General features: G+C 49.2%; 54 protein-coding genes (1 of these 54 running past the window's edge). 32 read left to right on the top strand and 22 right to left on the bottom strand.

The genetic code is table 11. From position 1 onward, the window contains the following. Positions 1 to 2,093: the 3' portion of a TonB-dependent siderophore receptor gene (locus tag FJ444_RS10900; RefSeq protein ID WP_181405132.1), read on the top strand. The gene continues 58 nt to the left of window position 1, outside the view; only the last 2,093 of its 2,151 coding nucleotides appear in the window; its start codon lies beyond the left edge, outside the window; it ends in the stop codon at positions 2,091 to 2,093. 95 nt (positions 2,094 to 2,188) lie between these two features. Further along, positions 2,189 to 3,436, top strand: coding sequence for a UPF0149 family protein (locus FJ444_RS10895; protein WP_140958308.1), 1,248 nt, complete (start codon positions 2,189 to 2,191; stop codon positions 3,434 to 3,436). A gap of 27 nt (positions 3,437 to 3,463) precedes the next feature. Here FJ444_RS10895 and FJ444_RS10890 read toward each other — a convergent pair whose 3' ends face one another. Further along, positions 3,464 to 4,348: a LysR family transcriptional regulator gene (locus FJ444_RS10890; RefSeq protein ID WP_140958307.1), complete on the bottom strand. Its 885-nt coding sequence runs from the start codon at positions 4,346 to 4,348 to the stop codon at positions 3,464 to 3,466. Positions 4,349 to 4,450: 102 nt separating this feature from the next. Here FJ444_RS10890 and FJ444_RS10885 point away from each other — a divergent pair, with 102 nt between their 5' ends. From FJ444_RS10885 to FJ444_RS10870, 4 genes are all read left to right on the top strand, one after another. Then, positions 4,451 to 5,344 (top strand): DMT family transporter, encoded by an 894-nt coding sequence (locus FJ444_RS10885; RefSeq protein WP_140958306.1) that lies wholly within the window; start codon positions 4,451 to 4,453, stop codon positions 5,342 to 5,344. A 3-nt stretch (positions 5,345 to 5,347) separates the two neighbouring features. Next, on the top strand, positions 5,348 to 5,692 hold the full coding sequence (locus FJ444_RS10880) for a gamma-glutamylcyclotransferase (RefSeq protein ID WP_140958305.1): 345 nt from the start codon (positions 5,348 to 5,350) through the stop codon (positions 5,690 to 5,692). A gap of 88 nt (positions 5,693 to 5,780) precedes the next feature. Beyond that, positions 5,781 to 6,656 carry a DMT family transporter gene (locus tag FJ444_RS10875; RefSeq protein WP_140958304.1) on the top strand — a complete coding sequence of 292 codons (876 nt, stop codon included), beginning with the start codon at positions 5,781 to 5,783 and terminating at the stop codon, positions 6,654 to 6,656. A gap of 9 nt (positions 6,657 to 6,665) precedes the next feature. Then, the gene (locus tag FJ444_RS10870; protein ID WP_140958303.1) at positions 6,666 to 7,310 is read left to right on the top strand and encodes a DNA-J related domain-containing protein; all 645 of its coding nucleotides are present in this window, start codon (positions 6,666 to 6,668) and stop codon (positions 7,308 to 7,310) included. A 147-nt stretch (positions 7,311 to 7,457) separates the two neighbouring features. On the opposite strand, the gene FJ444_RS10865 is transcribed toward FJ444_RS10870, so the two are convergent. From FJ444_RS10865 to FJ444_RS10810, 12 genes are all read right to left on the bottom strand, one after another. Next, on the bottom strand, positions 7,458 to 8,237 hold the full coding sequence (locus tag FJ444_RS10865; RefSeq protein ID WP_140958302.1) for a siderophore-interacting protein: 780 nt from the start codon (positions 8,235 to 8,237) through the stop codon (positions 7,458 to 7,460). 443 nt (positions 8,238 to 8,680) lie between these two features. After that, a complete protein-coding gene (locus FJ444_RS10860; protein ID WP_140958301.1) occupies positions 8,681 to 10,126 on the bottom strand; it encodes an insulinase family protein in 1,446 nt (481 codons plus the stop codon). 5 nt (positions 10,127 to 10,131) lie between these two features. Next, on the bottom strand, positions 10,132 to 11,253 hold the full coding sequence (gene pqqE / locus FJ444_RS10855; protein WP_140958300.1) for a pyrroloquinoline quinone biosynthesis protein PqqE: 1,122 nt from the start codon (positions 11,251 to 11,253) through the stop codon (positions 10,132 to 10,134). Further along, positions 11,246 to 11,533: a pyrroloquinoline quinone biosynthesis peptide chaperone PqqD gene (pqqD, locus tag FJ444_RS10850; RefSeq protein ID WP_219993893.1), complete on the bottom strand. Its 288-nt coding sequence runs from the start codon at positions 11,531 to 11,533 to the stop codon at positions 11,246 to 11,248. Before pqqD ends, pqqE begins: the two co-directional genes overlap by 8 nt. Then, positions 11,533 to 12,288, bottom strand: a complete 756-nt coding sequence (pqqC, locus tag FJ444_RS10845; protein ID WP_140958299.1) for a pyrroloquinoline-quinone synthase PqqC — start codon at positions 12,286 to 12,288, stop codon at positions 11,533 to 11,535. Before pqqC ends, pqqD begins: the two co-directional genes overlap by 1 nt. Positions 12,289 to 12,299: 11 nt before the next feature. Continuing rightward, positions 12,300 to 13,223, bottom strand: coding sequence for a pyrroloquinoline quinone biosynthesis protein PqqB (pqqB, locus tag FJ444_RS10840; RefSeq protein ID WP_140958298.1), 924 nt, complete (start codon positions 13,221 to 13,223; stop codon positions 12,300 to 12,302). A gap of 122 nt (positions 13,224 to 13,345) precedes the next feature. Next, the gene (gene pqqA, locus FJ444_RS10835) at positions 13,346 to 13,417 is read right to left on the bottom strand and encodes a pyrroloquinoline quinone precursor peptide PqqA (RefSeq protein ID WP_073324441.1); all 72 of its coding nucleotides are present in this window, start codon (positions 13,415 to 13,417) and stop codon (positions 13,346 to 13,348) included. A gap of 149 nt (positions 13,418 to 13,566) precedes the next feature. After that, on the bottom strand, positions 13,567 to 15,129 hold the full coding sequence (locus FJ444_RS10830) for a leucyl aminopeptidase (RefSeq protein WP_181405131.1): 1,563 nt from the start codon (positions 15,127 to 15,129) through the stop codon (positions 13,567 to 13,569). A 68-nt stretch (positions 15,130 to 15,197) separates the two neighbouring features. Then, complete coding sequence (locus FJ444_RS10825) at positions 15,198 to 16,157, bottom strand: DMT family transporter (RefSeq protein WP_140958296.1); 960 nt, start codon at positions 16,155 to 16,157, stop codon at positions 15,198 to 15,200. Between the two features lie 22 nt (positions 16,158 to 16,179). After that, positions 16,180 to 16,755: a TetR/AcrR family transcriptional regulator gene (locus FJ444_RS10820; protein ID WP_140958295.1), complete on the bottom strand. Its 576-nt coding sequence runs from the start codon at positions 16,753 to 16,755 to the stop codon at positions 16,180 to 16,182. A 99-nt stretch (positions 16,756 to 16,854) separates the two neighbouring features. Then, on the bottom strand, positions 16,855 to 17,862 hold the full coding sequence (locus FJ444_RS10815) for a hypothetical protein (RefSeq protein WP_140958294.1): 1,008 nt from the start codon (positions 17,860 to 17,862) through the stop codon (positions 16,855 to 16,857). A gap of 89 nt (positions 17,863 to 17,951) precedes the next feature. Beyond that, positions 17,952 to 19,157, bottom strand: coding sequence for an MFS transporter (locus FJ444_RS10810; protein ID WP_140958293.1), 1,206 nt, complete (start codon positions 19,155 to 19,157; stop codon positions 17,952 to 17,954). Positions 19,158 to 19,330: 173 nt separating this feature from the next. Here FJ444_RS10810 and FJ444_RS10805 point away from each other — a divergent pair, with 173 nt between their 5' ends. The 5 genes from FJ444_RS10805 (at position 19,331) to FJ444_RS10785 (ending at position 25,327) form a co-directional block, all read left to right on the top strand. Then, complete coding sequence (locus tag FJ444_RS10805; RefSeq protein WP_140958292.1) at positions 19,331 to 21,883, top strand: RND family transporter; 2,553 nt, start codon at positions 19,331 to 19,333, stop codon at positions 21,881 to 21,883. 51 nt (positions 21,884 to 21,934) lie between these two features. Continuing rightward, positions 21,935 to 22,687, top strand: coding sequence for an outer membrane lipoprotein-sorting protein (locus FJ444_RS10800; protein ID WP_370298041.1), 753 nt, complete (start codon positions 21,935 to 21,937; stop codon positions 22,685 to 22,687). 4 nt (positions 22,688 to 22,691) lie between these two features. Then, positions 22,692 to 24,029 (top strand): hypothetical protein, encoded by a 1,338-nt coding sequence (locus FJ444_RS10795; protein ID WP_140958290.1) that lies wholly within the window; start codon positions 22,692 to 22,694, stop codon positions 24,027 to 24,029. An 11-nt stretch (positions 24,030 to 24,040) separates the two neighbouring features. Further along, the gene (locus FJ444_RS10790; protein WP_073324205.1) at positions 24,041 to 24,256 is read left to right on the top strand and encodes a DUF2892 domain-containing protein; all 216 of its coding nucleotides are present in this window, start codon (positions 24,041 to 24,043) and stop codon (positions 24,254 to 24,256) included. A 117-nt stretch (positions 24,257 to 24,373) separates the two neighbouring features. Then, positions 24,374 to 25,327, top strand: a complete 954-nt coding sequence (locus FJ444_RS10785) for an alpha/beta hydrolase (protein WP_140958289.1) — start codon at positions 24,374 to 24,376, stop codon at positions 25,325 to 25,327. Positions 25,328 to 25,355: 28 nt separating this feature from the next. Here FJ444_RS10785 and FJ444_RS10780 read toward each other — a convergent pair whose 3' ends face one another. The 3 genes from FJ444_RS10780 to FJ444_RS10770 are packed head-to-tail and all read right to left on the bottom strand — an operon-like array spanning position 25,356 to position 29,466. Next, a complete protein-coding gene (locus tag FJ444_RS10780; RefSeq protein ID WP_140958288.1) occupies positions 25,356 to 26,117 on the bottom strand; it encodes an MBL fold metallo-hydrolase in 762 nt (253 codons plus the stop codon). A 9-nt stretch (positions 26,118 to 26,126) separates the two neighbouring features. Beyond that, complete coding sequence (locus FJ444_RS10775) at positions 26,127 to 27,239, bottom strand: 1-acyl-sn-glycerol-3-phosphate acyltransferase (RefSeq protein WP_140958287.1); 1,113 nt, start codon at positions 27,237 to 27,239, stop codon at positions 26,127 to 26,129. A gap of 58 nt (positions 27,240 to 27,297) precedes the next feature. Beyond that, positions 27,298 to 29,466 (bottom strand): S9 family peptidase, encoded by a 2,169-nt coding sequence (locus FJ444_RS10770; protein WP_140958286.1) that lies wholly within the window; start codon positions 29,464 to 29,466, stop codon positions 27,298 to 27,300. 162 nt (positions 29,467 to 29,628) lie between these two features. Between FJ444_RS10770 and FJ444_RS10765 the strand changes: the two genes are divergently transcribed. Continuing rightward, positions 29,629 to 30,387: a sulfite exporter TauE/SafE family protein gene (locus FJ444_RS10765; protein WP_140958285.1), complete on the top strand. Its 759-nt coding sequence runs from the start codon at positions 29,629 to 29,631 to the stop codon at positions 30,385 to 30,387. On the opposite strand, the gene FJ444_RS10760 is transcribed toward FJ444_RS10765, so the two are convergent. Beyond that, the gene (locus tag FJ444_RS10760) at positions 30,384 to 31,685 is read right to left on the bottom strand and encodes a sigma-54-dependent Fis family transcriptional regulator (protein WP_255439131.1); all 1,302 of its coding nucleotides are present in this window, start codon (positions 31,683 to 31,685) and stop codon (positions 30,384 to 30,386) included. The two genes, FJ444_RS10765 and FJ444_RS10760, sit on opposite strands and share 4 nt — an antisense overlap. A gap of 237 nt (positions 31,686 to 31,922) precedes the next feature. Between FJ444_RS10760 and FJ444_RS10755 the strand changes: the two genes are divergently transcribed. The 7 genes from FJ444_RS10755 to FJ444_RS10725 all read left to right on the top strand — a co-directional run bounded on the left by FJ444_RS10755 (position 31,923) and on the right by FJ444_RS10725 (position 40,128). Next, positions 31,923 to 33,212 carry an NAD(P)/FAD-dependent oxidoreductase gene (locus FJ444_RS10755; RefSeq protein WP_140958284.1) on the top strand — a complete coding sequence of 430 codons (1,290 nt, stop codon included), beginning with the start codon at positions 31,923 to 31,925 and terminating at the stop codon, positions 33,210 to 33,212. Further along, positions 33,202 to 33,783, top strand: a complete 582-nt coding sequence (locus tag FJ444_RS10750) for a DUF3365 domain-containing protein (RefSeq protein ID WP_140958283.1) — start codon at positions 33,202 to 33,204, stop codon at positions 33,781 to 33,783. Before FJ444_RS10755 ends, FJ444_RS10750 begins: the two co-directional genes overlap by 11 nt. 385 nt (positions 33,784 to 34,168) lie before the next feature. Continuing rightward, on the top strand, positions 34,169 to 35,743 hold the full coding sequence (locus FJ444_RS10745) for a cytochrome ubiquinol oxidase subunit I (protein WP_140958282.1): 1,575 nt from the start codon (positions 34,169 to 34,171) through the stop codon (positions 35,741 to 35,743). Then, positions 35,740 to 36,876, top strand: coding sequence for a cytochrome d ubiquinol oxidase subunit II (cydB, locus tag FJ444_RS10740; protein ID WP_140958281.1), 1,137 nt, complete (start codon positions 35,740 to 35,742; stop codon positions 36,874 to 36,876). Before FJ444_RS10745 ends, cydB begins: the two co-directional genes overlap by 4 nt. 11 nt (positions 36,877 to 36,887) lie before the next feature. Next, positions 36,888 to 37,001 (top strand): cytochrome bd-I oxidase subunit CydX, encoded by a 114-nt coding sequence (cydX, locus tag FJ444_RS10735; protein WP_140958280.1) that lies wholly within the window; start codon positions 36,888 to 36,890, stop codon positions 36,999 to 37,001. Further along, entirely contained in the window at positions 36,998 to 38,632 is a 1,635-nt protein-coding gene (locus FJ444_RS10730) for an ATP-binding cassette domain-containing protein (protein WP_140958279.1), read from the top strand. Before cydX ends, FJ444_RS10730 begins: the two co-directional genes overlap by 4 nt. Then, a complete protein-coding gene (locus FJ444_RS10725; protein WP_140958278.1) occupies positions 38,629 to 40,128 on the top strand; it encodes an ATP-binding cassette domain-containing protein in 1,500 nt (499 codons plus the stop codon). Before FJ444_RS10730 ends, FJ444_RS10725 begins: the two co-directional genes overlap by 4 nt. A 13-nt stretch (positions 40,129 to 40,141) precedes the next feature. Here FJ444_RS10725 and FJ444_RS10720 read toward each other — a convergent pair whose 3' ends face one another. Continuing rightward, complete coding sequence (locus FJ444_RS10720; protein WP_181405130.1) at positions 40,142 to 40,471, bottom strand: YkgJ family cysteine cluster protein; 330 nt, start codon at positions 40,469 to 40,471, stop codon at positions 40,142 to 40,144. A 105-nt stretch (positions 40,472 to 40,576) separates the two neighbouring features. Then, positions 40,577 to 40,951, bottom strand: coding sequence for a VOC family protein (locus FJ444_RS10715; RefSeq protein WP_140958276.1), 375 nt, complete (start codon positions 40,949 to 40,951; stop codon positions 40,577 to 40,579). Positions 40,952 to 41,112: 161 nt separating this feature from the next. On the opposite strand from FJ444_RS10715, the gene FJ444_RS10710 reads away from it, so the two are divergent. The 7 genes from FJ444_RS10710 (at position 41,113) to FJ444_RS10680 (ending at position 45,679) form a co-directional block, all read left to right on the top strand. After that, positions 41,113 to 42,078, top strand: a complete 966-nt coding sequence (locus FJ444_RS10710) for a CsgG/HfaB family protein (RefSeq protein ID WP_140958275.1) — start codon at positions 41,113 to 41,115, stop codon at positions 42,076 to 42,078. Next, the gene (locus tag FJ444_RS10705) at positions 42,075 to 42,398 is read left to right on the top strand and encodes a hypothetical protein (RefSeq protein WP_140958274.1); all 324 of its coding nucleotides are present in this window, start codon (positions 42,075 to 42,077) and stop codon (positions 42,396 to 42,398) included. Before FJ444_RS10710 ends, FJ444_RS10705 begins: the two co-directional genes overlap by 4 nt. After that, entirely contained in the window at positions 42,398 to 42,763 is a 366-nt protein-coding gene (locus FJ444_RS10700) for a DUF4810 domain-containing protein (protein ID WP_140958380.1), read from the top strand. Before FJ444_RS10705 ends, FJ444_RS10700 begins: the two co-directional genes overlap by 1 nt. Continuing rightward, the gene (locus FJ444_RS10695; protein WP_140958273.1) at positions 42,760 to 43,437 is read left to right on the top strand and encodes a GNA1162 family protein; all 678 of its coding nucleotides are present in this window, start codon (positions 42,760 to 42,762) and stop codon (positions 43,435 to 43,437) included. The genes FJ444_RS10700 and FJ444_RS10695 overlap by 4 nt, the downstream gene beginning before the upstream one ends. A 160-nt stretch (positions 43,438 to 43,597) precedes the next feature. After that, positions 43,598 to 44,467, top strand: coding sequence for an MBL fold metallo-hydrolase (locus tag FJ444_RS10690; RefSeq protein ID WP_140958272.1), 870 nt, complete (start codon positions 43,598 to 43,600; stop codon positions 44,465 to 44,467). Positions 44,468 to 44,472: 5 nt separating this feature from the next. Then, positions 44,473 to 45,228, top strand: coding sequence for a sulfite exporter TauE/SafE family protein (locus FJ444_RS10685; RefSeq protein ID WP_140958271.1), 756 nt, complete (start codon positions 44,473 to 44,475; stop codon positions 45,226 to 45,228). Between the two features lie 10 nt (positions 45,229 to 45,238). Then, positions 45,239 to 45,679 (top strand): TIGR01244 family sulfur transferase, encoded by a 441-nt coding sequence (locus tag FJ444_RS10680; protein WP_140958270.1) that lies wholly within the window; start codon positions 45,239 to 45,241, stop codon positions 45,677 to 45,679. Positions 45,680 to 45,743: 64 nt separating this feature from the next. Here FJ444_RS10680 and FJ444_RS10675 read toward each other — a convergent pair whose 3' ends face one another. Next, positions 45,744 to 48,251: a glycoside hydrolase family 3 protein gene (locus FJ444_RS10675; protein ID WP_140958269.1), complete on the bottom strand. Its 2,508-nt coding sequence runs from the start codon at positions 48,249 to 48,251 to the stop codon at positions 45,744 to 45,746. Between the two features lie 2 nt (positions 48,252 to 48,253). Further along, entirely contained in the window at positions 48,254 to 49,495 is a 1,242-nt protein-coding gene (locus tag FJ444_RS10670; protein WP_140958379.1) for a sugar MFS transporter, read from the bottom strand. Positions 49,496 to 50,099: 604 nt separating this feature from the next. Between FJ444_RS10670 and FJ444_RS21380 the strand changes: the two genes are divergently transcribed. The 6 genes from FJ444_RS21380 (at position 50,100) to FJ444_RS10645 (ending at position 57,157) form a co-directional block, all read left to right on the top strand. Continuing rightward, positions 50,100 to 50,243, top strand: a complete 144-nt coding sequence (locus tag FJ444_RS21380) for a hypothetical protein (RefSeq protein WP_181405129.1) — start codon at positions 50,100 to 50,102, stop codon at positions 50,241 to 50,243. Between the two features lie 156 nt (positions 50,244 to 50,399). Next, a complete protein-coding gene (locus tag FJ444_RS10665) occupies positions 50,400 to 51,740 on the top strand; it encodes a GH1 family beta-glucosidase (protein WP_140958268.1) in 1,341 nt (446 codons plus the stop codon). 9 nt (positions 51,741 to 51,749) lie between these two features. After that, positions 51,750 to 53,096 carry a glycoside-pentoside-hexuronide (GPH):cation symporter gene (locus tag FJ444_RS10660; RefSeq protein ID WP_255439130.1) on the top strand — a complete coding sequence of 449 codons (1,347 nt, stop codon included), beginning with the start codon at positions 51,750 to 51,752 and terminating at the stop codon, positions 53,094 to 53,096. An 18-nt stretch (positions 53,097 to 53,114) separates the two neighbouring features. Further along, complete coding sequence (locus FJ444_RS10655; RefSeq protein ID WP_140958267.1) at positions 53,115 to 54,116, top strand: LacI family DNA-binding transcriptional regulator; 1,002 nt, start codon at positions 53,115 to 53,117, stop codon at positions 54,114 to 54,116. 100 nt (positions 54,117 to 54,216) lie between these two features. Beyond that, positions 54,217 to 55,305, top strand: coding sequence for a methyl-accepting chemotaxis protein (locus FJ444_RS21735; RefSeq protein WP_304539182.1), 1,089 nt, complete (start codon positions 54,217 to 54,219; stop codon positions 55,303 to 55,305). Positions 55,306 to 55,576: 271 nt separating this feature from the next. Further along, positions 55,577 to 57,157 carry a PAS domain-containing methyl-accepting chemotaxis protein gene (locus FJ444_RS10645; RefSeq protein ID WP_140958266.1) on the top strand — a complete coding sequence of 527 codons (1,581 nt, stop codon included), beginning with the start codon at positions 55,577 to 55,579 and terminating at the stop codon, positions 57,155 to 57,157. A 214-nt stretch (positions 57,158 to 57,371) separates the two neighbouring features. Here FJ444_RS10645 and FJ444_RS10640 read toward each other — a convergent pair whose 3' ends face one another. Further along, the gene (locus FJ444_RS10640; RefSeq protein WP_140958265.1) at positions 57,372 to 57,659 is read right to left on the bottom strand and encodes a YebG family protein; all 288 of its coding nucleotides are present in this window, start codon (positions 57,657 to 57,659) and stop codon (positions 57,372 to 57,374) included. Between the last annotated feature and the right edge of the window lie 12 nt (positions 57,660 to 57,671).

The raw sequence follows: 57,671 nt of genomic DNA, 5'->3' as shown, positions 1-57,671 counted from the left end.
CGCCAATGGCTGCGGTAGCACAACAAACCGCTACTCAATCGAATGATGATGGGATTGAAACGATTGAGGTAACTGGTCATTACACGGTAACCGAGCGCATCGATACCGCAACAGGTTTGGGATTAACCCTTCAGGAAACGCCACAATCAGTTAGTGTACTTACCGAAGAACGCATTCGCGACCAGGCGCTTGATACCGTAGTGGATGTGGTTCAAAACGCCACCGGTGTGTCTTTTCGCGCGGTAGATAATGTGCGTAATACTCTGCAATCCCGTGGGTTTGATATTACCACTTATCAAATCGACGGCGTGCCATTGCCGTGGAGTTTAGCGGCAGATTCAGGTGAAACCATTGCCGATGTGATCATGTACGAACGCGTAGAGTTCGTGCGTGGTTCTACGGGTTTACTAACTGGGGTAGGCGATCCTTCGGGTTCTATTAATCTGGTGCGCAAGCATGCGGATGCCACCGAGCTGACCGGCTATGTGAGTGCGGCTTATGGGCGTTGGAATAACGCTGAAGTCTCAGCTGATGTTGCGGGCTCGCTTGGGATGGACGGTGCTATCCGCGGACGCCTAGTAGCGAAATACGAGCAGGGCGACTCTTTCCAGGATCTGTTTTCTAACGAATCAACCGTGCTGTACGGCGTGTTGGAAGGCGATATTTCCAACAATACGCTGTTGCGCGTGGGCTACAGCGTTCAACACAACGTCCCGAAAGGCAATCACTGGGGCGGCTTACCGGGAACTTACAGCGATGGCAGCCAAACTGATTGGGATACGTCGGTAACGACGGCGGCAGACTGGACGCGCTGGGAAACCACAAACAGCAATCTGTTTGCCAACCTGCAACACCATTTCTCAAATGGCTGGCTGGTAAAAGTGAATTACAACCGCATGGACTACAACAAAGACGACGTGCGTTTGTTGTATGTTTACGGTGCACTTGATAAAGATACAGGGGCAGGCCTGTACACCTGGCCCTACCGCGCTGAGGGTGACAGTGTATTAGACAGTGTCGACATTCAGCTTCAGGGCGATTACCCGCTATGGGGGCAAACTCATGAATTTGTGGTGGGTAGTCTGCATAGTGAACAATCGGCAGTGGCGTCTACCTATTCGGTTGTCAGCAGTGACTCTGTGGTAATTGATAACTTCTTTGAATGGAATTCACAGTGGGCTGAGCCGGTATGGACCGACTCACCAGACACCGTTGCCCAGGACATGGACACCAAGCAAACGGGTTACTATGCCGCAACGCGTTTACACGTAAATGATGAGCTGAAGCTTATTGCTGGTGCGCGTTTAGCGGACTGGGAGCGCACCGGGCAGTCGTATGGCACGGCCACCGAATTTGGCGACGATGGCGTGGTGATCCCATATGCAGGTGTGTTGTACGACATTACCGATGAACACCGTTTCTACGCCAGTTACACCGACATCTTTATGCCGCAAAATGCAATGGATCGCAACGGTCGTTACCTGGACCCGTTAACCGGTGCTACCGTGGAGCTTGGTTTAAAGAGCCGCTTTTTGGATGAACGTTTGAACACCGCCGTGTCGGTATTCAGTATCCAGCAGGATAACCTGGCGCAAAACGATATCGATGCCGATGGCACGGTTCACTATGTGCCCGATGCGCCGGCTGGCACGATTGCCCAGCGTGGAGCAAAAGGCACAGAAAGCAAAGGTTTCGAAATTGAAGTAGTAGGGCAGCCGGTTGATGGCTGGCATATCAACGCTGGCTGGTCTGTATTTGAAGCCGAAGATGCCAGCGGTGCAGATGTAAACACCAGCTATCCGCGCAGACAGTTCAAACTGTTTTCTACCTACAACCTGGAATCGGTATTACCTGCGCTAACCATTGGTGGCGGGGTAAACTGGATGTCAGAAGCACATGATGGCGGCGCAGTGCAGGATGCGGTTGCACTGGTAAACGTAATGGCCCGGTACGATGTTAGCGAACAGATTGATGTGCAATTTAACATCAATAATCTGTTGGATGAAAAGTACTACAACTACATTGCAGGTAACGGCCAAATCCGCTTCGGACAGCCGCGATTCGCCCAGGTGCGAGTAAGTTACTCGTTCTAATCTTGAACCGCCGGGCACATTTGCCCGGCTTTTACTTTTCCTCTGCCCGTATCTGATATACCTTACTGCTATCACAGCAAGGGTAATTCGTTTTTATGCTTTCACCACAAACATTGCGCAAACAGCTGACTATTCTGTCTGAACTCTCTGAAAAGCAACCCGGCTACTATTACATTCATGGTTATTTTTGCGGTTTGGCCTGTGCGCCAACCTTAATTAAACCGTCGCAATGGTTGCCGGCGCTTTTGGGTGACATTCACTTTGAATCAGAGTCGCAACTGAAACTGAACGATGCCTTGTTTCAGCTGTATAACCAGATCATGGATGAGGCGTTAAACCGGTGTGTTACTATTCCTGCGCAGTGCAAACTGTCTAAAAAAGACATCAAAGTCTCACTGGCGGAACAGCAACCCTTGCCCCAGTGGTGCCTGGGTGTACTGGACAGCTTTGAGTGGATCGAAACCGATATTTTAACACCTGACGAATTTGATATTTTTGCCGACAGCGAAAAACGCGTACTGGCGTTTACTTCATGGCAAAACATTAGAAGTTACTGCCGTTGGGCGGGCGATGAGTGGGAACGCCATGCGCTGCTCGAGCGTCGCATGCTGGGTGGCTCACTTGAAGAACTTATCGATGTGTTGCGCTTTGGTGGTTTAGACGACGACAACACCGACTTCGACGACGATTTTGTGGGCGAGAATGCCATGCTAATGGCCTTCGATGAGCAAGTGTCGGAAAGTATCGACGAGATCCTGGCTACCGACAGCCCCAAGGTCATTGACCTGATTGATACGATTTTGGAAGGATTCGAGGCTGCGATGGGGCCCGGTTTTGTTGAGCAAAATACCGGACATTTTTGGCTGATCCATGAAACGCGTAATTACATGTTGCTACGTCAGAAACGCGCAGGGCTGAATTTTAAAAATGGTAATGCCGATAAGGCAATCGAAGAACTGCAAACCCTGTTGCGCCTTAATCCAAACGACAACCAGGCCGTGCGATTTTCACTGATCAATATGCTGATATGCAAAGGTCGCTGGGATCAACTTCAAGCCCTATTGAAACAATTTGATGAACCCAGTCTACCGGTGCTGGGGGGCAAAGCGCTGCTGGCCTATCACCGCGATCCAAAAGGCGAAGCGGCCGCAAAAGCCAAACGTGCTTTACTAAAAGCCAACAAGTACGTTGTGAAATACCTGACTGGACAAAAGCAGGTTAAACATTTTGAAGGCATGTACTCGCCAGGCTCGGCCGAAGAAGCCGAATTATATATTCTGGAATACGGAAAAGAAGCCTGGCGATCGGTAGACGGCTCGCTGTTTTGGTTGCGCGCAAGTTAGCCTGTGTCGTAATTTAGTGAACAGTGCTCAGACCTGACGGGTGAGTTGATTTACCAGTAATCCGGTAAAGCCACCAAGTTGGGTTGGTGAGCGCACACAAACTTTAAGGGCACGTTTAGCCCATGGTTCGTCTAATTCAATTATGGCTATGGGCAGGTGTGGTTGTTGCGAAATAGCATCAAACGGCACCAAGCCTATTCCCACGCCGGCACTTACCATTCTGCACACTGCCTCGAAGCTTTTAACCTGAACCCGTACGTTAAGATGCTGGCCGAGCGCTGAGACTATGTTCATGGTAAAAGTATGAATAGCTGAGCCGTTGTGCAGCATGACAAACGGATGATGCAGTACATTGGCAAACGTAGTACGACCACAGTTAGCCAGCGGATGTAATAGCGGGGTGATCAGTACCAACCGGTCGTCGCGGTAGTCTAGCAGGGTTAAGTTTCCGGGTTCATTGGGCTCGGCTACAATGCCTGCGTCAATATCACCTTTTTGTACGGCGTCAAGAATGTCAGCGCTGGTGTGCTCTTCCAGTGCAATGCTCACCGACGGATGCGCGCCCAGGAATACCGCCAGATCGGCAGGCAAATAACTATGAATAGCGTGAGTATTAGCCCACAGGCGAATATGTCCTTGTAAACCTTTGGCAAACGGCATCAGATCAGCATGCATTTGTTCGAGATTGGCCAGGGTATGGCGGGCATGCCGCAGGAAAATCTCTCCCGCTGTAGTGAGGCTGATGCCTCTGGCATGGCGATTCAGCAACACCGTTCCTATATTGCTTTCCAGCGTTTTAATTTTATGGCTGGCGGTAGAAGGGGCAAGAAATACCTTTTCAGCGCCTTTGGTAAGATTTTGTGTTTCTGCAATGGCTAAAAACAAACGCAGATCTGAGAGCGTGTATTGCATAGTGTTCCATATTTTCGAATGCTCGATTGAAAATAATCCAATTCTTAGTGAAGGGAAACTGTCGTAGTATGCTAAATCTCGAACACTAACAGCAAGCATCCAGTGACTTCACATCAACAAGGTTTCTTACTTGCCACCTTAGCCGCTTTCGGATTTTCATTAAAAGCGATTTTCGTAAAGCTTGCTTACGGGGCTGGCGAGATCGATGCGATCACGTTACTGGCATTGCGTATGGCATTTTCGCTGCCGTTGTTTTTAGTCGTGGGGATGAGCGCGTTACGGCATGGGCCGACGTTAAAAGCGAAAGACTGGCTGTTGGTAAGTGCGGTGGGGCTGGCTGGCTATTATGGCGCATCCATACTGGACTTTATGGGCTTGCAGTATATCAGTGCCGGATTGGAACGACTTATTTTGTTCACCTACCCGGCCATGACAGTGCTACTGGCGGTGATATTTCTGGGCAAACAACTGCATCGACGCCTGGTATTGTCATTGGTACTTTGTTCTGCGGGTGTGATGATTGCCAGTGCCGGGGATTTGCAGTTCAGTGACTCAACGGGTGATGTGTGGCTGGGCGTGGGTCTGGTATTCGGCTCAGCGTTGTCCTATGCCTGTTACAATGCGTTTTCTGAGGTCGCCGTGAAAAAGCTGGGCTCACGCAAAGTTTCGTTACTGGCCATGCTGGTATCTATTGCTGCCGTACAACTGCATTTTGTACTGTCCAGCCCGTTATCGGGGCTGGCCCAACCGATGTCGGTATACGGCTATGCAATGGCCATGGCACTGTTTGCTACGGTGATCCCGGTGTTTTTGCAAGCATCCGCGATACGCCATATTGGCGCGGCAGATACTGCTTTGGTGGGCACACTTGGGCCTGTGATCACTATTGCGCTGGGGTGGGTTATTTTGAGTGAGCCATTGTCTGTGGCTCAAATAGGCGGTACCGCACTGGTTATTGCCGGTGTGTTGGCAATTAAACGAAATACAACGGGGTAAACGGTGAGCTCGCAACCTGAACATTTGTTTGTATATGGTACGCTTCGCGCGGGTTATCCAAATCAGCATATTCTCGACAGCATAGGCGGTAACCGGCAATCAGCGTCGCTGTGTGGTGATTTAATTGAATCAGGTTGGGGCGCCGCGCTCGGTTGTCCGGGTTTGGTGTTAAATCCTGAGGGTACGGTTATTCAGGGCGAAGTATTTAGCTCATTAAATCTGCATAAGCACTGGGATGAGCTCGACGCCTTCGAAGGTAACGAATACCAGCGGGTAGCGGCGGAGGTTGCTTTGCACAATGGCAAAGTACAGCTGGCCTGGGTATACGTAGTTAAGTTAACAAAGTGAGTTGGCGCAAAAGCGCTAACACAATTACATATCAACTGGCACGCATCATACTTTTGTGGATGCGCAACACGGTTTAGCAGGAAACAAAGTGAGCTGGATCCTATTTACCCTTATGGCGGTGTTTTTCCAAACCTTCCGCAATGCAATTCAAAGTAAACTCAGTGCCACCGTACCTACTATGGGTGTAACTCTGTCTCGCTTTCTGTTCGCATCACCGATGGCGGCCGCGTATGTTTATGCGTTGTCGGTATGGCAGAATGCAGGTATTCCTGACTTCTCGGCGCGCTTCTGGATCTATATAGGATTGGGAGCGTGCTTACAAATTGCAGCCACTTCATTGATGGTAGTGTTGTTTAAGCAGAAAAACTTCGCAGTGGGCGCTGGCCTGGCTAAGAGTGAGGCGCTGGTGGCTGGCGTGCTCGGCATGCTTTTTTTCGGTAGCACCCTGAGCTTGCTCGGTTGGGTGGGCATTTTTATCGGTGCAATGGCGGTATTTGTGCTGAGTGGCTGGCGGAAAGGCGGTGACTTAACGCCAAAGACAATAATGATAGGACTGGCTTGCGGTACCTGCTTTGCCCTTACCTCGTTGTATGCCCGGGAGGCAAGCCACGCACTGTCCTTGTCGTTTGAACTCGCCGCGGGATGGGTGCTGTTTTGGCTATTGCTGGTGCAAACCATTATATTGTGTGTTTACATTGGCTTGCAGCAACCAACAACGTTTTCAAAGTTGGCTGCACAGCCGGGTAAAACACTGGCAGCCAGCGTAACCAGTTGTCTCGGCTCAATTGGCTGGTTTACTGCCATGGCGATGCAGCACGTAGCCTATGTAAAAACCCTTGGTCAGCTGGAAGTGTTTACCACTATGCTGATATCAGTGGTTTGGCTTAAACAGCCGGTGCGAAAACACGAAACCCTCGGCTTGGTACTGATTGGTTTGGCTGCAGTGCTGGTAATGTGGAGCTAAAAATAAAAGGTGAAAGTAATTATTTCAGAAAATGCGCCTGATCCATTGTTAATGGAGGCCTTGCACGCCTTGCAGGGAAAGTTTGATGACGGTATTTCTGAGTATGCGTTGTTGCAGGCTTTACAGGCACCGCCATGGCATCTGTTTCAGGGACTGAACCTTAGCGATTCACTGGCCATGTTTCAAATGCACTTTGTGTTGTTTAATGCGTTGTATACGCTGAGTGACGAATGGCAAAACCAAGGTGAAACGGCGTTGGATATCCACACCTTAAAGATTATCCGAAAACCCGTTATTAGCAGTGAGAGCTCAACACAATCGGGCTCAGTTGAAACAACCGAACTCAATAACGACGATCCGCTCAGAGCTTACTATCTGGACTGGCGCAACCTGAAAGAGACCGACCGTAATGGGGTGGAGAAGTTGCTAAATGGGTTTTGGGAACGTTTTGTGGGGGGAGGGTATACCGACCATGACGTTAACCAGGCTAAACGCATTTTAGGCTTTGATGCGAACTCACTGTTAACGGCAGCAGACATAAAACGGCAGTACCGAAAATTATTGCAGACTCATCACCCGGACAAAGGCGGCAGTACGGAAGCATCGCAACGCATAACCGAAGCATACAGGGTGTTGAGTCGCATAGTACGTTAGCACTGAAATTAGCAGACGTTAACACTCAAACTAATGCAGACTATAGCCCGTTACAAGTAACAGCTTATAATCCGCCCTTATACCAATTCGCATAGATGTTTACCCACTCAGCAGCACCCTGAGGGCAAACTTCTATGCGAATTGGTATTACCCATTGTACTGGGCCAGATCCTCCCGTTTATCGATTTTATGCTGATCCTCTGAACGGCCTTTGCGCCAGTAGCTGGTTACATAAACCTGACTGCGTGGTATATCGAACTGCTCATCCAACGCACTTCTGATTGCCCGCATGCTGGAAAATTCACATGCTGCCCACACTGCCGGTGTACCGTCCAGCCAGCGAATTGCGGCTAACGACGAAGCGAGTGTATCGCTACCGGCATTTTCTACCCAAATTATGTCAACATTATCCGGGTGTGTAAGTGCTTGCTTATCATCTGCATCTTCGATGCTGATCACGGCGTAACCCTTAGTGTCGGCTGGTAAGTTTTCCAGTTGTGCACTAATGGCGGGTAAGGCTGTCATGTCGCCCATTAACAATACCCAGTCGCGCTCGTCGGCTAATCCCTTTGATGTACCTGGGCCACCAAAATACAGTGTGTCACCGGGTTTTGCGTTTACTGCCCAATGAGATGCCGGGCCGCTCTCGACGCCTTCGCCGTGTAGCATAAAGTCAACAGTGAGTGTACCCGTTTTCGCATCGGCGTGTCTTACCGTGTAGGTTCGCATCAGCACAGTTTCATTCTCGGCAGGTGCGTCAGTGAATGACTCACCATACTGGTTGAAGAGTAACTTGATGTAACTGCCGGCTGGCGTGTCGTGGGGAAACCGCTGCAGGTCTTCTCCCTGAAATACCAGTCTTTGCATGGTGGGTGTCAGGCGTTGACTGGATTGCACCTGAACCTGATAGTAATTGCGTTTCTTCATTAAATCTCCTTAATACCAATTCGCATAGAAGTTTGCTCACTCAGCAGCCCCCTGAGGGTGAACTACCAGGCTTTTTAGCTAGGCTTGGTTGCACAGGTTTGGTGGTTCCAAATCAAGCAAGCGTAACAACGCTAAAAAGTCTGCCGGTTCGCCCTTAGGGTGTTGCCCGAAGGGAGTGGCCAAAACGACTTACATCTGTGTTGCGCCCTCTGGACATAGAATGACTATGCCTCAGAGTGCGCGTCGTGATCTAAGTCGTTTTCGACTAGCCCTCAGGGATCACTCTGAGAGGGCAAACTTCTATGCAAATTGGTATATTATCTAACCTGCGCTCTGCGCGCAGGCGCACAGAGGTCAGTGTACTGGAACACGAGACTTTCTGTTATCTTTATTCTAAATGAGAATTATTTGCAAAAATAATACTTAGATTAGGACGATTCGTTTCAGGAAATCGAATCAGGGTTTACTAACTGCTGAATTTCCTGTTCGCGTCGGTGCGGCTCATCGTCCATCACACCGTAACATATAAGCGTATTATCAGTAAGTTGCACGCCCATGGCGTAACACTTTCCGCTTATTCGCGGCAACCAAAACTGCTCCTTTTCCAATAGCGCACGGGCTATTTCGGCGTAAGGCTGTGCTGTGTTGTTAAGTGCCAGCCAGTATATCCAGTCATGCTGATTACATAAAAACGTTTGGCCTGCCTGACGTTGTTCTGCTAAGGCCGCCACCCTGGGGGGTAACTTATTGGGCAGGGTGAGTGCCGCATGTCCCGCGGCCACGTTTACAAATTCACAGTCCGGGTGTTGAGGCTGAGCCCGGCTGACCAGCCTTACAATTGGTTTAGGCAGTGGTTTTAAACTGGTGATCACCGGTGTGAGCGCCAGTGCCTGAGTCAATGCCACCACCTTGCGATTCAGCGGCTGCTGGCCGTGATACCAGGCCAATAGGCTGTTGATGGATTCCGGGTATTTGGATTCAAAGAACAGGTGTTGTTTAGGTACAATTCGCAGGAACTTTACTTCGTCGATAAGGGCTTGTTGAGCCGCTATCAACTGGCCCGGGCGTCCAATAATGCGGAATGCGAATTTCTGCTGATAGTTAGCAGAGTCTTCAACAACGACTTTCATATTGTACTTATTCAACAGGCCGCGCAGTCTGGCTTTGGCCGACAACAGTCCATCCAGATAACACTCAGGCAGCCACCAGCTAAAAATACAGTCATCCTGTAACGTGTCAGCCCTGAACTGGTGTTGCCTAGGAGTATAGGTTAAGTCGCTGGCTTGAAATGGTTCACTGGCCTGGGGCAGCAAATCGTTTGCCGCAATGCCAGACAATAACAACGTGATTTGTCCTGCCTGATAGTATTGCGCTTTGTAACCCGCTACATCAGATGCTCTGAGCTGCGAAATTGTGTCGCAATAACCGCCCCAATGGTGATAGCAATCCGGGGCGCGATCGCCGCGCCAAATGGCCATTTTTTGCTGGTATTCGCCAGTGGCTTCGTACATCGCTAATTCGCGGGCAATAACACCATCCCGCTCACGGCGAATGTCATCGTCGTTATATTCTCGCTGTTGAATACCCGCCAGCAGATAATCAACCGCTTGAATTAATATCTGCTTATTGGGCGATACCGCATAGAAGTAACTGAATCCATTGTGGCTTGAGGCGTTCATCTTCAGCGGCAACAGACTGTTGGCAGCAAACAGTGTATGCCTGGCTGGGTAGCGTGTTGAAGTGCGAAATACCAGATGCTCTACTAAATGCGCAATACCCGAACTGTCTACCGCGGGTGTTGGTACCACAAACACTGCGCCAAAGTCCTCAGCGGCCTGCTTAAAGCTAACCACATTGAGTCCGTTAGACAGCTGCTCCTGGTGCGCCATGGTGTTTATATCTCAGTAATGGGGATGCTTACCTTGGGATCACGATACACTAATTCGCGGCTCGGTGATTCAGAATTTTTCACCGCCTGGGCCATCAGGCTATGGTCGGGTGACTTGCTGCATACCGGATCGGTTTTATACATGTCGCCGGTTAACATATAAGCCTGGCAGCGGCATCCACCGAAATCTTTTTCTTTTTCGTCGCAGGTTTTACAGGGGCTGGGCAGCCAGTCTGTGCCGCGAAAATGGTTGAACGAAAAGTCTTCCCGCCAAATCGCCTTGATGGACTTGTTTTTTACGTTTGGAAAGGTAAGCGGCAGGATTTTCGCACTGTGACAAGGCAACGCGCTACCGTCGGGGGTGACCGTCAGGAAGGTGGTAGCCCAGCCATTCATACAGGCTTTAGGGCGGTCTTCGTAATAGTCAGGAGTAACAAAAATAAAATGCGGGCTTTTGCCTTGTTGTTGAGCGCGAAACGCGTTCACCTTGGCTTCGGCTGCTTCCAGTTGTGCTTTCGCTGGTAGCAAGTGGTCACGATTCAGGTACGCCCAGCCGTAATATTGCACTGTGGCCAGCTCCACATAGTCACCGTCCAGCTCGCAGGACAGCGCCATTACATCGTCGATTTGGTCGATGTTCTGTGCCGTCAGACAGAAGTTCAATACCATAGGGTATTCGTACTGTTTTACCAGTTTCGCCACTTTGAGTTTTTGCTCGAAGGAGTGACGTTTATTGCCAATCAGGTCGTTGGCATCGGCGTTGGCGGCCTGAAAACTCAGCTGTATATGGTCGAGTCCGGCTTCCCGCAGTGCAGCAATCCGTTTTTCAGTAAGCCCAATGCCGGAGGTGATCAGGTTTGTATAGAAACCCAGGTCGGAAGCATGCTTTACCAATACTTCCAGGTCTTTTCGCAATAACGGTTCGCCACCGGAAAAGCCCAGTTGTACCGCGCCCATGGCACGTGCTTCGCTGAGTACCCTCAGCCAGGTGTCGGTATCACACTCTTGCTCACGGCTACCCAGATTCACAGGATTTGAGCAATAAGGACAGTGCAGCGGGCATTCATAAGTGAGTTCCGCTAATAACCACAGCGGTGGCCCCGGCTGGGAATGCTTTGCCTCAGACATAGTTAATCCAACGCTTTTCTTCTGCATGTTCGAAGAAAGCGAACACGTCTTCACCGAGACCTTCTGCATCGGGAAACTTTGTCAGTAAGGCATCGATGATGTCGCTGATTGTGCGCTCACCGTTTACCTGCAAAAGGATTTCTGATGCACTGGGGTTAAGCTTCACCATGCCTTCCGGGAACAGCAGTACGTAGCAGTCCTGTGCAGGTTCGAACTGAAACTTAAACAAGCGGTTGAGTTTAGGGACTTTGCCCGAAAGCGAGTCAGACAGTTCATTCATTACATTAACCCCTTGTGGCAAATTTGCTGGTCGGCCAGCCCGTGAAATGGCTTGCGGTTGAACTCAAAGGCCAGACTAATAGCATCGGCCAGCGACCAAAGTACGTCTAGTTTGAACTGCAGAATATTCAATGCCTTTTCCTGTAGCGCTCGGGTGTTGAAATGATCGAGGGTAATTGCCAGGCCATGTTCTACATCACGACGGGCCTGACTCAGGCGCATTTGAAAATAAGCAAAACCGTCCTGATTGATCCACGGATAGTGTTCTGGCCAGGTATCCAGTCGGCTCTGGTGGATTTCCGGTGCAAACATTTCGGTTAGCGAAGAACAAGCGGCTTCTTCCCACGTCGCTCGGCGGGCAAAATTAACATAGGCACCTACAGCAAATTTAACGCCGGGTAGCAGCAGTTTTTCGTCCAGAATGTCCTGACGTTCAAGTCCCACTGCTTCGCCTAATCTTAACCAGGCTTCAATGCCACCTAATCGCGGATCGCCTTGTTCGCCATCGTGATCCAGTATGCGTTGAATCCACTTACGGCGGGTTTCCATGTCCGGACAATTGGCCAGTATGGCGGCATCTTTAATCGGAATACACATTTGATAAAAGAAGCGGTTGGCCACCCAACCCTGAATTTGTTCTTTCGTGCATTCGCCCTTATTCATGGCCTGATGAAACGGGTGATGAATATGGTAGTACTGCCCTTTGTCACGCAGCTTTTGTTCGAATTCTTCTCGGCTCCAGGGTTGTTGACTCACCGTACACCTCTCTATAAGGAAATCTTCATACCGTCGTACGCCAGCTCGATGTTGTTGTCGAGCAGGTACTGGTGGGCTGACGAGTCTTCGTTCAGCACTGGGTTGGTATTATTAATATGGATCAGGATTTTGCGATCAATCGGGTAGCGGTTTAACAGCGCTACCGTGCCGTCCGGCCCGTTTACCGGCATGTGACCCATTTGTGTACCCAGACGATTGCTAAAGCCTTTTTGGATCATTTCATCGTCCAGCCACAAGGTGCCGTCGAACAGTACACAACTGGCTTGTTCCAGCATGGATTCCACCAAGGGGCTGGCCTGCACGCACCCAGGAGCGTAAAACAGCGATTTGCCTGATGCCGTGTCGGTAATTTGCAGGCCAATATTGTTGCCGGGTACCACTTTGTCGCGATAGCTGGAATAGGGCGGCGCATTGGATTCCAGTACAACGGGATTAAACGACAACCCTTCTATACCTGCTGGCGTAAAGGACTGGTTGTAGTCCGTATCAATGGCATGGCGTTGCAGACCGCCGTGCCAGTGCTTCAACATCGGAAACAGCGGAAACGCCGTGGTGAGATCTTCATAGACTACATCGGTGCAATATACCGGCAGCGGCAAGCCTTCGCGCAAAGTGAGCAAGCCGGTGGTATGATCGATTTGACTGTCGGTAAGAATGATCGACCGGATGCTGGTGCCGCGTTGTTGGGATTTGTCGGCAGGCCATAGCTCATGTGTATGATTGATTTGATGACGCAAATCCGGGGAGGCATTAATTAACACCCAGTCGGTACCATTTGCGCTCACAGCAATACTGGATTGGGTGCGCGGACTGGCTTTAATTGAACCATCTCTTACGCCGCGACAGTTGTCGCAATGGCAGTTCCATTGTGGGAATCCGCCGCCGGCACCTGCGCCCAGGATCAGTACTTTCATGCTCAGGAATCCTGTTTTTTTAAAAGCGTTGCCCGTTTTATTCACAGGCGGGAATAAAAAAGGCTGCGCATAGTGCAGCCCTTTAAACACTTGTTGAGAACACGCCTCTGCGAGGAGTGAAATTAACGGTTGCTGATATACAGCGTTACTTCGAAACCTAAACGCATTTCAGTGTACTGAGGTTTTGTCCACATAATGGCACTCCTTATTAACTTTGTTTTAACACTTTGTTGATTGTAGGACCCGACCTGGTAAAAAAAAATCCTACTTTGGAACTAGAACGGGTTAACCTTTGGTGCAGATCATCTGGCCTGAAACAAATTCGCTCTTTTCACAAGTGCACTTAGTATAACACAGGTGACACCGGCCAGCGGTACTCACACGTTTCACTGCATTGAGTTAAAAACGCCAGGAGCAATGAAAACGGACGGCTGGTGGCTGAATTACCCTTGCCATACTGGAAGCTGGTTCCAGCGATGTCAAGATGGGCCCACGGCGTCTTGCCTGCAAAGCGCGATAAAAAGCAACCTGCGGTGATCATACCGGGTGAATTGCTGCCGCTGTTACGCATGTCTGCCGCAAACGAATCGAGTGGTTCCTGGTACTCGTCCCAAATGGGCATCGCCCAAGCGCGGTCACTGCTTTGCTCGCCTGCCGCAATTAATGCATCAGACAGCAGTTGGCTGTTACTCATTAGCCCACTGGCGTGACTACCTAAACTCACTATGTGCGCTCCGGTTAAGGTGGCAATGTCGATGATGGCAGCCGGGTTGAACTGTTGCGCGTAAGTGATGGCATCGCAAAGCACTAGTCGCCCTTCTGCGTCGGTGCTGATCACTTCAACGGTTTGTCCTGACAGGGTGGTTAAAATGTCGCCTGGCCGGAAGGCGTTGCCATCGGGCATGTTTTCAGCGGTAGCAATAATGCCAATAACATTGATGGGTAATCGCAGTTCAGTTAGCGCCGTCATGATGCCCATAACAGTGGCCCCGCCGCACATGTCGTAAATCATGTTTTGCATACCGGGGGGCTGTTTAAGGGTAATGCCGCCGGTATCAAACGTAATGCCTTTGCCTATCAGCACAATGCCAGGCTTGCTGGGATCAAGTGCGCCTCTGTAATGCATAACCGGCATACAGGTAGGCTGCGCCGAGCCCTGTCCTACGGCAACATAGGCACCCATGCCCATGTCGGTGAGTGTTGCTTCATCGAGTACTTTAGTGGTTAGCAGTGGAGATGTGGCTGCCAGTGCTTCGGCACATTGAGCAAAATACGACGGCGTGCAGATATTCCCGGGTAAATTGGCTAAGTCGCGCGTCATACTTTTACCCCGGTGGATGGCCAAAGCCAGTTCAGTATTGGGCGCCAGCTCGTTGTATTCAACGCCCAGCGTTATGGCTTTAATACTTACCGGGTTAGCGTTTTGGGCGGTAGTTTTGAAATCGTTGAAGCGGTAACTGGCAAATAACAGCGCATCGATGAGTGCTTGTGTATAAGCGCTGTCTGTGGCAAACGGGGCCACAACACAGATATGTTTTGCATTAACATTACTTAGCTGCGTACAAATTGTATCGGCAATGTGAGCCAGCGACTGGCGTATATTGCTTGCCGTTTCGGCAGGGCAATTAGCCAGATTATTGTTCCTGTTAGTGTTTACTAACAAAAGTCTCTTTGCTTTTAGTGTAAAGGCTTCTGAAATAAGTAAGTATTTACTTTTTGTATTTTCTTGCCCATTAAAAGGCAGGGCTTTGATCTGCTCAATCAGCCAGTCTGGTTTGTATATGGCGAGTTGCTCAGTGATGGCAGGTGCAGTATATAACCAATCAAAGTCGACAAGCGCTACCAAACAATCCGTTTTGCATAAATGGGCCTCTGAAAAAGGGATGTTACGTACGTCAATTTTCACAACGACTGCTCCTGTGTGAGCGGGCAGTGTACCCTGTTCCGGTTTAAATTACAGTGTGAGAATACCACCTATACGCTTGCTGGTGCGTCAACTGCCGCGGGTAGCGGTGTTGGTGCCGGTTTTCGTTTTAGGGTGGCAATTAACAAACATGAACTGATAAGCCCTATGCCTGCCCAGCCAATCCAGGATAAGGTCTCACCCACAATCCACATGGCCAGGATGGCTGCAACGACAGGTTCCAGCAGGGTAATAATAGTTGCCAGACTGGCGCGAATAGAGCGCAACCCGTAGCCAAATAACAGGTAACCCATAAACATAGGCACGGCGGCCATATACACCCCTACCAGCAGGTTAGTTGTACTGTCGAGCAGTTCGGCCCCGGTCAGTAACAGTACGGGAAACAACAGGAGTCCGCCCATGCCGAACATGCTGCCCATCGCTGCGCGTGAGTGCACACTGCGTTGAATTAATCGATGTGCCAGCCAGGAGTACATGGCGTAGGTGAATGCGGCAATCAACCCAAGCAAGATGCCAAAAAAGTTGTACCACTGCGACATACTACCCATGTCGGCAGAGCCGCTGTGTTGGGGTTTTGCGCTAGCCAGCAGTAATACGCCAAAAACACCAAGAATAATACTCATGATCCAGCGAGTATTGAGTTTCTGTTGATCAAACAGCCGTTCAATTATCGCTGCCGCCACCGGTGCCATCCCAATCGAGACTACGGTGCCAATGGTTACCCCGGATAGGCGCATGGAACTGTAAAATGCCAGTGGGTAAATGGCTACGTTCACTGCACCCCATAATACCAGCGCGCGGTGCTGCTTTAATGCCTGCCACTGTCTGACGATATAGCGCCAGGCGATCACGGCCTGTAGTAAGCCGCCACAGCCCATGGAAACGGCGGCGATGCCCAATGAATTAACATCCGGTGCAAAGGTTGCTGCCGTACCTGTTGTGCCCCATAAAAATGAAGCGACGACAACCGCAATAATGCCCATGAGATAATTCGAAGAAGTGTGTGTCATAGATTGGGTCATACATTATCTCTCAGAGCGATTGCTCTATCAGTTGGTCTGCCATGGTGCGTGCGCGATCAATTGCCAGGGTGTCTGATGATAAGCCTGCTAAGGAAATGGATCCTTCCAGCAGGAAACACAGGTGCTCGGTAAGTTGCTCAATGTTATTGGGGTGGGTGAGGGGCAATTCTGACAACTCACGCTTAACAATACTTTTTACTTCCTGTTTGTGCCGATGCACAGCAGCTCTTTCCGGGCTGTTGGCTGGCATTTCTGCAGCGGCATTGAGAAGGCCGCAACCCCGAAAGCCGTTTTCGTAGTCAAACTCTGCGTGATCTTTATAGGCATCGAATATGGCCAGTACGCGTTCCCAGCCATTAGGTAATTCAGCAGACCGTTTAGCATAAAGATCCAACCATTCCTGATGGCGGGTATCGATGTACGCTGCAACCAGTTCCGACTTCGATTTGAAGTTGTTGTACAGCGACATTTTCGCCACACCTGCACGGGTGATAACGGCATCGATGCCGGTGGCAATGATACCTTGATCATAGAATAACTCACCCGCCGCTTTTAGCAGTTTTTCTCTTGCAGACAGTCGTGCCATAATTTGAACTCACAATAATTATACAGACCAGTCTATATAGTTATTGTGGTTCTGGCAATAATTTAATTTTTCCTGTACAGGCCTTTTAAAATAAGCGTTCTATACAGTATGGTCTATTTGGTTTGTGTTCAATGTTGAGATTAAATCAGGGTTATCAACCGACAAATATACCTCAGAAACAGAGTCGGTAAGCGTTGCCATCATGCCGTAATAGCAGCTTGGAGAACTAAGTGAAAGCTTGACGTTTGGCGTGCCTTTACCAAGGCAAAGTGCGTCAGATGAAGGCTGCTCAAACGTGTTAACTTCAACATGAGAAATCTGCTTAAGAGGGATAACCATCAGGTTCAAAAAGTTGTTATTGATGACCAAATGATCATCCAATACATACACAGAATGATGCTTGCTGACCCGGTAATTTGCGATGAGATAAATGAGCGAATAACCCACCAAGGAAGACACTATAATAGCCACCAGTTCCGACCACATCGCAAGGAAATAATACAAGCCAGATGTCATCAGAATTAAGCCCACTATTAACACAACTAGCATTAACAGCGAGGAAGAGGAAAGTCTCAGGTGTGCCAGTGTAGGTACATGGTTGCGACTCAGAAAAGGCAGCAGGTAATACCAGGTCGCCGGCTCATAAGCAAACAGAATGGCGGTTGCTCGCTTTTTTTCATCTTCGTTGTTCATTGCTCTTATTGCTGAGGCGCGCGGGTCGCCTTGCATTGTGCGGCATTTCCACAGCATGCGAATAACGTGGTAAACAATCGCCAGTTCAATTACCAGTAAAATGGCAACCAGGGGATAACGAAGATACGAGATGAATTCGAAATAACCCGCCAGTTCAGTTGGCATCGAGTAGCGGCAAACCAACGAGGAAGTGGAAAATGGAATAAGGAGCTTCCACCATTTTTGTTGAGTAGCCAATATCACAAGCAACAGGTGCAAAGCGGGGATCACAGCAAAATACAGTGCAAACAAACCCGCAAATACCGGCCAGTTGTGCTCCGGTAAAAATTGCGCAGGGGTAAGTTTAACCCCAATGGTGTACAGGCAAATCGCCAGAACAACAAAAACCAGACGATAGCGGGTGACCTTTCTCATTAACACTCCTTGTTCAAACCGCGAGACATCGAAAGTTCATCACGGCAGCGTACGCACTGCAAGTGTAAATGGCCCGAATTCGTGCCTTGTTACAATTCTTCGGTTACCCGATTAGGCTTTGGTCGCAAGTGACCCAGGGCAATAAGTGTAACGATTGCCAGCATTACCGAAGAGGCAATAAAGGGCGCGCGATGGCTAAGATGGTATAGCGAGGCGGCGATTGGCGGGCCAATAATGTAGCCCATAGCAGGCGAAGCGGTAATAAAGCCGGTGACGGTAGCCTGATTCTCAGGCTTACAGCTCGAGGTAGCAAGCGCAGCAATCGCCGGATAACTGATCCCCATCCCGGAGCCTAAAAACACCATGGCAAAATACAGCTGACTTTGTTCCTGATGCAAATACAAAATCAAATAGCCAAATGACAGTAACGGGAATGCCAGTTTCATTAGATTAGCAGGGTGCATGCTGGTGCGCTGTACCAGAGTAAACTGAACCGCCAGTGCACAAACGGCACTGATCATCATGGCAAGGCCTACACCCTGAGCTGCTTCGGTAGTAGAGGCACCGTGATGATCGATCAGGAAAAAGGCCAACGATTGTTGCATCATGGCAACGGCCAAAAACACACACGCATTCATAGCGATAACCAAGGGCACATAAGGCTGAATACTGTGTGTGGTAACTACTCCAGCCACTTTAGGCACGGAAGACACTTGTGACGTCTGGTTGTTGGGCAGATATCGCCACACCAGAATGAGCGCAGTAAAGGTCATTAACGTGATTGCATAAAGTGGGGTTAACAAATGAAACCCTACCAATAACCCGGCGAACGTTGGACCCAGTATTTGCCCCAAGCTGTGGGCAGAAGATACTTTGCTGATGGCTTTTACCCGTTCATGCTCGGCACTAATTGATATGGCATAACCCACTACCGAAGGCGGCGTGGCAGACATGATCGTTGCCTGTCCGGAACGCGCTGCCATTAATGCCAGAAATAACGCCGTTCCTGCCAGCCAGCCCTGAAATCCGCTTAACCATACCGTAGCAAAAACCAATGTGCCTAAGGTGTAGCCGGTGAGTCCGGTGATCAGTACTCGTCTGTACCCTTTGCGTTTGCCCACGCGAGACCACAGCGCATTGCCCGCCGCGTACATTAACGCTGAACTGGACATTAAAAATGCAACCTGGAATTCCGTGAGCCCAACTTCGCGACCCAATGGCGGCAGTGTCGTCATTACAACAGACTGACCCATGGCGGTAGCGAGCAAGGCAAAAAACAACAAGCGGAAGGTCATGGAAAAACAACTATCATTATAAGAAGCGACAATTCTACCATGATAATTTGGTTGCGCATGGTGCTTTGCCGATACAAAAGCACAGCTAAGCGAACAGGTAAAACTTGATATATTAGAAATGGCGCATATATTGCTGTGTAATATTATCCTTTGTGGCAATAGTGAAGACCCTTATGAATACCTTGTCAGGTAAACTTGTAGCAATCAGTACGCATAAACCCCTGTGGATTTATGCCATTTTATTGTTGCTAACACTCGGTGTAGGCAGCCAAATCCCACGGATTACAATAGATACCGACCCTGAAAATATGCTGGCCGCTGATCATCCGGCGCGCGCATTTCACAATGAAACTAAGGCAAATTTTGCCATGTATGATGCCATTGTGGTGGGTGTGGTAAACGAAGCCGATGCTAATGGTGTGTACAATCAGACATCTTTGACTGACATTTTTGACTTAACTAAGTCAATTTTGGCAATTGACGGGGTGGTTGATGCAGATTTGATGTCTATTTCTACCGTAGACAATATTTCTCAGGCGGGCCCCGGCACCATTCGTTTTGAGTGGATGATGCCAGAAGCGCCGGTTTCAGATGCGGCAGCACAACAGGTGCAAGCGAATATTGAAAGGCTGCCACTGCTATACGACACACTAGTGTCGCAAAATGGCAAGGCCGCAGCCATTTATGTTCCCATTGTCGATAAAAACGAAAGCTACCGTATTGCCGAAGAAATAAGGGCAACGATTGCCACTTTCGATGGAACAGCGCAGTGGTACATTACCGGGTTGCCGGTAGCCGAAGACCAGTTTGGTTTTGAGATGTTTGTGCAAATGGGCATTTCAGCGCCACTGGCTGGCCTGACAATTTTTATCTTATTGTTTATCTTCTTCCGCAATATTCCGTTGATCTCTGCACCAATGATTGTGGCAATGGCAACAGTGATTGTAACCATGGGCCTGTTGATAGGTTTTGGTTACACCGTACACATTATGTCGTCGATGATTGCCATATTCCTGATGCCCATTGCAGTGGTAGATTCGGTACATATTTTGTCTGAATTCTCCGATCGCTATAAGCCAGGTGAAGATTTAAAAGCCGTTGTGGAAGAAGTGGTTGGGCACCTTTTCACACCCATGCTGTATACCTCGGTAACGTCTTCGGTAGGCTTTTTCTCGCTAATGCTCACGCCCATTCCACCGGTACAAATCTTCGGTGCCTTTGTTGGTTTTGGGATTTTGTTTGCCTTCCTTGTGACTATTACCTTTATTCCTGCTTATCTGTCGCGTATGAGTGAGGCTTCGCTGGCAAAATTACAGGCAGCCATGCACGAAGACGGCGCGGGTCAGGGTTCTGCGATTGCGCGTATGGCAAGAGGATTAGGCAAGCTGGCAACAGGACGTCAGGGTGTATTGCTGGCCGCGTTTGGTGTGGTTTTTGTGGTATCAGCCTGGGGCGTAACCCAGATACAAATTAACGATAACCCGGTGCGCTGGTTTAAATCTGACCACGAAATCCGCGTGGCAGACCGGGTGCTGAATGAAAATTTCGCCGGCACTTACAATGCCTATCTGGTGCTGACTGACCGCTCAGAACAAGCAACGGCAGCATCGATGTTACAGCGCGACGATATGCCAGCGTCGTTAGCCGAATGGAAAAACGACACGCTGACAGCCATCAACAATGGCGCGTCTGGGGAGCAGTTACAGAACTTAATTGTGGCTATCGACGATAAATTATTCAGTGATCTCACTGACGACGAAATGGCCTATCTGAACAACGTTATGGCGGCGGCTGAAAAGGCCAATAGCCAAAGCAAAACCTTTCAGCAGCCCGAAGTGTTAACGTATATCGAATCGCTGCAAAAGGCACTGGCGTCATCAGGTTTGGTGGGTAAATCAAATGCATTGCCCGATGTGGTAAAAGTAGTAAATCGGGAACTGCGCTCTGGCGAACCGCAAGACTATCAGCTGCCTGATTCAGGTAACGCCGTAGCGCAAACGTTATTGCAGTACCAGTCATCACATCGCCCAAATGATTTATGGCACTTTGTTACGCCTGACTACCGCTCTGCGCTGGTATGGTTACAGTTAACCAGTGGCGACAATCAGGACATGACCGCGGTCATTAACGTCGTTAATGAGTACATTGCAACTCATCCATTGCCCGCGGGAATTGAAGCCGATTGGGCAGGCAAGGCTTACCTGAACGTAGTGTGGCAGGAAAATATGGTAGCAGGCATGCTCGACAGCTTACTGGGCGCCTTTATCATGGTGTTCATTATGATGATTGTGCTTTTCCGTTCATTTGTGTACGGCATTTTGGCCATGTTACCACTTACCATTACCATCACCTTTATCTATGGGTTAATTGGCATAGTGGGTAAAGACTACGATATGCCCATCGCCGTGCTGTCTGCCCTGACGCTTGGCCTGTCGGTAGACTTTGCTATTCACTTTTTGGAACGTGCCAAAGCCACCTTTATTGCTACTCAAAGTGTTAAGCAAACAATGGCACTGATGTTTGAAGAACCTGCCACGGCTATCTCACGCAATGCGCTGGTGATCGCGCTGGGTTTCACCCCGTTATTGTTCGCACCGCTGGTACCTTACATCACAGTTGGCGTATTCCTTGCGAGTATCATGGCGGTATCTGCGCTGGTAACGCTGTTGTTGCTGCCGGCAGTAATGAGCCTGGGTCACAAAATCGTTTTTAAATCGGCGAAATAAGGAGTCGGTATGAAATACAGTAAACTTTTTTTGGCATTAATTACCGGTGCAATGCTGTTACCAAACGCACACGCAGAGGTTGATGTAGATGCGCTGATTAAACAAGCAGAACGCGCAGCGTATTATGCGGGCAATGACGGTCGTGCCGATGCCCGCATGATGATTGTAGATAATCAGGATCGCAAACAGATGCGCCAGTTCACCATTTTACGCAAAGACGTGGAAGACAATGGCGACCAAAAAATGATGGTGTTTTTCTCGCGTCCTACAGACGTGAAAGACACGGTATTTCGCGTGGAAAAACACGCCGATACCGATGTGGATGACGATCGCTGGTTATACCTGCCCGCACTGGATTTGGTAAAGCGTATTTCCGCCGGTGACAAGCGTACCTCATTTGTTGGTTCACACTTCTTCTACGAAGACGTGTCCGGACGCGCAGTATCGCAGGACAACTTCACGTTGCAGGAAGAAACCGCTGAACGCTACATATTGAAAGCTGTGCCTAAGCAGCCTGACACAGTGGAGTTTGCACACTACGTGGTAGAAATAGATAAGGCCACGTCGCTGCCGGTAGTGATCAATTTCTTCAAGAGCGATGGGACTAACTATCGCCGTGTTGAATCTGTGCAAATAGAGACAGTACAAGGTTTCCCCACCGTATTGCGTTCAAAAGTGTCAGATTTGACAAATGGTGGCTACACGTTAATGGAGTTCCGGGGTACCGAGTACAACATCGATTTACCGGAAGATGTGTTCAGCGAGCGCAGCCTGCGCACGCCACCCATGCAGTGGTTGAAATAACGCTATGCCTAAGCCTTTAAAAACACTGATAGCCAGCACACTGATGGTGGCCGGGATCACCGGCCAATCAGCAGTGTGGGCGCAGGAAAACACTGACACTCAGACGGCGGATGAATGGGCTGACTGGGGCGACTTAGAGGAGCCCGCCGAGGCCTCGCCATTAACGCTGGTGGGCTTTGCAGAGCTGGCTGTTGGCACGCGTTTACATAACGATGCGGCCATAGGTCAAAACGCTACCTTGCAGGATGCGCGCGTGCAACTGCAGGCTGATTATGCGCTCAGTGCATCAACGTTATCCTTTCGCGGCGATCTGTATTACGACGGCGTAGTAAACAGCGTTGAAACCCAGATCCGCGAACTGGCGTGGCAGGGCAACCTGGGCGTTTTAGGTGAGTGGGGGCGCAAATTCGACGCAAAGCTGGGCCAGCAGGTACTTACCTGGGGCACCGGTGACTATGTGTTTTTGAACGATATGTTTCCCAAAGACTACCAGTCGTTTTTTGCGGGGCGTGACGATGAATATCTCAAAGCACCAAGCTTGTCTGCCAAGTTGTCGGGCTACTTTGATGTAGCAAATATTGATGTGGTGGTAACGCCTCAATTTGAACCGGATAACGGTATAACGGGCGAGTATTTTTCGTTTTTCAGTCCACAGGCACAAATGAATGTGGCACCGGGATTTCGCGTGCTGGATAAGAACGAGCCGGACAGCGCAGAGTGGGCGGTGCGTATTTACAAAACCCTGGGCCAAACCGAATTGGCGTTTTACGGTTATCGCGGATTTAACAAAACACCCATGGCCGCCGACGAGCAAGGCTTGCCACGCTACAGCCGCTTAAATGTATGGGGAGCCAGCGCCGTGAAGCCGATGGGGCCGGGTTTAGCGAAGGCAGAATACGCCTATCATGATGCCATTGAGGATTCGGATGGCAATAACCCACTGGTACCTAACAGCCAGCATCGCTTTTTGGTGGGCTACGAGCAGGAACTGGTGGCGAATCTCACCGGTAGCGTGCAGTGGTATATGGAAAAGACGGTAGATCACGATGCGTTGTTAGCCAATTCATACTGGCCACAGTATGAGCAGGAAGCCAATCGTCATGTGGTGACTACTCAGCTTATGTACCGTGCACTGCGCCAAACCCTTACTCTGAACTGGTTTAACTTCTATTCGCCCACCGATAGCGACGGCTATATGAAGTTCAGGGCAACCTATTCGCCCGTGGACGACTGGCAGGTAAACGGCGGTTTTAACCTGTTTTACGGCAATGAGCCTCACACTTTTTACTCACAATTCGAAGACGCCAGCAACGTGTATGCGTCTTTCCGATATTTTTATTAGGAGCTAATGCGATGTCTGCAGAAAGAGCGTTAACGGCGTTTGCCGGATTTATGGTGTTACTGTCGGTGGCACTTACCTGGTTTGTACATGAGAACTTTCTGTGGTTCACCGTGTTCATTGGCGCAAACTTGTTTCAACAGAGTTTTACCGGCTTTTGCCCGGCTACGATTGTGCTGCGCAAAGTGTTTGGCTTTAAAACCGAAAAAGAGCTGGCGACCGGCCAGTAAATCAACACAGTACCCTTTCACTCATCAGGGATAATCCACCCTGTTCTCACCCCGCTTTGCGGGGTTTTTTTATTGTGGATATACTCGCGTTTTCATTACTTGGTTTACACACAGTTCATGACGTTTATTCATCCCGCCGTTGCGCCCGAATTGGTTGAGCCACTTAAAGCGCTGCTGGACGTCACCGCTTCCAATCCGCCGTTGAGTGGTAAAACGCTGGGGTTCTACCGTAAACGCAACAAGTTCAATGTCGCGCCTGCGCATGCCTATCCCGTTATTCAGTCTTATGACATTGAACAAAGCGCAGATGCGCCGGGTGTTCGGGTCTGGGTGATTAACGCTTCTGCGGATACGAAAAAGCCGGCGATGTTGCACTTTCACGGCGGCGGGTTTGTGATGGGGAGTTGCCAGAATGGTTTTTCCCGTATGCAGCAAGTAGCGCTGAGCCTGGATTGTGTAGTGGTGAGTGTGGATTACGGGTTAGCACCAGAAATGCGAATTGGTGAGGTAGTAAAGCAAAGCTATGCGGCGCTGGCCTGGACTCACCAGCATAGCGAAACGCTGGGTATTGATAATGCGCGTATCGGACTGCTTGGTTTTAGTGCGGGTGGTGGCCACGCAGCACTGCTGGCGCAGTATGCCGTATACCGGAATGAATACGCTGTAAAATGCCAGGCGTTAATTTACCCCATGCTGGATGACAGAACCGGCACTACTTTATTGCCTGAGCCTCCAAAGGGCATGTACTTGTGGACAGCAGAACAAAATCAGTACGGCTGGCAGGCCGCGCTTGGCCATACGCCGGGCAAAAGTAGCATTAAGCCCTTTACGGTGCCCGCCAGACAGTCACTCTCAGCCAATCTGCCCGCCACGTATATCGCGGTAGGCGATTTGGATTTGTTTTATGACGAGAACCTGCACTATGCCCATGCACTGCAAGCACAGGGGGTTGCTGTTACGCTGAATAAAGTGCCCGGCGCGTTTCACGCCTTTGAATCTATTGCGCCGGAAAGCGAATTAGCAAAAGCATTTAATCGTGAATTCATCGATGCTTTGCGCAGGATGTTGTAAACGTTGGCTTTACTCAAATGTAGTGATGTTAATGCACCGCATTTTGCCCGCGTAACGCGTGGGCAATGCGGTTTTTTGCTGAATGCCAGTGATTTTTGGGCAGTACGGGGGCCTGTTGAATAATGGCGTCAAAGTCGATGTCGTTGATGGAAAGCGGCGGTACGTGGGCACAGAACACGGATTGCGGTTGTAACGTCTGAATGCGCTTAAGTGATTGTTTATACTGATTGGGATGGCAGATTGGATAGGGCGGCGTTAACTGACGTTTTACCGATACCATAAGATCTGCCACGTATGCCTGGCTGGTAGCACTGTGGTAAAGGGTTAAATCGTGATCGGTATGCCCCGGCGTAAACAGTACCTGCCAGTCCTCAAACCCCGGCAGTGTTTGTTCGTCCAGCAGAATAATATCGGGCTTCAATATTGGACTGTACCAGATATGCTTTTTAGGTTTGCCCAAGCGGCTTGCCACCCACCAGGTTAGGCTTACATCAATAAGGTGCGCAGCACGCCCCATAATACCTGAATACCATTTCGCCGCTTTGGGATGAGCCGCTATGTTTGCGCCGGTTAATTTGCGAAGCGTATGTGCGCCGCCAGCGTGATCAGGGTGCATATGTGTCACCACGATCAATTTTAAATCGCTGAGTTCACGATTAAGTGTCTGAGTAATATACCTGCATACTTTACGCGCATCTGCCCGGCTGCAGCCGTCCAGTAACAACAATCCCTGTGATGTTTCCACCAGATAGATATGTTGTATGTAGCCCGCCAGGGTATGCAGTTTCATTAGCTCAACCTACTGTTGTAACGCGTTTTTAACCGGATTGGCGTAGTTGGCAATCAGGTAGTCACGGGCTTCTTCCGGCAGTTGTGCCAGCTTGTGCTTGAGTGTTTGTTTGCACGCTTCCGGTATAACTTTATTGGCAGTTTGGGCGGCCAGATAATTAATCGGATACAGCTGGTAGTGCGAATGTATATGTTGGTCGATAAGCGCTGCCAGTTCCGCTGGTGTGTCTGGTACATCGTTAATTGGCGCTGAAAAACTTACCGTGATACGGCCTTTGTAGCCGGTGATGCCCTTAATAATGCTGGCAATATCTTCCATTTCCGCCTTTTGATAACCGCCCAGGTGTTCGCGGTGATAAAGTTCGGTGGCTTTGGCAATATCGCAGGGATCGTTTTCATAGGAAATGGATACCGGTACGATGCGCAGCGACTGCATGTAATCGCTGAACGATTGTTGTTGCGACTTGCCGTTCATATAGAACATTTTCAGAATGGCCGGATCGGTCATATCCAGTCCATCTTTGGCGCGACCTTCGCGCTGGGCAATCCAAATAGAATGGCCTTCGTCTAACGAGTGCTTTATGTAGCCCGACAACGTGGTGAGGGCTTTGAGTAATTGCCGGGGTGCCTTGGCGGAACGGTTTACCACAAAGCCTTTATTCAGCTTCATTAACTCAGTAACGCTGGGCTTTTTGAGCAGGTTGTCACCAAAGGCGATGCGCGCAGTCGGGAAGCCGGATTGATGCAGTGCATAGTTCACTAACGCCGGATCCATCGCAATATCGCGATGGTTAGACACAAACAAATAGGGCGTGTCTTTGGAAAGCTGCTCCACGCCCTTTATGGTTACACCATCTGTGGTTTCGTTCAGCACGCGGCTAAGGTAGCGCTCTACTTCAAGTTGCACCTGCTCAACACTGCGAAGCTTGCCCCAGGTGCGTTTTAGCCAGAATCTGATCACCGGGCTTACCAGCATTTTTACCAATCGGCTACGCTGTCTGAAACGGTGATTCACGATAGCGGAAATAAATTCGGGGTCGTTTACCAGGCGCTGAATAGCATCAGGGATTTCATTGTCGTGGTAGGCGCGTATGGCCTGATAAGGATCGTTAGTATTGTTCATGGTTACCGCATTGCAATTAATACCTGCCCCGGCAGAGGATCTGCCGGGGTAAGCAAGTCTACTTCTCAATGCCTGCTAAATGGAAGAAAAACGCATACTCTTTTGCTGTTTGTTCGTAACGTTTAAAGCGTCCGGATGCGCCACCGTGTCCGGCTTCCATGTTGGTGATGAACAGCAGCAGGTTGTCATCGGTTTTCTTTTCACGCAAACGCGCCACCCATTTCATGGGTTCAAAGTACTGTACCTGGGAATCATGCAGGCCCGTGGTAACAAATAAATGCGGGTACTTTTGCGCTTTTACCTGATCGTAAGGTGAATAAGACAGCATGTAGTCGTATTCGTCTTTGTTAATAGGATTACCCCATTCGGTGTACTCACCCGTGGTAAGGGGAATGGTGGCGTCACTCATGGTGGTTACCACGTCAACAAAGGGAACGTGGGCAGCAATAGCGGTATACAGCTCTGGCTCCATGTTGGCAATGGCGCCCATTAGCAAACCACCTGCACTGCCGCCTTCAGCAAAAATACGCGTTGGATCGGCATATTTCTGTTCTATCAGGCCTTTGGTTACGTCTATGAAATCGGTGAATGTATTCTTTTTGTTGCCCATTTTACCGTCTTCATACCATTCACGTCCCAGCATCTGACTGCCGCGAATGTGCGCAATGGCCACCACAAAGCCGCGATCCATCAGCGAAATCCAGTGAGATACAAAGGTGGGATCAATGGTTGCACCATACGACCCATAACCATACTGGAACAGTGGATTAGTGCCGTTTTTAGTGAATTTGTCTTTGCGGTACACCAGTGAAACCGGTACCTGCTTGCCGTCTCGAGCAGGGATTATTACGCGCTCTGACTGATAATTAGCAGCCACAAACTCATCGCCCACTTTATTTTGCTTGAGCAACGTGGTTTCCATGGTTTCCAGGTTAATATCAAATGTGCTGGGTGGCGTAGTAAGCGACGCGTAGTAAATGCGAATGGTATTGGTATCTACCTGTGTGTTACCCGAAAAATACGCAGTATAAATTGGGTCTTCAGTAGGAATGACATAGCTTTCACCGGTTTTCAGTGATACCGCATTCAGGCTGAGCATGCCGTTTTTCTTGGCTTTATATACCAGGAAATCTTTTAGTAGCTCGATGTCCTGAATGAACACTTCCGGGTCGTGGGTGATCACTTCCTGCCATTTGTTTTTATCCGCAGTATGGGCCTGATCAACCTTCATAATGCGGAAGTTTTTGGCGTTGTAGTTGGTTAGAATGTAGTAATCGCTGCCGTGCTTGGCTACAGAGTATTCCAGTCCATCTTCAATCGGCAGGAAAGGAACCGGCTTGGCTTTGGGGTCGTCGGTGGCTATCAGTGTGGTGCCGGTTTGTTCGGTATTGTCATGACTGATATAAATGACGTCCTCGTCTTTACTCATGCCCAGTGAGGTATAAAACGTGGTGTCGGTTTCTTCGTAAATCAATTCATCATCGGATTGTGGTGTGCCCAGCACATGGCGGAACACCTTCGACCCCAGCAGGGTTTGTGGATCGCGCTCAATGTAATACAGGGTTTTGTTGTCTTTTGCCCAGTACACTTGCCCGTTGGTGTTGGTGAGTTCATCGCTCAACAGTTCGCCTGTTGCCAGGTTTTTCACCTGAAGTGTATACATACGACGGCTGACGGTATCTACTGTGAAGGCAAGCATAGTGTTGTCGGGTGAGGCCTGATAGCTACCTATGTTGAAATAATCGTGACCCTGGGCCATCTCATTGCCATTCAGCAGCACTTCATTGGTGCCATCCAGCGTGGGGCGGCGAACGTAAACGGGGTACTCGCCATCCCCTTTGTACAAGCTTTGATACCAGTAGCCGTTTTCTTTTACTGGTACCGAGGCATCGTCTTTAGGAATGCGCGCTACCAATTCGTCGTACAGAGATTGTTGTTGCTTTTCCAGTGGTTTGAGAACGGCCTCAGCATAGCTGTTTTCTTTTTCAAGATGACCGAGTACTTCGGGATCTTCGCGTTTGTCGTCACGCATCCAATAGTATTCGTCTATGCGGGTATCGCCGTGTGCGGTGAGTTCGTGCGGCACTTGTTTTGCAACTGGCGGTGCGATGGATGTACTTAAATTAACCTGTTCTTGTTGGCGCTTAACCTGTTCTGTCGTGGTTGGTTTTTCGCTGCATCCGGCGAGGAAGAGGCCGATACTGAGCGTAAGCAGTGTTTTTTTCATTATTGTCCTTTGCCGCAAGGCATGCTTTTTTGGATAAGCAGACAACATAGCGCATCTGAATTGGTGCTGCAAAGGTTGTTGCTTTTTGAATAGTAACAAGTTGCAAACAGTGGGTGAGAAGGTGAGAATCTGCGTATTCCTTCTCTCGTTAACCTGTTGCTCATGTTCGAATTATTCACCGCCGGGGTGCTAGAACCGCTCACCGCCGCAGGGCTCATTCTGTTGGCGGGATTTACTTCATTTGTTACCGGTGCCATGGGGTTAGGCGGCGGTATGTTATTGCTGGTGGTAATGGCCTCCACTATGCCAATAGCAGCGCTGATCCCGGTACATGGATTAGTGCAATTGGGAGCCAACGCCAGCCGGGCGGTAATGACCTTTAAGCATCTTGATCGCACCATGTTTCGGTATTTCGCCCTGGGCACCGTGCTAGGTGCAGCGGTTGCCTCACTGGTTGTGGTGCAACTCCCGCTTACCCTTATCCAGTTGGCTATTGCCGTGTTTTTATTGCTGATGGTGTGGGGGATAAAACCCAAAACCCGCGAGACATCGCCACGCGGCAGTGTTGTGGCTGGCGCCTTAACCACGTTTCTGTCGATGTTTGTGGGCGCCAGCGGGCCGATGGTGGCCTCAGTGGTATTTCGCAACGGCTACAATAAGCTTACTCACACCGCCACCTTCGCCACCTGCATGACGTTTCAACACAGCCTGAAAGCCATTGTATTTACTTTTGTAGGCTTTGCCTTCTGGCAATGGTTGCCATTGGTACTGGCCATGATTGCCAGTGGTGCCATTGGCACCTGGCTCGGACTCAAATTGCTCAATAGGATCCCGGCAGACAAATTCAGGCTGTTGTTTAAGATAATTCTTACCGTGTTGGCTTTGCGCTTGTTGTATCAGGCTCTGGCGTCTGTTTTTTAATTTAGCTTTATATTGTATCGCTGTAGCTTTCTGTAAAGAGTGCGAGTACTTACTTCAAGCATTTTTGCAAGGTCGTCGGGTGAACCCTGATAGGTTTTACAGATGCGCTCCAGGTAAACCTGCTCTGCCTGATCAAGCGGCAAAATGTCCTGGCTGACGGCTTGAGTTTCTGTGGCGCTATAACCCAATACTTGTGGGGGTAAATCGCTGGCCAGTATGTCATCGTCGTTCGCCATCAGCGCAGACTGCTCCACGATGCTAATGAGTTCGCGGATATTGCCGGGAAACGAATAACGACACAATGCCTCTATGGCTTGTGGTGAGAAACGCTTGTGTCGGTGCTCGCCGGCTGACAAAAAATGACGGCATAACATAGCTATATCAGACTGGCGCTCTCTGAGTGCTGGCAGGTGAATGGGAAACCCCGCAATTCGATAGTACAGATCCTGCCTGAACTCGCCTTTTTCCACCATCGACAACAAATTCTTATGGCTGGCACACACTAACCGAAAATCCGCTTTCTTCTGTTTCAGGCCGCCAACCGGACGGTAACACTGAGTTTCCAGCAGGCGTAGTAACTTCACCTGCATGTTGAGGGGGACATCGCCAATTTCATCGAAGAATACAGTGCCGCCATTTGCCACTTCTATTAAGCCTTTCTTGGCATTTGTGGCGCCGGTAAACGCGCCTTTTTCATAGCCGAACAGTTCAGATTCAAACAGACTCTCATTTAAGCCGGTGCATTCAATTACGACAAACGGCTTTTCCGCACGGCGACTGGATTCGTGTACGGCTTGTGCAACCAGTTCTTTACCGCTGCCGGTTTCACCCTGCAACAATACCGCGATTTCCGATTGAGATGCGCGATTGATGCGGTTAAGCAGCGACTTAAATGCCTCCGATTGGCCAATCATTTTGTTTTTCTGTGAATCCGCCGAGGCGTAACTGATGCGGTCGAGAATTTCTAAAAAGCCAATGGTCATGCCATCTTCATCGCGTACCGGCTTCATTAATATATCGCAGTACGTCCGGCCTGCCGTGGTGTTGTGAATATGCACTACGCTACTGGGCCGACTGGTGCTTTTACACTGGGTAAGCGGGCAATCCTCACCGTGCTTATCGCAGGGGCCTGGATTGTTATGCGAAACGGCGTAACAGGTGCTGGTGCCAATCGTTACCTGGGTATTGTAGGTGTCGCGGTAGGCTTCGTTAACTGCCTGAATGACATAGTCTGGGGTAATGAAGATAGCCGGTTTATCGATGGCATTGATCATTGATTGGATCAGTGACGTGTTCATGATCTCTCCATTGCGTCATTTATGGCAGCACTGTGCGACCGTCTGATGACAAATTTGGCACAGCCTGACGTTAAACTCAACCACTGAGCTAATAAATATAATGGAAAACTAATATAAACAGCTATATAGCCGTCTTTTCAGACATGGCATGAAACTTGGTAACACACTGTTAACAACTAACCGGCCCGGTTGGCCTGTGTAAGCTAAGCCCGGCCTGCAACAACAAAGAGAGCGATTATGGCTAAAGTGGTGGTGTTAGGTGCTGGGACAGGTGGTATGCCCGCAGCATACGAAGTAAAAGAAGCATTGGGTAAAGATCATGAAGTATTGATGGTGAACGAGCGCGAGGAATTTCGCTTTGTGCCGTCGAACCCCTGGGTTGCAGTTGGCTGGCGCGAAAGTAGCGCCGTAACCATGCCCATTGAAAAGTACCTTAATAAGAAAAACATTGGATTTAAATGTGCCCGTATCGACAAGATAGATCCACATGCGAATGTGCTGATTTCCTCTGAAGGTGAGGAAATCAGTTACGACTACCTGATCATTGCAACTGGCCCAAGGCTGGCCTTCGATGCCATCGAAGGCGCCGGACCCGATGGCTTCACGCAATCTGTGTGTACCCTGGACCACGCACAGCATTGCTATAACGACTTTGAAAAGCTGGTAGCTAATCCCGGCCCTGCGATCGTGGGCGCGTTTCAGGGAGCCAGTTGTTTCGGTCCGGCTTACGAATATGCCTTTATTCTGGATAAAGCCCTACGCGATGCGAAAATTCGCCATAAGGTGCCCATTACCTACGTAACCAGCGAGCCTTATATTGGTCATCTCGGCTTAGGGGGAGTAGGAGATTCCAAATCCATGCTGGAATCTGAACTGCGCAACCGCAACATTAAGTGGATATGTAATGCCCGGGTCGACAAAGTGACCGACGGTGTAATGCATATCAGTGAACTAAACCGCAAGGGTGAAGTGGATTTTACCTACGAAGAGGCGTTCAACCATTCCATGTTAATTCCGCCCTTCGGTGGTGTACCCGCGGTGGCTAACGTGGAGGGGCTGTGTAATCCCAAAGGGTTTGTGATCACCGATGAGCATCAGCGCTCACCTAAGTACCCGAATATTTTCTCGGGTGGCGTTTGCGTTGCCATTCCCCCGGTTGAATCCACGCCGGTACCTACCGGCACGCCCAAAACCGGCTACATGATTGAAACCATGATGACCGCGATTGCGCACAACCTGAAAAGCGTTATTGTGGACAACAAGCCACCAACAGCAAAAGGCACCTGGCATGCTATCTGTCTGGCTGATATGGGCGACACGGGCGCTGCCTTTGTGGCTATGCCACAAATTCCGCCGCGCAATGTTACCTGGTTCAAGCAAGGTAAATGGGTGCACCTGGCCAAAATCGCGTTCGAAAAATATTTTATGCGCAAAATGAAAACCGGCACCAGTGAACCTGTTTATGAGAAGTACGTGCTAAAAGCCCTGGGCATTGAACGATTGGAGCAGGATGGCCATGACAAATAAAGTAGCGACGTTGTGGGTGTTGGCGGCAGTATTCAGCGCTTCAACGATTGGGAGTATAGCGTTAGCTGAAACCCTGAGTGAAGCTGAGTTCATTGACGAGGCCAAAGTGAAATCCATGGCATTGGGGGCGGAACTCAAGCAGGCGCTGCAGGCGGCAATTAAACAGGGCGGTCTTACTGAAGGCATCAGGGTGTGTAAGGAACTGGCCCCTCAGTTGGCTGCTAAATACAGTGTAAATGGTTGGCAGGTAGGCAGAACCTCGCTGAAGGTGCGCAATCCTAACAATGCACCAGACGGCTGGGAAACAGAGGCACTCATTGCAATGGAAAACGCTTTGGCGAACGGCGGAGCGCCCATGCAGGCCGCTCAGGCTCACACAGGAGCAGATCTGGCTGAATGGCGTTATATGCAGCCTATCGTAACACAAGCGGTGTGCCTGAATTGCCACGGTGCGCAGTTAACCCCCGACGTATCACAAACCTTACAGGTGCATTATCCTGAAGATCAGGCAACCGGGTTTGAGGACGGTCAGCTGCGCGGCGCGTTTACACTTCGCTATCAACGTGAGTAGTTTATTGGTGCTGTTGATTAGTAGGGACAGGTGAGAGCCTGGCCCTTACTTAACTTCGTTTTCCCAGGCTTAATGCCAGTCTTGCCGTCCGACTTTTTATTTCTGTCGCGGTTTCATTTGATTGTGGTCAATTAGCTTGCTACCAATCACAGCTAAGCTGCCCAGACTATGCAAAATCAGAGTAGTGCCATATTTGACCGGCCGATGTCATTTTTGTCAGTCATACTAGCCAAATGCCAATCCAAAACCTGTAATGTTAATTTTAAAATAAAATTATTGTTTCATTTTCAGTGTGTTAATTCGTTTTTTAAGTTTGGCTCAGGTTATGCAGTTACTCAAAGACACAGGTAAAGATTAAGTTTTTATTTTCGAAGGAGAGTGTCCCATGAGCGATACGTTGATAGAACTATCGCGGTTACAGTTTGCGTTAACAGCAATGTTCCATTTTATTTTTGTACCCCTTACGCTGGGGATGACCTTTTTACTGGCCATCATGGAGTCTGTTTATGTAATGACCGGTAAAGAGGTCTACAAACAAATGACCCAGTTTTGGGGAAAGTTGTTTGGTATTAACTTTGCCATTGGTGTGGCTACTGGCCTTACTATGGAATTCCAGTTTGGTATGAACTGGTCCTACTATTCTCATTACGTGGGTGACATCTTTGGTGCGCCACTGGCAATAGAAGGTTTAATGGCGTTCTTCCTTGAGTCTACCTTTGTTGGCCTGTTTTTCTTTGGCTGGGACAAAATGTCGAAAGTGAAACACCTGATGGCGACCTGGCTGGTGGCGTTAGGATCGAATTTCTCGGCACTGTGGATCCTGATTGCCAATGGCTGGATGCAACACCCGGTAGGCGCCGAGTTCAATACCGAAGCCATGCGTATGGAAATGACCAGCTTTTCAGAGGTGATTTTCAATCCGGTTGCCCAGGTTAAGTTTGTGCATACTGTTTCCGCGGGTTATGTAACCGGCGCTATATTTGTGCTGGCGATATCCAGCTATTACCTGTTAAAGCACAAGCATATAGCCTTTGCGCGTCGTTCATTCGCTATTGCGGCGAGCTTTGGTTTGGCGTCTGTGCTGTCGGTAATTGTGCTGGGCGACGAAAGTGGCTACGAATTAGGAGATGTGCAGAAAGTAAAATTGGCGGCGGTTGAAGCGGAATATGACACGCACCCAGCGCCTGCACCTTTCACCCTGTTTGGTGTGCCCAATGATGAAACAGAGCATACCGATTATGCCATTCAGATCCCGTGGGCAATGGGTATTATTGCCACTCGCTCGCTGGATGAAGAGGTGATGGGTCTTAAGGATCTGAAAGAAATTCACCGCGTACGTATTCTGGCAGGCGTACAAGCCTACAAGCAACTGGATAAAGTGCGCGAGGGCACGGCAAGTGAAGCTGAACTGGCGATGTTTGAACGCAATAAAGATGACATCGGTTACGCTTTATTGTTGGAGCCGTTTACTGATGACATTACCCAGCCTACCCCGGAAGCACTGGAAAAAGCCGTTGATTACAGCATTCCGCCCGTTGCGCCATTGTTCTATAGCTTTCGCATGATGGTGGTTGCGGGCTTTTTGATGCTCGCTCTGTTTATCTGCGCGTTCTATTACAGCACTAAACACCAGATCACTAAGCCCCGCTGGCTATTAAAAGCCGCACTATGGAGCCTGCCTTTGCCCTGGATTGCATCAGAAGCCGGTTGGTTTGTTGCTGAATATGGTCGTCAGCCCTGGTCGATCGCAGAAGTACTGCCGGTCCATACAGCGGTATCTAACCTGAGTGTGTCAGATGTTGTGACTACGCTGGTTGCTTACACCTTGTTCTACACCGCCATGTTCATCATTGGTTTCTATTTGATGAAGAAATACGCCAAACAAGGGCCAGTTCCACCGGAAGATAAAGCTGAGCTGGATAGCTCAATGGGTCTGGGCATTAAAGGAGCAAACGCATGATTGACTATGAAGTATTACGGGTAATTTGGTGGGTACTGGTTGGCGTACTGCTGATTGGCTTCGCCATTACCGATGGCTTTGATTTAGGCGTAGGCGCGCTGCTTACGCTGATTGGCAAAACCGACGATGAGCGCCGGGTGATGATTAACACAATTGGCCCGCACTGGGACGGCAACCAGGTGTGGTTTATTACCGCCGGTGGCGCTATTTTTGCGGCTTGGCCGATGATTTACGCTACCGCATTTTCCGGCTTCTACCTGGCACTTGCGTTAACACTTATTGCGCTATGGATGCGCCCGTTAGGCTTTGATTTTCGCAGCAAGCTACCCGATAAGCGCTGGCGCTCAAGCTGGGACTGGGCGTTGTTTGTGTCTGGCGTCGTCCCGTCGCTCATTTTTGGTGTGGCGTTTGGCAACTTACTACTGGGCGTACCTTTTGAGTTGGATAATACGCTCAAAGCTACCTATACCGGCTCATTCTTTGGTTTGCTAACCCCGTTTGCCCTGCTAACCGGGTTAGTGTCGGTGGCGATGTTGCTTAACCACGGTGCTGCCTGGCTGCAAATGAAAACCGATAGTTTTATTCAGGTGCGTGCAAGAGCGGTATCAGTGATGTTGTCTCTGATTACTGTGGTGCTATTTGTGCTGGCCGGCATATGGGTAGCGTTTGGTATCGACGGCTTTGTGATCACGTCTGTGGTTGATACGGCAGCAACGTCCAATCCGCTGAAAAAAGCCGTCGTAATGGAAGCCGGGGCATGGTTAAACAACTATGGTAAGTATCCGTGGATGATTGTTGCGCCGGTGCTGGGTATAGCGGGTGGATTATCGTGTGCTGTGTTCTCGAAAGCGGGCAAAGGCGGCTGGGCGTTTGTGAGTAGTTCAGCCATGCTAACCGGTGTGATCCTGACAGCCGGGTTCTCTATGTTCCCGTTCCTCATGCCAAGTATCACAATGCCAGCGGCCAGTCTCACGGTGTGGGATGCTACCTCAAGCTTACTGACACTGAAAATCATGTTCGGCGTAGCCTGTATCTTTGTGCCTATTGTGCTGGGATACACCGCTTACGGGTTTTACGTTATGCGTGGTCGCGTGAAAAACAGCGACCTTGATTCGACTCACGCGATTTACTAAGGAGCATCAGTATGTGGTATTTCACCTGGATTTTAGGCGTATTGCTCGCCTGTTCATTTGGCATCATAAACGCCATGTGGTTAGAATCTACCGAAAACATGGATCGCCCTGAAGAAGACCAGTGAACGGTACGCAAACGCTTACAGCGTGGTTTCGCGCCACAGTAGAAACACAGGGTGTTGCTTCGCGCAGCACCCTGTACACATTAGTGGGCATAAAAACCTGCCGCATTGTGATCATGATTGCGGCCTTCTGGCTGTTTGCCCATATGATGCATACGCTGGTGGTGTTGACGGTGTTACCAACAATGGCCGATTGGATAGGGTTGTCTGTTGCCTTGCTCATGGCCTGGTTGCTACAGGGAGAAGCTAACCGACGTACGCTGGAAGCCAAAACACAGTTACTTAACGAACTCGAAAGCCGCTTTGCTCAGCATTTGGCAATCGGCCAAATGGCCATGGTGGGGCAACAAAGTTCCTACTACTGGCAGTCGGTGTGGCTGCATCACCTTCTTGCTTTGGCAAACTGGCGTTACGACTATCAGGTACAGCAATACGTGGCTGTACTGGCACCGGTGATAGCATTGGTTGGCCTATTTATGGTGAATTGGCTGATTGCCCTTTGCTTGCTGGTTACGCTGCCCATTGTGCCGTTATTTATGGTGATAGTAGGCAAAGGTGCGGCGGCACAACAGCGAAAGCACTTTACTGCCCTTACCCGGCTGGGCAGTTTGTTTACCGACCGACTAAAAGCCTTGCCGCTGCTTGCAACCTATCGCGCGCATGGCAGTGAGCTTGCGTTGCTTAAACAAGCCAGCGATGACCTGAATGATCGCACTATGAAAGTAGTGGGGGTGGCCTTTTTGTCGAATACGGTGCTGGATTTCTTTTCCACCGTAGCTGTGGCACTGGTGGCAGTGTTTATTGGTTTTACCCTGCTGGGGGAATTTGCCATTGGGCCAGTGCTAACCTTGCACTATGGTTTATGGCTATTGCTTACTGCACCATTACTATTCTCGGAGCTCAAAGCCTTAGGGCAGTTTTACCATCAAAAAGCCGAAGCGGAATCCGCACAGATCAGCCTGGCCAACTGGGTGGCTCATATTCCTCAAGAGGCGTTTAATGCGGCGGTAAACAAATCCATAGAGTTTGAAGAAACTCAGTACTTTTCATTGCAGGATGAGCAAGGACGTGTGTCGGCGGCAGACTTGCATTTGGCTGCCAAAGATAAAGTGGCCATAACCGGTGCTTCTGGTAGCGGCAAAACACTGCTTTTACAGGCGCTGGCGGGTCAATATCCGGCTGGCTATGCGCTGCCATGTAAAATTGCCATGCTGACACAGCAACCGGTGCTGCTACCCGCCACTGTACGCGACAATCTCAATTATCAACAGGTTTATAGTACCTCTTTGCTGTGGGCTGTACTGGCGCAGGTGGAACTGGATGAATGGGTACGTGCATTACCCAAACAACTTGATACTGCGCTACATGAAACACCCGCTATCTCAGGCGGACAGGCTCAGCGCTTAGCGTTGGCACGGCTATTACTCAGCGATGCACCAGTATGGTTATTAGATGAGCCTACGGCACATTTGCCGGCTGAACAACATAGGGCATTAAGTGAACTTATCCTGCGTCTGTCTGCGCATAAAGCGGTGCTGTGGGTGTCGCATAAATCCCTTCCACAAGATTGGTTTACACAGCACTGGCAGGTAATCAATGGCACGGTTATAACAGGCAAGGTAGCAGGGCAATGATGGCTTTTCTCACTGTGGCTTTAGCTATATTTCACAGTCTGGCCGGGCTGGCAATCCTGATTGTATCGTCCTGGTTTATTGCGGCGTGTGCGATTGCTGCCCCCGGATTTAACTACATGTTACCCGCTGTGGTAATCAGGGCACTGGCATTACTTCGAATCGGCAGCGGTTATGCGCACATGTGGGTGGGGCACCAACATTTACTGGGACTGACCGCCAACTTGCGATTAACATTGTTTGCCCGGCTACAATCACAAAAAATCCACTCGCGTAGTGAGGAAGTTGAAGCGCTGGCTTCCCATACCGAAGCAGTTGCAGCCTTGTGGGTAGGTTGGGTATCTCAGCAGGCTTCGGCTGTTATGATGCTATTGATGTCGTGCATCGGTTTATGGTGGCTGAATGTACCGCTAGGGGGCTGGGTATGGATACTGGCTGTCTCGTGGCTAATTGTGATGGCAATACTGTGTTTGTTAGGGCTTACTTATGCAGAAGAGATTGCCAGATGGGAATATGCGTTTCGGCAGCATTCCGAAGCCCAGCTGGCTGCTGCGCCAATCTGGCATATCAAGCCAGGTGCGTCATTGTTAGATATGATGCCCAAAGCAATCGCATGTTGGCGAGCGAATATGCTGCTTCAGAAGCGGGTATTGCAAGCTCAATGGGTGTTTCAAAGCGTTGCATGGCTGCTGTTGCTCGCCGCATTTCTGGCATTGATTCACACTCACCCAAATCCAGGAAAGGCTGAGCCCTTGTTATTGATTGTGCCTATGCTCTTGCTCAGTGCGGGAGACTGGCTGGGCAGAAGCTATAATACTCAGCCTGCGCTGAATAAAGCCGTTCAGGGTAATCGGAAACTTAACACGTTACCCAGTGGTTCGTTAAACTTGTTACCGGGACCACCTGTTGAAGGCGCAGTCACACTTTGTAATTTCAGATCGGCGAATCTGCCCGAACAATGTATAAATGCTGAGCTACCTGTGAATGGCATCGTGTGGGTTACCGGGCCAAGCGGTGCGGGTAAATCACAGCTACTGCAGGCTATTGCTGGAGTGGAGAAAAGCAACGGGGAACGTATGTGTGCAAACAACATATTGCCTTCGGGCTTGGTGCCAGGCTGGCTCTATCTGGAGCAGCAGCCCATGGTGTTGGCGGCTACCCTAAAACACAATTTGTGTTTGGGTAAGGCATTCAGAGACACTGAACTTTCAACGGTATTGATTGAAGTGGGCTTATCGCACTTAGTTGAACTGGGCGAGTGGCTGGGGCCTGGTGGCAGGCAGTTGTCTGGTGGTGAGCGAAAACGCCTGAATATCGCCAGGGCAATGTTGCACAACGGAACTATGTGGTTGGTGGATGAGCCTTTTGAGGGGCTGGATCTTAACGCCATCAGTAGTTTGATGACGCTAATTGAGTCTCAGGCAAATTGCAGACTGATTGTGATTGCCAGTCATGTCATACCTGCCGGCGTTGAACCATTACATCACATTAAAGTGTAATGGATTGTGGCTGCTATGCAGCCACAACGGGGATTTGTTCTTCAATGCCAATGCCGTGCTTTACACGGGCTTTTAAGCATTCAACCGAACCGGCTTCAAATTCCCGGCAGGTAGATGAGCGCTGCGGATAGATGCCACAAGAGACCTCTTTACCCACTTCCCCTTGCAGAGCCACGCAACGGGGTTTGGGTTGATTGGTGCCGGCCATGGCTACCCGAGTAGGTGAAATTTTTTCAGTCAATTCGGCGGGAACGGTACCAGCCGTAAAAGGGTCCGCTTCTGACCAATAAAAAGAAACGCGAAAACTTGCGCAACACGCGCCGCAATTCACGCAAGAAAGCATAATTCCTCCATATACACTGAAACTGTATCAGCATTACTCAAGATGCGGATTATGCCATTCGCCTGAATTTGTGAGAATCAAAATAAACTTATATTTAACAGTGGTTTATTTTAATGAGTGCAGGCCTATCAAGTTACCTTCTGTGTCTTTGGCAAGCGTTACAAAACCATACTCGCCAATAGCGAATTTTTGGCGTACTACAAAACCACCAGCATCCGTAACACGGGCTCCTTCGGTTGCGCAATCTTCGCAGGAAAAATACACTACGGTACTGTTGTTTCCGGCTTTTACTGATGGAGTACACACTAGCGCGCCGGAACTGCCGTAGCTTTCCATATGGGAGGGAAATCCAAACATGGCAAAACCATCTGACGGGTCGACTATACTGGCGAGGTTCACACAGAATACGGTTTCATAAAACGCTTTGGCCCGCGACATATCATCAACATATATTTCAAACCAACCAATGGGATTGTTCATCTTCCGTTCACTCTTCTTTCACTACTATCGATTTACAGTGTAGCTGCTGCACAAAAATTTATACGTTAGGCTACACTTTTTTACAAATGCAGATTCTTATGTATGGCATGAGTGTGCTAACGTATTTAATGTATCCATCTGGTATTAATAGGAAAATTTACATGAGGAAGTACTCTAACAGGTTGTTGATTGCCGGCTTGCTTTCGGTAACCGCATTAGGCGGATGTACCAGTGCAACCCGCGGTGTCGTTAACCCAACTCCGGCGCCCGCGCCGCAAATTAGCCCTGTATTTCAGGAAGAACAACTGGGGTTAAAGCGCGTGGTCGCGATTACTCGTTTTTCTGATGAAACTACCAGAGCTAATAATTTTTTGGTGGATAACCAGGGAAATCGTCTTGGCAAACAAGCATCAGATATTCTGGCCAGCCGCCTTACGGCAACGCAAAAGTTCATCATGCTTGAACGCGATGCAATGGCTGATGTAATGAAAGAGGCCAAATTGGATGGTGAAGCGTTGGAAGACGTAGGTGCTGATTACATTATTGTGGGCTCGGTGTCTGAATTTGGCCGCAGTAATGAAAGTGAAGTAGGCGTATTTAGCCGCAACCGTATTCAGGTTGCTACTGCTACGGTAAACGTGCGATTGGTTAACACCCGTACCGGCGAAATCGTGTATTCAGAAGAAGCGACCGGTAAAGCGCAAAGCGAAGCCAACCAGGTGTTGGGAGTAGGCCAAACGGCGGGCTACGACACCAGCTTGGATGATCGAGCTATTTCGGCGGCAATTTCTAAGCTGGTAAGCAACGTAATGGAAAATCTGCTCGATGCTCCATGGCAGGCGTATCTGGTGGGTGAGCACAATGGCCAGTGGTTGATGACGGGCGGTAAGTCTCAAGGTGTAAAAGCCGGCCAGCAATTTACCGTAGTGATGCCAGGCAAACTGGTTAAAAATCCCCAGACCGGTATGAATATGGAATTACCAGCTACAGAAACAGCCACCATTGAAGTAGTGAGTTTTATGGGCAGTGGCAACAACGAAATGTCACTGTGTAAACTGGTGAGCGGCAATATAAACGGTGAGCGTTTAACGGATTATCGCGTGCGTGAAGAGGAGTCAGCACTATGAAGTTTCTGAAATATGTGAGCCTGATTATGGCGTTCGTTGTTATGTCGGGCTGCAGTAGTCAGTTCCAGCAAGCCACTCAGGTAGACGATAAAGCCGTGATCCAACTCCTTGGTTCTCTAGAAGGGTATGCCTTAAGTATTGATGGTCAGCCGATTCCTTTAACTAATGTAGAGTCGTTTACGTTAAATGGTGAACTGGCAACACAGTTTTCAGTGTCTAGCGGCACCCATGTAGTAGAGCTGGTGAAAGCCGGGCAAACCATGGTAAAGCGCAAGATTTATGTGTCTAACGGCAATGTCTTCGAGGTGCGCATACCGTGATGTTAACCAGAGCACCTTTTGTTCTGGTAATTGCTGTAGTAATGCTTAGTGGGTGTGTGAATACACACTCACTTTATTATTTTGGCAATTACTCAGAGGCGTCTTATGCCTATAAAAGAACACCCACCGCAGAGACTCGCGCGGAGTTAAAAGAAAGTCTTCTTACTATTATCATTGAGTCAGAAAAGCGCCAAAAACGGGTGCCGCCTGGCATCTATGTAGAACTGGCTATGATGGAATTTGAAGACGATCGTCCAGGTCGAGGTAATCAATATTTGGCGTCGGAGCTGGCGCTCTATCCTGAGTCAGCGACACTCGTTGAGCGTTTAAGTGCGCAAATGGCCCCAAAAGGGGGGAACGAATGAAAGCACTGAATCTTGTTATTGCTGCATTGGCGTTAGTTCTGTTGCAGGGGTGTGAATCTACTGCCCAGCAATACACCAAAAGGGATGCTTATCCGTTGATGTACGAAGAGAATATCAGGAGTATTCTGGTTGTACCTGCGGTGAATCATACTACCGCAGCAGATGCCCCCGTATTGTACGCCACTACAGTATTACCACCACTTGCAGAAGCGGGCTATTACGTTATGCCGGTACCGGTTGTTGAGCAACTGTTTCAACAACAAGGCATCACCGATGGTTCGCAACTGCGAGATATTCCTGTCTCGCGTTTTCAAACGTTGTTTGGGGCCGATGCAGTGTTGTTCGTTACTATTGTGCGCTGGGACACCAGTTACTACATCACAGGCGGAAATGTGTCTGTAGGGCTGGATTTTACGCTGGTCTCAACTACGACGTCGCAAACCATCTGGTCTCAGGCGCGAACGCTGAATGTGGAAACCTCGGGTAATTCTAATGATTTGCTGGTAAACATTATTGCAACTGCACTGAATACCGCGCTAACCAAATACATTGATTTAGCCAGAGATGTGAATGGTGGTGCTATCCATCAATTACCGGTAGGTCCGTATCATCCACAGCATAAGCTGGATGGGGCTGAACCTGTTAGTCCTGCCGGGCTGGAAATTGACCGCTAATATACCCGTCAGGTAGGGTCTCGGCGCCTTACCTGACATTATTGCCCTCGCCGTTGCACACGCCGTTATTGCCTTCCCAGTACAACTCTGGCAAACCTCTTGCTCTGTATTCTGTTAGTTATTCACAAAATGTCATTTATTAACGGGCAAGAGTGTTGTTATGAGCAAAATACAGATCACGCCTTTTTTTCACGAACCCACGTTTACCGTGACCTACGTCGTTGCTGACCTGGCTACCAATGCCTGTGCCATTATTGATCCAGTGCTGGATTACGACGCCGCATCAGGCACCCTGTCTACCGAATTCGCTGACAATATTGTCAGCTTTATTGACAAAAATGGCTTAAATACCGAGTGGATCCTGGAAACCCATGCACATGCAGATCACTTAACTGCTGCGCCTTACTTAAAAGATAAACTAGGTGGTTTAATTGGGATCGGTGAACACATTCGCCGCGTGCAATCTACTTTCAAAGCAATTTACAACCTGGAAGACAGCTTCGCGTCGGATGGCAGTCAGTTTGATCAACTATTTGCCGATGGGGAAGTCATTAGTCTGGGGCATCTGGATATCGAAGTGTTGCATACACCCGGACACACACCGGCTTGTGTGTCTTACTACATAGAAGATGCGGTATTTGTTGGCGACACCTTGTTTATGCCCGATTACGGCACTGCCCGCGCAGACTTTCCCAATGGCAGTGCGCATACACTTTATCAGTCTATTCGCCGATTACTTACGTTGCCTGAATCGACCCGCATGTTTGTTGGTCACGACTATAAAGGGCCTGGCAGGGATACTTATGCGTGGGAAACCTCTGTATTCGAGCAGCGTCGCAACAATGTGCATATCAAAGATGGGGTGAGTCAGACGGACTATGTTGCTATGCGTGAAAAGCGCGACGCCGGTCTGGCAGTACCAAAACTATTGCTACCTGCCATCCAAATTAATATACGCGCCGGCCAGCTCCCGCCGGCCGAAGACAATGGCAGACACTACTTAAAAATACCTCTCACGGTAAGTAAGTAGCACGTATGTTAACCGTATTATTTGGTGCATTAGTGATTGGCCTGAGCCTGGGGATTCTGGGGTCGGGTGGTTCTATTCTGACTGTACCGCTGCTTACCTATGTGGTGGGCCGCCCGCCAAAGGTTGCGATTGCAGAATCGCTATTAATTGTGGGCTGTATTGCTGCAGTTGGGGCCTGGAAACTTCACCGACAGGGGCTGATTGCGTGGCGAAAAGTGTGGTGGTTTGGGCTCCCCAGTATGGCTGGCACTTATCTCGGTGCGTGGGGGTCACAATTTGTAAGTGGTGCCGCGCAACTGGCTACCTTTGCACTGGTAATGCTGCTGGCAAGTGGCTTTATGCTGCGACCTTACCAACCAGCTGTCAGTGCAGATGTGCGGCTTGCTAAGCTTGTACTGGCCGCGGCTGGTGTGGGTATCGTGGCGGGTTTCGTTGGCGTGGGTGGCGGTTTTTTGATTGTGCCTGCGTTACTGGCTACTGCGGGCGTATCCATGCGGCAAGCCATTGGCACGAGTCTGGCAGTGATAGTTATGCAGTCGCTCACTGGCTTTACAAAACATTCGTGGCTGTTTGCGCAATCAGGCGTATTGCCCTACGACTGGCTGATGATAGCGCTGGTGGCTGGATTGGGAGCGGCAGGCTCGCTGGCAGGCGCTCAACTGGCTGGTAAGTTACCCCAACAGCATTTAAAGCGCGGCTTTGGTGTGTTGCTGGTGGTGATGGGAGCTGCCATTTTATTTTCCACTTGGAACAGGCTTTAAGAGGTGTTGTATGAACATTGTATCAATTACCGATAAATTCAGTGTGTCAGGTGCCATTGACCTTGATTCGCTGAAGCAGTTGGCAAAACGTGGTGTAACCCTGTTGATCAATGTGCGGCCAAATATGGAAGCGGTTGATCAGATAAACGACGAAGCACTGGCAGAAATGGCCGCGCTTGCAGGGCTCAGTTACGTGTGTATTCCGGTGAAAAGTGGTGAATATCCGGCTGACAAAGTTGCAGCCTTTGCACGTGAATTACACGCCGAGCGAGGCGCTGTGCACGGTATATGTCGAACCGGCACACGGGCGGCGCACCTGTGGGCACTGGCTCAATGCAAGGCTGGTGTGAGTAAATCCTGGTTGCAGCAACAACTCATTCAAGCCGGGATCGACGTGGCTCCGCTACTGGCAAATTGTGAAGCATCAGAGCCCCGAAAAACGGCGGCTTGACGCCGCCTTTGCAATGGGAGGGTGACTGTGAGCTAAGCTCAACAGCCACCGGGCACATGAAAGGTTACGGGCAATGTGTGGTAGGTTGCCCATGTTGGGTTAAACGAATATTGGATACCGCAAATTCGACTTTACCCTGCGTGACAAAACTGAGTGGTGCATACACCTCTTGTAAATTGGCTCCGGCGCCAATAATGCACTTGGTAGGTATTTCTACCGATTGCCAGTCGCTGGAGTCGGCAGTGAAATTACTCAGCGGCACCATGCCAGCACAGTTATCCCCGCATTCTATACCAGCCTGAATCCCAGTACCTGATGGTACTTTCAGATCGAAAGCCAGTGCAGAGTTGGGTGTTGTGAAGTCCAGTAAGTCCACTGGGAATGGCGCAAAGAAGTGTACTTTGGCGGGTGTATCGCCAAATTGCATTAATAACGTGTCTTCCTGCACATTGCGGTCGGCGGTGCGAATGGTAACGTCACCAATAGTAAGTACACTGCTATTCATCGCGCCAGACACGCCACCTGAGTGGGCTACCAGTTGCCATGGCTCTTGTACACTTTGTTGGAAAATAACGTGATCAGCGGCTTCACTGCTGTCAGCCTCAACGGTTTCGTTAAGCGCAGGCAAGTTTGTGTTGTCGCTATAAGTTAAACCATAGCCATATTCAAACTGAGGGGTTTTGCCGTCGCCGCGGTTGATCGGGTTTTGGTAAGGCGTTGCCGGCCAGGTAAAGGAAAGTTTTCCTTGCATCGGAAACGCTACTTCACCATTTGCCTGAGTAAACAATACGTCTGCTACGCCCTGGCCTTCTGAGCCAGGTAACCAGGCAACCACAAATGCGTCGGTGGCGTTGATTTCCGGATTAATCCAAAGCGGACGGCCTGTAATGAACACGCCGACCACCGGAATGCCTGCGTCTTTAAAACGTTTCAGTAACGCCAGGTCGCTTTTGTTGCCGCGCTGATATTCAACGTTAGCAATGTCGCCATTACCTTCCGCGTAGGGATCTTCACCAAATACCACAATGGCCACATCAGGCGCGTCGGTGTAGCTACCATCCTCGCTAAGTGTCGCGCTGCCGCCCGCTGCAGATACGGCTCGCTCAATACCCTGATAAATCGACGATGCACCTGGGAAATCACTGTTTTCATTGCCTGTACCCTGCCAGGTGATCGTCCATCCGCCGGATTGCTTGCCAATGTTGTGAGCGCCATCGCCTGCTACCAGTACCTTGCTGTTGGGTTCAAGCGGTAACAGGTTGTTATTGTTCTTCAGCATCACCAGTGATTTACGCACCGCTTCCCGCGCGACCGCGCGGTGGTCAGGATGGCCTATTATGGACTTGTCGCCCGATAGACTGCGATTGGCAGGTGAGGGCAGGTCGAACAACCCAACGCGAACCTTCACGCGTAATACACGACGCACGGCATCATCCAAACGTGACATAGGGATTTCGCCACTTTCTACCTGGGCCACCAGGTTGTGGAACAGGGGTTTCCATGTAGGCGTGGTTGCCATGTACACATCTAAACCAGCCAGCAAGGCTTGTGGGCAGTTGTCGTTTGAACAGCCTTCTATCTGACCATGGCCATTCCAATCACCTACAACGAAGCCGTCGAAGCCCATTTTGTCTTTCAGTACATCGGTTAGTAAGTACTTATTACCATGCAGCTTTTCACCATGCCAGCTGTTGAATGACGCCATTACCGATTGTGAACCCGCGCCAAGGCCTTCAACATAGCCCTGTGCATGAATACGAAACAGTGTTTCTTCGTCGGCAATGTTATTGCCTTGGTCGTCGCCCTGCTCGGTGCCACCGTCACCCAAAAAGTGCTTTACTGTAGAGATGACATGCTGATCGTCAATATTGCCGTCGCTGATATCACCCTGTAAGCCGGTAACGATAGCTCTGGCGTATGCGCCTACCACTTCAGGATCTTCAGAATAGCTTTCATAAGTGCGACCCCAGCGGTCGTCGCGAGCAGCCGCAACGGTAGGGGCAAATATCCAGTCGATACCCGTTGCCCGCACTTCTCGCGCAGTTGCAGTGGCAATTCTTTCAATCAGCGCCGGATCGCGCATTGCACCCAAACCGATGTTATGCGGGAACAGGGTAGCGCCTATCACATTATTATGACCATGCACGGCATCGGTGCCCCACATAGTGGGAATTGTGCTGCCATCTAGGCTAGCATCAACCGAAGCCTGATACATGGCTTCGGCGAGCGCTATCCACTCTTCGGGCGTAGCGTGTTTGTTGTTGTTTGGAAACGACCCGCCGCCGTTCAGATAAGAGCCAAAACCATACTCACGCATGTCTTCTACGGTTACATCGCGAATTTCTGGCTGAACGATTTGTGCTACTTTTTGTTTTAACGTCATTGAGGCCAGAATGTCTGACACTTTCTTTTCAACGTCATCTGACTTTGCAATGGGTGATTGAATGACTGGCCAATAATCCGGCACAGCCGATGTTGCTTTTTGTGTAATAACGTCATTGTTCCCGGAGCAGGCTCCAAGTAACAGCGCACCTAGGGCCGCAGCAACTGACGTGGCTAAACGTGTTTGCATGGTTATTCTCCAGCCTGGGTATCGGGTTGAGAGCCTTTCAGACCATAAAATCCGATATACAGATAGCAAATTGCAGGAAGTAAAAATGACAGGGTTAAGCCCAGGGTGTCCGCCAGAACCCCCTGTACTAAAGGAATTAGCGCACCGCCAACGATAGCCAGACATAACAAGCCGGATGCTTTTGCGGTTTGTTCACCCAATCCTTTCAGTGCAAGACTGAATATCGTTGGGAACATGATTGAGTTACACAAACCAACGGCCAGCATTGACCACATAGCGATGTCGCCAGTTGTGAGCACGGACGTCACAATGAGCACCACAGAGGCCAGGCTGTTAAAGCCCAGTAACACACCCGGTTGAATACGCTGCATTAGCGCTGCGCCAATAAATCGGCCTACCATTGCACCACCCCAATAGTAGGCAATGTAAGTTGCTGCCTGACTTTCAGGCATGGAAAGCACATGTGCAGAACCAAAATAGTTCACCAGAAAGCTACCAATAGAAACTTCTGCTCCCACATAAACGAAAATGCCAATCACGCCAAATTTCAGGTGACGGTGATGCAGCACTGTGCTTGCCTGACTGTCGTCCAGTTGGCTTGGCTGCGCTTCGGCAGGTAACATTAAACGGCGTGTAAACAAGGCCATTACAGCAAGCACTATTGCCAGGGCAAGATAAGGCACAATAACGGATTCGGCGTCGGCCTGAGCGCTGGTGGCAGAATGTGCAGAGAAAATGAGAATGCCGCCGATGATAGGCGCAATTGTGGTGCCCAGTGAATTAAATGCCTGGGTCATGGTGAGGCGACTGGACGCAGTGTTGGGATTACCCATAATGGTAACCAGCGGATTAGCTGCTACCTGTAGCACAGTGATACCGCCTGCCAGCACAAACAGCGCCAGCAAAAACATCCAGTATTCAGCAAACTTAGCAGACGGAATAAACATCAGGCAGCCCACAGCAGCAGCTGACAAACCGGTAATGATGCCCTGTTTGTATCCTACCCTGCTTACTAGTTTGCCTGCTGGTACCGATACTAAAAAGTAGGCGCCAAAAAAGCAGAATTGAACCAACATTGCCTGTGTAAAATTAAGTTCAAACAGTGCCTTAAGGTGAGGGATCAGAATATCGTTCATGGCGGTAATAAACCCCCACATAAAGAACAGCGACGTCAGACTCACTAACGTTGACATAGTGAGCGGAGCTGATGAGCCGGTTGTAGTTGTAGCCGATGGCATAGACATGATTTTTCGCCCTGATTGCTTCTGCTGAATACCCATTATCCTGGAGGAAAAGGCGGTATGTTAATATTTTGTTGCACGAGTATAAGACTATTTTATAAAAATGCAAGCGCTTACATTTTGCGTAAAATGAGCGCAAACACAAGTAGGAATGACATTTTACTGTGGGTAAGCACTGATTACCTGCAACCTAAATAATAAATATAAATCATGGTGTTATGAGAATTCTGTGTTGCCTGAATGGACTGAGCAAATTGATGCTTTAGCGGTCTGCTGGCTGACGATGGTTGCGTATAGCACGTTGATTTTTAAATCATTTACTTAATTTAGACTAGGGCGTGTTGATCTTTGCTGTATGATGTTGCACAGGCGCTGCCTGAAGGGTTCGCTCTAGGTGTCCACCGCTCTTTGTTGCATGCTCTTGATGCAGAACCACTGCACCTGCGAACATGCGCCGCGATCGCTGAACACCTAGAACGAACAAAATTAATACAGCAAAGATCAACACGCCCTAAATAGATGAAATGCGCTGTTACAAAATAGAAAAGACTGAAATAGGTAATACTTTCATACTGATATAACTCTCGAAGACAAACTGGATATTGGCATGAAACGTTGGATTGTATTGGCTGTTTGCTTATTGGGTGCACTGGCGTGCTATACCCTTGGATTCCAGGAAGGATCTTTCGTTGTAATTGGCGTAGGTGTGGCGTTAGAGCTCGCTTTTTGGCTTAAGTTATTAAAATCCTGATGAAGTATGTTTGCGATAACCTCCTGATTAGTGGGTAAATGTAAAAAACTTGTATAATTAATGAAAGCGCTTACAATTGCCTGAAATATATTCGAAGTGTGTTTTGGGCCCTCAGAACCATCGCAAATCCCGATATTGCGTGTAAGGCGTTTTCGCATGACAACAAATTTCAGTGTAAACAAACAGCTAAGTTCAACCTCATTCCCCATTGGTGTTGCCACTTCTGCATTTCAGATTGAAGGTGGCAGAGATAGCAGAGAAGCCAGTATATGGGATACGTTTTGCACCAAACCTGGCGCGGTAAAAGATGGTTCAAATGGGTTTGTGGCCTGTGATCATATTGAATATTGGCAGGATGACATCGAACTGGTGGCGTCACTTGGTTTTGACGCTTACCGTTTTTCAGTGAGCTGGCCAAGAATCATCAGAGCAGATGGCAGTATTAATCAGCAAGGGGTGCTGTTTTACACACACCTGTTAACCCTGTTAAAGCAAAAAGGTTTAAAAGCTTATGTGACGCTGTATCACTGGGATTTGCCACAGTATCTGGAAGATCAGGGGGGCTGGCTAAATCGCGATACTGCCAGGGCATTTGCCGATTACGTGGATGTAGTTAGCAGAGCATTCAACGGACTTGTAGATTGTTACGCTACGCTGAATGAGCCTTTTTGTAGTGCGTATTTGGGGTACGAAGCCGGTGTGCATGCTCCGGGAAAAACAGGCAAGCAATATGGAAAAAAAGCCGCTCATCATTTGTTGTTAGCTCACGGACTAGCAATGCAGGTTCTGCGTAAGAATGCGCCGGATGTTACCAGCGGTATTGTACTGAATTTTACGCCTTACTATGCAGCAAGCGAACAGCAGAAAGACTGCGCAGCAACACAACTAGCCCATGACCATCATAACGACTGGTACGTTAGACCTGTGTTAACCGGTAAGTACCCGGAACTGCTGTCGCTGTTACCGGAAGATGAGCAACCCGATATTTACGAGGGCGATCTGGCTCTGATTGGCACCCCGATTGATTATCTGGGTGTAAACTATTACACGCGCTCATTCGTACAACACGATGATAACGAAGGCTTTACTATACTGCCGCCCGAGCATGGCGCTCCGGTGTCTGCTATGGGGTGGGAAATTTTCCCTAATGCTTTAAGGGACTTGCTATTACAGTTGCACCGTGATTATGATTTACCTCCAGTGCAAATCACCGAAAATGGCATGGCCTGTGACGACGTACTGATAAACGGAGAAGTTGACGACCCGATTCGAGTTCAATATTTACAGGATCATATGAATGCTGTCGCACAAGCGATGGAATCCGGTGTGAATGTAACCGCCTATTTTGTGTGGAGTTTGCTGGACAATTTCGAATGGGCTGAAGGCTACCTCAAGCGATTCGGTATTGTATATGTTGACTACAGCAGTCAGCGTCGCGTCCCTAAACGCAGTGCCAAGGCACTTAAACATTGGTTAACGCGCCGTCAAAGCGTTTAATGGTGAAATGTGACAAGTACGATTAGCGTGAAAGAAAAAGTGGCCTATGGACTAGGCGATACGGCCAGTAACTTTATCTTTCAAACCGTGATGCTGTTTCTTACCTACTATTACACCGATATCGTTGGACTCAATCCTGCAACAGTAGGCAGTATGTTTCTGCTGGTCAGGTTAATTGATGCTGTTACTGATCCACTGATGGGCTCGCTGGCTGACCGAACCAGAACTCGCTGGGGATCCTATCGCCCCTATCTGCTCTGGATGGCGGTACCGTTTGCCGTTATTAGTGTACTGGCCTTTACCACCCCAGATACCGACTACCAGGGTAAGCTCACCTATGCGGTAACCAGTTATATCGCGCTCATGCTGATGTATACCGCGATTAACATTCCCTATTCTGCTTTGGGTGGTGTTATTACCGCCGACCCCAATGAACGCGTGGCGGTGCAATCCTACCGTTTTATTTTTGCCATGATTGGTGGCCTGTTCGTCACGTCTTTTACCTTGCCTTTAGTGAGCAAATTCGGGGGTGGCGATGATGCCAAAGGCTATCAGCTTACTATGCTGTTAATGGGGGTACTGGGGATGTTCTTGTTTCTGTTGTGCTTTGCGGGCACAAAAGAACGCCTCAAGCCTGAGAAACCATTATTAATGCCACTTAAAGAGCAGTTAAAAGCGGTGTGGCGAAATGATCAGTGCCGCATATTGTGTTTGGTGAGCGTGGTGCTGCTTACCGGTATTTTATTACGCAATTCACTGGCTATTTATTACGTGAAATATGTACTCAACCGGCCGGATGACGTGACCTTGTTTGTAACAACCGGCATGGTTGGCGGTTTGATTGGTTGCGCGTTTGCCCATCCGCTGGCAAAGCGGTTTGGCAAAATTAAACTGTATGTAGGGTTACAGCTTGGTGCCGCACTGGCGTGTATGGTGAATTACTTTATTCCGGTAAATATGTGGCTTATGGCTTTACTGGTGCATTTTGTGTGGGGCTTTTTATTGCAAATGACTTCACCGTTGCTGTGGGCGAAAATGGCAGATGTTACTGATTATGGTGAGGCGCAAAGTGGTGTGCGGCTAACCGGTGTGACGTTCTCCACCATAGTGTTTTTTATAAAATTTGGGGTTGCGCTGGGGAGTGCGTTGTCTGGCTGGTTACTGGCAGTTTACGGTTATCAGGCAGGTCAGGTAACTGAACAGGTGAATGATGGCATTGCGTTTTCATTCTGTATTCTGCCTGCCATTATGTCAGTTTTGGTTGTGATAATTATGCGCTGGTATACATTAGACGCAAAGCAACTAGAAGCAACCCAGCAGCAAATTCAGGCCGCGCGTCTGAGCGCAACACATTAGCAACAGTGAACTACAAACATGGTAACCATTAAACAGGTAAGTGAAAAAGCAGGTGTATCATCGGCAACGGTATCCCGAGTAATCAACGACACCGGCACCGTTAAGGAAAAAACCCGTAAACTCGTTGTGGCAGCAATGGAAGAATTGGGTTACCGGCACAATGTAGTGGCGGCATCGCTAGCTTCCAACAAAACCAATACCGTTGGATACGTGGTTCCCGAGCTACACGGGTCGTTCTTTGGTTCCATGATGGGCGGTACCGAGCAATCACTGCGCGCAGCGCGCAAGCACATGCTTATTGCCACAGGTCACTCCGATGAGACCATTGAAAAAGCGCAAATTGAAGCGTTGCTGAGCCGTCGTTGTGACGCATTGATCCTGCACGTGGAAGCGGTGACTGACGATTACCTTGTGAATTTGGTTCAGCAAGGCGTTAAATTGGTGGTAGTGAACCGCTACATTGCCGAAATTGATGACAACTGCATTAGTTTGGATAACGTTAAAGGCGGCTATCTTGCTACCAAGCACATGTTGGATATCGGGCATACACAAATTGCTTACCTGGCGGGTTCTTTTTTTAAAGCCGATGCAATAAACCGCCTGATTGGCCATAAGCAGGCACTCTCTGAAGCTGGTCTCGAATACGATGCGTCCTTGATGTACGAAGGTAACTTCCAGGCGAAGTCCGGTGCGGAGGGTATTCGCGCGTTGCTGGCTAAAGGCAAGTTATTTTCAGCTGTGGCCTGTGCAAACGATGAAATGGCATTTGGTGCGATGAATGCATTACGGGAAATGGGCAAGCGGGTGCCAGAGGATATTTCGGTTATCGGGTTCGACAACATCGACTTTGCCAGCTACTTAACGCCTGGGTTGACCACCATTGATTACCCGGTAAGGCAAATCGGGACGATGGCCGCGCACTGGGTGCTCGACCGTGTTTACGGTAAAGGCAGTCATGCTTTTAAGCACGTTTTGGATCCCCGACTTATCCTAAGAGGTACGACCAGTAGTCCGGAGTAGCTTTATTGAAGTAATTAAAGCTATGCTAGCCCTGTTAGCTGCCGATAAGGCATATAATACCAACTAATAAAAATGCGCCCCCACAGAAGGAGCCTAGCCTGTGTTTGTATCTCGCTCAACCCACGACAGTGCTTTGCAAAAAGTCTCAGCACTGCAAAAAGAACAGTCTCATTTAGAAAACCGAATTGCCGCACTAGAAGCTGAAAACCAACAGTTAAGACAAGACCTTGCTGCGGCACAGGAAGTTGACCACAGCGGACAGGGACTGCTCAGAAGTTTGTTAGATTCATTGTGCCAGGTTGAAGGGATCCGCGAAACCGTGTTGGAGTCATATCACCAGGTATCGTCACAAACCAATAAGCTGGCAGATAATCAACGCTTGTTTGCTGATTCTTCAGCGTCGTTGCAGCAAATCATTAACGACATGGCTGGTTTGAGTGAAATGATGCTTACCATGAGCACTAGTATTGAAGGGTTATCTGAAACCGCTGATAGTATCAATAAATTCGTATCAACCATTACCAGTATTTCTGACCAGACTAACCTGCTGGCGCTTAACGCCGCCATCGAAGCGGCTCGCGCCGGTGACGCTGGTCGTGGATTCAGTGTGGTAGCGGATGAAGTTCGTTCATTGGCTAACGAAACCAATCAGTCGGCAAACGAAGTATCAGAGTTGGTAAAAAGCATTATCCAGTCAACCCAAAAAGCGGTGTCGTCGGTAGCTGAATTGCAACAGAACAATTCGCACCTGGCCAACGGTGTTACCCGCTTAAATGGCAACTACGAAGAAATGGTGTCGCACTGTGATGTGATGGAAGAAGCTATTCGCGGTGCCAGTACGCAAACGTTTATTCAAACTGTGAAACTTGACCATGTAGTGTGGAAATCGGAAGTATACTCAGTACTTTGTGGACGCTCGTCGAAAGCACCAGAAGATTTTTCAGATCATACGCGTTGTCGGTTGGGCAAGTGGTACAGCGAAAACGCGCATCTTCCGACGGGAAAAATCGATGCATTTAAACGCCTGGATGCGCCCCATGCTGCAGTACACCGTTTTGGTGTTCAGGCCATGCGGGCAGCGCAAAAAGAAGACACTAAAGGCTGCGAAAGCGCAATAGCCTCTATGGAAGAAGCCAGTCGTCAGGTTGCCTCATTACTTGATCAGATTGGAAACCACTTAGCGAGATAGCGAGTAGTTATCAGATTAGATATCAAAACAGCACCTCATTGGTGCTGTTTTTGTTTAAGGCTATCAAAATTTTCGTTCTGCCGCGTTGTTATGCCATCGCACGAAAACATCCCTAATTAATTTGCGAAATTAATCCACCGTGTCTACTTTAGTATAAGCATTGTTCCTCGTTTACATACCTTAAAAATACAGTGAATTACAGATTTTCGGCGAATGCCATTCTGTGAAGAATATTGTTCAGTGTCCTTGGACTTATTGGAGTACCTACACCATGCGGAATAATCAGCCCGTCACGCAGCGGGAATATAAGTTTCCGAGAGAGTATCGGTTAATATCTGCCACTGACGAGCGCGGAATCATCACACATTGCAATGAAGAGTTTATTGAAGTGAGTGGTTATAGTCGTGAAGAATTAATTGGCAAAAATCACAACCTGGTCAGACACCCTGATATGCCGCCCGGTGTGTTTAAAGAAATGTGGCAAACACTTCAGGCTGGTAGAATCTGGATGGGACTGGTAAAAAACCGGCGCAAAAATGGTGATCATTATTGGGTATCAGCGTTTGTTACACCCGTTTACGATGGCAATCGCATTGTAGGGTACGAATCGGTGCGTGTTCCGGCTTTAGAGCATGAAATTGTACGTGCTGGATCACGCTATTCGCGTATTCTGGCCGGTAAGTCTGCCGCTCCAGCCTCAGAGCTTTACGCGTATTTTGTAAAAAAACTGAGTATGTATTGGGTGCCTGGGATCCCCTTGGTGGCATTTTTGGCATTTACGTCGGGTTGGATGTCTGCCTTGGTTACCGCAGTAGCACTTATCATTATTGGTTTATGGCAGTTTAAGGCAACTGAAGCGGATTGGGAGTCGTTGATAAAGTTGAGCCCTGACTCCTACGACAGTCCTGTTGTATCGCAAACCTACTTTAGTGATTTTGGCGCTGTCGCGCGGGGCAAACTGGTGTTGGGGTGTGAATTGGCGCGGAGCCGAACTGCACTCACACGAATTAAGGATTCTGCCAGCGGTTTGGAAGAGATTGCCAATACGACGCATCAGCAAGCTGAGCGTACCAGCTCCGCAGTAGTGCAGCAAAACCAAGCGACACAGCAAATCGCATCGGCAGTAACGCAAATGTCGCAATCGATACAGGAAGTAGCGGAGCGAGTTGAAAATAATGCTGAAAGTGCCAAGCTGGCAGCCAATAACGTAAATACCGGAAATCAAAAAGCCGAATCGGCTGCCGCCGCTATTGTGGAACTAAAAGAGGTAGTGGAATCGATCTCTAAAACGGTAACTGAGCTTGCGCAATCAACCAGTGACATCGGTGAAGCCGCCAGTATAATTTCGTCTATTGCAGACCAAACTAATCTGCTTGCCCTTAACGCGGCAATTGAAGCAGCACGCGCAGGCGAACAGGGAAGAGGGTTTGCCGTTGTGGCCGACGAAGTAAGGGCGCTGGCGTCTAAAACCCGCGAATCTACCGATAAGATCCACGACATTATTCAGGTACTTGCAAACCGCAGTGAGCGGGCGGTTACGGTGTCTACCCGGGGTCTGGAGTCTGCACAGCAAGGTGCCGAAATTGTAGAAGAGACGCGTCGGGCACTTTCTGAAATCAATACTGCCGTAAAAGGCATCAGCGAAATGACAATGGAAATGTCGGCTGCCGTAGAAGAACAAAGCTCTGTGGCCGAGCACATCAATCAGCAAATTGTTGAAATTGCAGATGGCGCAGCTGACACCCAGCGCAGCTCAGAAGCGTCACTTGCCGCTAGCGAGCGCCTACACGCTACAATTGGTGAAGTAAACGGCGTAATTAAGCGATTCAACATAAAAGGCGAAATTGGTTAATAGCCATTCGCTTTTTTAAGCTTAACTTAGTCTTAGCCGGAGCCTAAGCTTTGGTAAAGCTAACTAAAACAGGCACGGCAACCACTTTACTGCGCAGTGCCTGTTTCATCAAATGCCACGGTTCCCCCCAGGGTTTCCTTCCAAGGCTCCCCCAAGGTAACCCAATTTGTGACCCAACTGGTGACCCCGCTCATTTACCGGGGGTATCCCGGATTTACCCGTTAGCTTTTAGCTTTACTACCTCGGCACTTTCTTCCGACAGTATGCTGTCTGCGCTTGTGCCTTTTAATAATTTGGCCAGGCTGTCTTTGTTCTTAGACAGCATAACAGACAACTCCTCGGCAAGGTCGTCGCTGAGTTTAATGCCTTTAGCCTGAATGTAGATAGCCAGGTTGTCTGCTACATCCAGCATTTTATCGTACTGATCTGCTTCTTTTTTATCGGTAGTAACCAACTTTTCTACCCCTTTGTGTGAGACCACATATTGTGTTGTGATAGCCATGGTAAAACTCCG

Source organism: Aestuariibacter sp. GS-14 (genome assembly GCF_006494365.1).
GTDB classification, from domain to species: Bacteria; Pseudomonadota; Gammaproteobacteria; order Enterobacterales; family Alteromonadaceae; genus Alteromonas; species Alteromonas mangrovi.
This window is presented reverse-complemented; position numbering and strand designations above follow the sequence as displayed.

Excerpts from the sequence above, each read along its gene's own strand:
- FJ444_RS10895 (WP_140958308.1), top strand. The coding sequence starts at position 2,189 with ATGCTTTCACCACAAACATTGCGCAAACAGCTGACTATTCTGTCTGAA.
- FJ444_RS10890 (WP_140958307.1), bottom strand. The coding sequence starts at position 4,348 with ATGCAATACACGCTCTCAGATCTGCGTTTGTTTTTAGCCATTGCAGAA.
- FJ444_RS10865 (WP_140958302.1), bottom strand. The coding sequence starts at position 8,237 with ATGAAGAAACGCAATTACTATCAGGTTCAGGTGCAATCCAGTCAACGC.
- FJ444_RS10860 (WP_140958301.1), bottom strand. The coding sequence starts at position 10,126 with ATGGCGCACCAGGAGCAGCTGTCTAACGGACTCAATGTGGTTAGCTTT.
- pqqE (WP_140958300.1), bottom strand. The coding sequence starts at position 11,253 with ATGTCTGAGGCAAAGCATTCCCAGCCGGGGCCACCGCTGTGGTTATTA.
- pqqD (WP_219993893.1), bottom strand. The coding sequence starts at position 11,533 with ATGAATGAACTGTCTGACTCGCTTTCGGGCAAAGTCCCTAAACTCAAC.
- pqqB (WP_140958298.1), bottom strand. The coding sequence starts at position 13,223 with ATGAAAGTACTGATCCTGGGCGCAGGTGCCGGCGGCGGATTCCCACAA.
- FJ444_RS10825 (WP_140958296.1), bottom strand. The coding sequence starts at position 16,157 with ATGACACACACTTCTTCGAATTATCTCATGGGCATTATTGCGGTTGTC.
- FJ444_RS10820 (WP_140958295.1), bottom strand. The coding sequence starts at position 16,755 with ATGGCACGACTGTCTGCAAGAGAAAAACTGCTAAAAGCGGCGGGTGAG.
- FJ444_RS10815 (WP_140958294.1), bottom strand. The coding sequence starts at position 17,862 with ATGAGAAAGGTCACCCGCTATCGTCTGGTTTTTGTTGTTCTGGCGATT.
- FJ444_RS10810 (WP_140958293.1), bottom strand. The coding sequence starts at position 19,157 with ATGACCTTCCGCTTGTTGTTTTTTGCCTTGCTCGCTACCGCCATGGGT.
- FJ444_RS10805 (WP_140958292.1), top strand. The coding sequence starts at position 19,331 with ATGAATACCTTGTCAGGTAAACTTGTAGCAATCAGTACGCATAAACCC.
- FJ444_RS10800 (WP_370298041.1), top strand. The coding sequence starts at position 21,935 with ATGCTGTTACCAAACGCACACGCAGAGGTTGATGTAGATGCGCTGATT.
- FJ444_RS10795 (WP_140958290.1), top strand. The coding sequence starts at position 22,692 with ATGCCTAAGCCTTTAAAAACACTGATAGCCAGCACACTGATGGTGGCC.
- FJ444_RS10790 (WP_073324205.1), top strand. The coding sequence starts at position 24,041 with ATGTCTGCAGAAAGAGCGTTAACGGCGTTTGCCGGATTTATGGTGTTA.
- FJ444_RS10785 (WP_140958289.1), top strand. The coding sequence starts at position 24,374 with ATGACGTTTATTCATCCCGCCGTTGCGCCCGAATTGGTTGAGCCACTT.
- FJ444_RS10780 (WP_140958288.1), bottom strand. The coding sequence starts at position 26,117 with ATGAAACTGCATACCCTGGCGGGCTACATACAACATATCTATCTGGTG.
- FJ444_RS10775 (WP_140958287.1), bottom strand. The coding sequence starts at position 27,239 with ATGAACAATACTAACGATCCTTATCAGGCCATACGCGCCTACCACGAC.
- FJ444_RS10770 (WP_140958286.1), bottom strand. The coding sequence starts at position 29,466 with ATGAAAAAAACACTGCTTACGCTCAGTATCGGCCTCTTCCTCGCCGGA.
- FJ444_RS10765 (WP_140958285.1), top strand. The coding sequence starts at position 29,629 with ATGTTCGAATTATTCACCGCCGGGGTGCTAGAACCGCTCACCGCCGCA.
- FJ444_RS10760 (WP_255439131.1), bottom strand. The coding sequence starts at position 31,685 with ATGAACACGTCACTGATCCAATCAATGATCAATGCCATCGATAAACCG.
- FJ444_RS10755 (WP_140958284.1), top strand. The coding sequence starts at position 31,923 with ATGGCTAAAGTGGTGGTGTTAGGTGCTGGGACAGGTGGTATGCCCGCA.
- FJ444_RS10750 (WP_140958283.1), top strand. The coding sequence starts at position 33,202 with ATGACAAATAAAGTAGCGACGTTGTGGGTGTTGGCGGCAGTATTCAGC.
- FJ444_RS10745 (WP_140958282.1), top strand. The coding sequence starts at position 34,169 with ATGAGCGATACGTTGATAGAACTATCGCGGTTACAGTTTGCGTTAACA.
- cydB (WP_140958281.1), top strand. The coding sequence starts at position 35,740 with ATGATTGACTATGAAGTATTACGGGTAATTTGGTGGGTACTGGTTGGC.
- cydX (WP_140958280.1), top strand. The coding sequence starts at position 36,888 with ATGTGGTATTTCACCTGGATTTTAGGCGTATTGCTCGCCTGTTCATTT.
- FJ444_RS10725 (WP_140958278.1), top strand. The coding sequence starts at position 38,629 with ATGATGGCTTTTCTCACTGTGGCTTTAGCTATATTTCACAGTCTGGCC.
- FJ444_RS10720 (WP_181405130.1), bottom strand. The coding sequence starts at position 40,471 with ATGCTTTCTTGCGTGAATTGCGGCGCGTGTTGCGCAAGTTTTCGCGTT.
- FJ444_RS10715 (WP_140958276.1), bottom strand. The coding sequence starts at position 40,951 with ATGAACAATCCCATTGGTTGGTTTGAAATATATGTTGATGATATGTCG.
- FJ444_RS10710 (WP_140958275.1), top strand. The coding sequence starts at position 41,113 with ATGAGGAAGTACTCTAACAGGTTGTTGATTGCCGGCTTGCTTTCGGTA.
- FJ444_RS10705 (WP_140958274.1), top strand. The coding sequence starts at position 42,075 with ATGAAGTTTCTGAAATATGTGAGCCTGATTATGGCGTTCGTTGTTATG.
- FJ444_RS10700 (WP_140958380.1), top strand. The coding sequence starts at position 42,398 with ATGTTAACCAGAGCACCTTTTGTTCTGGTAATTGCTGTAGTAATGCTT.
- FJ444_RS10695 (WP_140958273.1), top strand. The coding sequence starts at position 42,760 with ATGAAAGCACTGAATCTTGTTATTGCTGCATTGGCGTTAGTTCTGTTG.
- FJ444_RS10690 (WP_140958272.1), top strand. The coding sequence starts at position 43,598 with ATGAGCAAAATACAGATCACGCCTTTTTTTCACGAACCCACGTTTACC.
- FJ444_RS10685 (WP_140958271.1), top strand. The coding sequence starts at position 44,473 with ATGTTAACCGTATTATTTGGTGCATTAGTGATTGGCCTGAGCCTGGGG.
- FJ444_RS10680 (WP_140958270.1), top strand. The coding sequence starts at position 45,239 with ATGAACATTGTATCAATTACCGATAAATTCAGTGTGTCAGGTGCCATT.
- FJ444_RS10675 (WP_140958269.1), bottom strand. The coding sequence starts at position 48,251 with ATGCAAACACGTTTAGCCACGTCAGTTGCTGCGGCCCTAGGTGCGCTG.
- FJ444_RS10670 (WP_140958379.1), bottom strand. The coding sequence starts at position 49,495 with ATGTCTATGCCATCGGCTACAACTACAACCGGCTCATCAGCTCCGCTC.
- FJ444_RS21380 (WP_181405129.1), top strand. The coding sequence starts at position 50,100 with ATGAAACGTTGGATTGTATTGGCTGTTTGCTTATTGGGTGCACTGGCG.
- FJ444_RS10665 (WP_140958268.1), top strand. The coding sequence starts at position 50,400 with ATGACAACAAATTTCAGTGTAAACAAACAGCTAAGTTCAACCTCATTC.
- FJ444_RS10655 (WP_140958267.1), top strand. The coding sequence starts at position 53,115 with ATGGTAACCATTAAACAGGTAAGTGAAAAAGCAGGTGTATCATCGGCA.
- FJ444_RS10645 (WP_140958266.1), top strand. The coding sequence starts at position 55,577 with ATGCGGAATAATCAGCCCGTCACGCAGCGGGAATATAAGTTTCCGAGA.
- FJ444_RS10640 (WP_140958265.1), bottom strand. The coding sequence starts at position 57,659 with ATGGCTATCACAACACAATATGTGGTCTCACACAAAGGGGTAGAAAAG.